This window comes from Kitasatospora sp. NPDC057512 (genome assembly GCF_042802135.1).
Lineage (GTDB): Bacteria > Actinomycetota > Actinomycetes > Streptomycetales > Streptomycetaceae > Kitasatospora.
Map to the genome: position 1 here is coordinate 1 of NZ_JBHVET010000005.1, position 41,518 is coordinate 41,518.

The 41,518-nt window shown below is 73.2% G+C and carries 38 protein-coding genes; 29 read left to right on the forward strand and 9 right to left on the reverse strand.

Annotation, left to right across the window (positions count from 1 at the left end):
• Positions 1-41: 41 nt before the first annotated feature.
• The 15 genes from ACFU6K_RS00780 (at position 42) to ACFU6K_RS00850 (ending at position 17,730) form a co-directional block, all read left to right on the forward strand.
• Positions 42-797, forward strand: coding sequence for a sugar phosphate nucleotidyltransferase (locus ACFU6K_RS00780; protein ID WP_380660091.1), 756 nt, complete (start codon positions 42-44; stop codon positions 795-797).
• On the forward strand, positions 785-1,846 hold the full coding sequence (locus ACFU6K_RS00785) for an iron-containing alcohol dehydrogenase family protein (protein ID WP_359817314.1): 1,062 nt from the start codon (positions 785-787) through the stop codon (positions 1,844-1,846). Before ACFU6K_RS00780 ends, ACFU6K_RS00785 begins: the two co-directional genes overlap by 13 nt.
• 91 nt (positions 1,847-1,937) lie before the next feature.
• The gene (locus ACFU6K_RS00790) at positions 1,938-2,675 is read left to right on the forward strand and encodes a CDP-alcohol phosphatidyltransferase family protein (protein ID WP_380660117.1); all 738 of its coding nucleotides are present in this window, start codon (positions 1,938-1,940) and stop codon (positions 2,673-2,675) included.
• The gene (locus ACFU6K_RS00795) at positions 2,672-3,571 is read left to right on the forward strand and encodes a glycosyltransferase family 2 protein (protein WP_380660092.1); all 900 of its coding nucleotides are present in this window, start codon (positions 2,672-2,674) and stop codon (positions 3,569-3,571) included. Before ACFU6K_RS00790 ends, ACFU6K_RS00795 begins: the two co-directional genes overlap by 4 nt.
• A 155-nt stretch (positions 3,572-3,726) precedes the next feature.
• Positions 3,727-4,668, forward strand: a complete 942-nt coding sequence (locus ACFU6K_RS00800; RefSeq protein WP_049649806.1) for an ABC transporter permease — start codon at positions 3,727-3,729, stop codon at positions 4,666-4,668.
• Positions 4,661-5,470: an ABC transporter ATP-binding protein gene (locus ACFU6K_RS00805; protein WP_380660094.1), complete on the forward strand. Its 810-nt coding sequence runs from the start codon at positions 4,661-4,663 to the stop codon at positions 5,468-5,470. The genes ACFU6K_RS00800 and ACFU6K_RS00805 overlap by 8 nt, the downstream gene beginning before the upstream one ends.
• Positions 5,471-5,741: 271 nt before the next feature.
• A complete protein-coding gene (hpnC, locus tag ACFU6K_RS00810; protein ID WP_380660095.1) occupies positions 5,742-6,707 on the forward strand; it encodes a squalene synthase HpnC in 966 nt (321 codons plus the stop codon).
• A gap of 41 nt (positions 6,708-6,748) precedes the next feature.
• Positions 6,749-7,606, forward strand: coding sequence for a presqualene diphosphate synthase HpnD (hpnD, locus tag ACFU6K_RS00815; RefSeq protein WP_380660118.1), 858 nt, complete (start codon positions 6,749-6,751; stop codon positions 7,604-7,606).
• A 127-nt stretch (positions 7,607-7,733) separates the two neighbouring features.
• Positions 7,734-9,182, forward strand: coding sequence for a hydroxysqualene dehydroxylase HpnE (gene hpnE / locus ACFU6K_RS00820; RefSeq protein WP_380660096.1), 1,449 nt, complete (start codon positions 7,734-7,736; stop codon positions 9,180-9,182).
• A 224-nt stretch (positions 9,183-9,406) separates the two neighbouring features.
• Positions 9,407-10,495 carry a polyprenyl synthetase family protein gene (locus ACFU6K_RS00825; RefSeq protein WP_380660119.1) on the forward strand — a complete coding sequence of 363 codons (1,089 nt, stop codon included), beginning with the start codon at positions 9,407-9,409 and terminating at the stop codon, positions 10,493-10,495.
• Between the two features lie 64 nt (positions 10,496-10,559).
• A complete protein-coding gene (shc, locus tag ACFU6K_RS00830; protein WP_380660120.1) occupies positions 10,560-12,584 on the forward strand; it encodes a squalene--hopene cyclase in 2,025 nt (674 codons plus the stop codon).
• A complete protein-coding gene (locus tag ACFU6K_RS00835; protein ID WP_380660097.1) occupies positions 12,581-13,261 on the forward strand; it encodes a 1-hydroxy-2-methyl-2-butenyl 4-diphosphate reductase in 681 nt (226 codons plus the stop codon). The genes shc and ACFU6K_RS00835 overlap by 4 nt, the downstream gene beginning before the upstream one ends.
• A gap of 2 nt (positions 13,262-13,263) precedes the next feature.
• On the forward strand, positions 13,264-14,292 hold the full coding sequence (gene hpnH / locus ACFU6K_RS00840; RefSeq protein WP_049649487.1) for an adenosyl-hopene transferase HpnH: 1,029 nt from the start codon (positions 13,264-13,266) through the stop codon (positions 14,290-14,292).
• 137 nt (positions 14,293-14,429) lie between these two features.
• Positions 14,430-16,340: a 1-deoxy-D-xylulose-5-phosphate synthase gene (gene dxs / locus ACFU6K_RS00845; protein WP_380660098.1), complete on the forward strand. Its 1,911-nt coding sequence runs from the start codon at positions 14,430-14,432 to the stop codon at positions 16,338-16,340.
• Positions 16,330-17,730 carry an aspartate aminotransferase family protein gene (locus tag ACFU6K_RS00850; RefSeq protein ID WP_380660099.1) on the forward strand — a complete coding sequence of 467 codons (1,401 nt, stop codon included), beginning with the start codon at positions 16,330-16,332 and terminating at the stop codon, positions 17,728-17,730. The genes dxs and ACFU6K_RS00850 overlap by 11 nt, the downstream gene beginning before the upstream one ends.
• A 101-nt stretch (positions 17,731-17,831) precedes the next feature.
• On the opposite strand, the gene ACFU6K_RS00855 is transcribed toward ACFU6K_RS00850, so the two are convergent.
• Positions 17,832-18,104, reverse strand: a complete 273-nt coding sequence (locus ACFU6K_RS00855) for a DUF6343 family protein (protein WP_380660100.1) — start codon at positions 18,102-18,104, stop codon at positions 17,832-17,834.
• Positions 18,105-18,180: 76 nt separating this feature from the next.
• Here ACFU6K_RS00855 and ACFU6K_RS00860 point away from each other — a divergent pair, with 76 nt between their 5' ends.
• Positions 18,181-18,450, forward strand: a complete 270-nt coding sequence (locus ACFU6K_RS00860; protein ID WP_380660101.1) for an I78 family peptidase inhibitor — start codon at positions 18,181-18,183, stop codon at positions 18,448-18,450.
• Between the two features lie 42 nt (positions 18,451-18,492).
• On the opposite strand, the gene ACFU6K_RS00865 is transcribed toward ACFU6K_RS00860, so the two are convergent.
• Together ACFU6K_RS00865 and fabG are read right to left on the reverse strand one after the other, a co-directional pair.
• Positions 18,493-19,155: a phosphatase PAP2 family protein gene (locus tag ACFU6K_RS00865; RefSeq protein WP_380660102.1), complete on the reverse strand. Its 663-nt coding sequence runs from the start codon at positions 19,153-19,155 to the stop codon at positions 18,493-18,495.
• A gap of 378 nt (positions 19,156-19,533) precedes the next feature.
• Positions 19,534-20,301, reverse strand: coding sequence for a 3-oxoacyl-ACP reductase FabG (gene fabG, locus ACFU6K_RS00870; RefSeq protein ID WP_380660103.1), 768 nt, complete (start codon positions 20,299-20,301; stop codon positions 19,534-19,536).
• Between the two features lie 445 nt (positions 20,302-20,746).
• On the opposite strand from fabG, the gene ACFU6K_RS00875 reads away from it, so the two are divergent.
• A complete protein-coding gene (locus ACFU6K_RS00875) occupies positions 20,747-21,571 on the forward strand; it encodes a MarR family winged helix-turn-helix transcriptional regulator (RefSeq protein ID WP_053111942.1) in 825 nt (274 codons plus the stop codon).
• A gap of 193 nt (positions 21,572-21,764) precedes the next feature.
• On the opposite strand, the gene ACFU6K_RS00880 is transcribed toward ACFU6K_RS00875, so the two are convergent.
• Complete coding sequence (locus tag ACFU6K_RS00880) at positions 21,765-22,631, reverse strand: aldo/keto reductase (RefSeq protein WP_380660104.1); 867 nt, start codon at positions 22,629-22,631, stop codon at positions 21,765-21,767.
• Positions 22,632-23,207: 576 nt separating this feature from the next.
• Here ACFU6K_RS00880 and ACFU6K_RS00885 point away from each other — a divergent pair.
• The 11 genes from ACFU6K_RS00885 (at position 23,208) to ACFU6K_RS00935 (ending at position 34,240) form a co-directional block, all read left to right on the forward strand.
• On the forward strand, positions 23,208-24,983 hold the full coding sequence (locus ACFU6K_RS00885; RefSeq protein WP_380660105.1) for an ABC transporter transmembrane domain-containing protein: 1,776 nt from the start codon (positions 23,208-23,210) through the stop codon (positions 24,981-24,983).
• 43 nt (positions 24,984-25,026) lie between these two features.
• A complete protein-coding gene (locus tag ACFU6K_RS00890; RefSeq protein WP_380660106.1) occupies positions 25,027-26,799 on the forward strand; it encodes an ABC transporter ATP-binding protein in 1,773 nt (590 codons plus the stop codon).
• 155 nt (positions 26,800-26,954) lie between these two features.
• Positions 26,955-27,200: a lipopolysaccharide assembly protein LapA domain-containing protein gene (locus ACFU6K_RS00895; protein WP_049649495.1), complete on the forward strand. Its 246-nt coding sequence runs from the start codon at positions 26,955-26,957 to the stop codon at positions 27,198-27,200.
• A gap of 47 nt (positions 27,201-27,247) precedes the next feature.
• A complete protein-coding gene (locus ACFU6K_RS00900) occupies positions 27,248-27,976 on the forward strand; it encodes an amino acid ABC transporter ATP-binding protein (protein WP_380660121.1) in 729 nt (242 codons plus the stop codon).
• A gap of 54 nt (positions 27,977-28,030) precedes the next feature.
• On the forward strand, positions 28,031-28,933 hold the full coding sequence (locus ACFU6K_RS00905) for a glutamate ABC transporter substrate-binding protein (RefSeq protein WP_380660107.1): 903 nt from the start codon (positions 28,031-28,033) through the stop codon (positions 28,931-28,933).
• Positions 28,934-28,945: 12 nt separating this feature from the next.
• The gene (locus tag ACFU6K_RS00910) at positions 28,946-29,590 is read left to right on the forward strand and encodes an amino acid ABC transporter permease (protein ID WP_074004373.1); all 645 of its coding nucleotides are present in this window, start codon (positions 28,946-28,948) and stop codon (positions 29,588-29,590) included.
• Positions 29,587-30,456, forward strand: a complete 870-nt coding sequence (locus ACFU6K_RS00915; RefSeq protein WP_380660108.1) for an amino acid ABC transporter permease — start codon at positions 29,587-29,589, stop codon at positions 30,454-30,456. Before ACFU6K_RS00910 ends, ACFU6K_RS00915 begins: the two co-directional genes overlap by 4 nt.
• Before the next feature lie 167 nt (positions 30,457-30,623).
• Positions 30,624-31,529 (forward strand): LysR family transcriptional regulator, encoded by a 906-nt coding sequence (locus tag ACFU6K_RS00920; protein WP_049649505.1) that lies wholly within the window; start codon positions 30,624-30,626, stop codon positions 31,527-31,529.
• Positions 31,530-31,653: 124 nt separating this feature from the next.
• Positions 31,654-32,235 (forward strand): cysteine dioxygenase, encoded by a 582-nt coding sequence (locus ACFU6K_RS00925; RefSeq protein ID WP_380660109.1) that lies wholly within the window; start codon positions 31,654-31,656, stop codon positions 32,233-32,235.
• A gap of 58 nt (positions 32,236-32,293) precedes the next feature.
• Complete coding sequence (locus tag ACFU6K_RS00930) at positions 32,294-33,427, forward strand: YeiH family protein (RefSeq protein ID WP_380660122.1); 1,134 nt, start codon at positions 32,294-32,296, stop codon at positions 33,425-33,427.
• A gap of 102 nt (positions 33,428-33,529) precedes the next feature.
• A complete protein-coding gene (locus tag ACFU6K_RS00935; RefSeq protein ID WP_380660110.1) occupies positions 33,530-34,240 on the forward strand; it encodes a spermidine synthase in 711 nt (236 codons plus the stop codon).
• 94 nt (positions 34,241-34,334) lie between these two features.
• Here the strand turns inward: ACFU6K_RS00935 and ACFU6K_RS00940 are convergent, their stop codons facing one another.
• From ACFU6K_RS00940 to ACFU6K_RS00950, 3 genes are all read right to left on the reverse strand, one after another.
• A complete protein-coding gene (locus ACFU6K_RS00940; protein WP_380660111.1) occupies positions 34,335-36,245 on the reverse strand; it encodes a hypothetical protein in 1,911 nt (636 codons plus the stop codon).
• A gap of 231 nt (positions 36,246-36,476) precedes the next feature.
• A complete protein-coding gene (locus tag ACFU6K_RS00945) occupies positions 36,477-37,319 on the reverse strand; it encodes a TetR/AcrR family transcriptional regulator (protein WP_380660112.1) in 843 nt (280 codons plus the stop codon).
• 117 nt (positions 37,320-37,436) lie between these two features.
• Entirely contained in the window at positions 37,437-37,946 is a 510-nt protein-coding gene (locus ACFU6K_RS00950) for an NUDIX hydrolase (RefSeq protein WP_380660114.1), read from the reverse strand.
• A gap of 124 nt (positions 37,947-38,070) precedes the next feature.
• On the opposite strand from ACFU6K_RS00950, the gene ACFU6K_RS00955 reads away from it, so the two are divergent.
• Positions 38,071-39,294 (forward strand): serine hydrolase domain-containing protein, encoded by a 1,224-nt coding sequence (locus tag ACFU6K_RS00955; RefSeq protein ID WP_380660115.1) that lies wholly within the window; start codon positions 38,071-38,073, stop codon positions 39,292-39,294.
• Between the two features lie 116 nt (positions 39,295-39,410).
• Here the strand turns inward: ACFU6K_RS00955 and ACFU6K_RS00960 are convergent, their stop codons facing one another.
• Both ACFU6K_RS00960 and ACFU6K_RS00965 read right to left on the reverse strand, forming a co-directional pair.
• Positions 39,411-39,734 carry a nuclear transport factor 2 family protein gene (locus ACFU6K_RS00960; RefSeq protein ID WP_380660116.1) on the reverse strand — a complete coding sequence of 108 codons (324 nt, stop codon included), beginning with the start codon at positions 39,732-39,734 and terminating at the stop codon, positions 39,411-39,413.
• 213 nt (positions 39,735-39,947) lie between these two features.
• Positions 39,948-41,471 (reverse strand): aldehyde dehydrogenase family protein, encoded by a 1,524-nt coding sequence (locus ACFU6K_RS00965; protein WP_380660124.1) that lies wholly within the window; start codon positions 41,469-41,471, stop codon positions 39,948-39,950.
• Positions 41,472-41,518 lie beyond the last annotated feature (47 nt).

The following is a 41,518-nucleotide window of genomic DNA, read 5'->3' on the forward strand; positions in this document are numbered from 1 at the left end:
ATCCTCCACGGTGACCTGGAGTCGTACGAGGGAGGCCCCGCATGATCGGGATGGTGCTCGCGGCCGGTGCGGGACGCCGACTGCGCCCGTACACCGACACCCTGCCCAAGGCGCTGGTGCCGGTCGACGGGGAACGGACCGTCCTGGACCTCACGCTCGGCAACTTCGCCGAGGTCGGTCTGCGCGATGCCGCGATCGTCGTCGGCTACCGCAAGGAGGCGGTGTACGACCGCAAGGACGCCCTGGAGAGCAAGTACGGCGTCAAGCTCCACCTGGTCGAGAACGACAAGGCCGAGGAGTGGAACAACGCCTACTCGCTCTGGTGCGCCCGCGACCTGTTCGCCGAGGGCCTGCTGCTCGCCAACGGCGACACCGTCCACCCGGCCTCCGTCCAGCGCACCATGCTGGAGGGCAACCAGCGCCTGACCGACGCCGGCACCGCCCCCGGCATCCTGCTCGCCCTCGACACGGTGAAGAAGCTGGCCGACGAGGAGATGAAGGTCGTCGTCGACCCGGCCACCGGCATGCGCCGGATCACCAAGCTGATGGAGCCGGCCGAGGCGAGCGGCGAGTACATCGGCGTCACGGTGATCAACCCGTCCGCCGCCGCCGACCTGACCGACGCGCTGCGCGCCACCTACGAGCGCGACCCGCAGCTGTACTACGAGGACGGCTACCAGGAGATGGTGAACCGCGGCCTGCGGATCGACGTCCAGCCGATCGGCGAGGTCTCCTGGGTCGAGGTCGACAACCACGACGACCTGGCGAAGGCGCGGGAGATCGCGTGCCGGTACTGACCCGACTGGTCCCGTCGCCGCTGTTCGTCGAGATCCGCCCGGGCGCGCTGGACGCGCTCGGCGGCATCCTCGCGGACCAGCGGCTGTCGGCCTCGGGCCGGATCGCGGTCGCGATCAGCAACGGCTCCGGCTCGGCCATGCGCCGCCGCCTGGAGCCGGCCCTGCCCGGCGCCGACTGGTACAACGTGGACGACGGCAGCCTGGACAGCGCGGTGCGGCTGGCCGAGGCGATGCGCGGCGGGCACTACGACGCGATCGTCGGCCTCGGCGGCGGCAAGATCATCGACGCCGCCAAGTACGCCGCGGCCCGGGTCGGCCTGCCGCTGGTCGCGGTCGCCACCAACCTGGCCCACGACGGCATCTGCTCGCCGGTCTCCACCCTGGACAACGACGCCGGCCGCGGCTCCTACGGGGTGCCCAGCCCGATCGGCATCGTGGTCGACCTGGACGTGATCCGGCAGGCCCCGCAGCGCTTCGTGGCGGCCGGCGTGGGCGACGTCGTCTCCAACATCTCCGCGTGCGCGGACTGGGAGCTGTCGCACGCGGTGACCGGCGAGCCGGTGGACGGTCTGGCCGTGGCGATGGCCCGCTCGGCGGGCGAGAACCTGCTGCGGCACCCGGGAAGCACCCAGGACCAGGACCTCCTGACGGCGCTCGCCGAGGCCCTGGTACTGTCCGGCATCGCGATGAACATCGCGGGCAGCACCCGGCCCTCGTCGGGTGCCTGCCACGAGATCTCGCATGCCCTGGACGTGCTGTATCCCAAGCGGTCCGCCCAGCACGGCGAGCAGGTCGGCCTCGGCGCCGCCTTCGCCAGCTTCCTGCGGGGCGAGCGCGAGCTGACCGGTCTGATCGTGGAGCGCCTGGCGAGCCACGGACTGCCGGTGACCGCGGCTCAGATCGGCTTCACCGAGGCGGAGTTCACCGAAGCGGTGCACTACGCTCCGAACACCCGACCGGGGCGCTTCACCATCCTCGAACACCTCGACCTCTCCCCTTCCGCAATCAGGGACGCGTACGCCGACTATGTCCAAGCCGTCAACAGCTGACCCCTCCACCGCGGGCGCCGAACGGCCCCCGGTGGACCTGACCCGCCGGCCCTCGATCGAGGAGCTGCGCGCGGTGATCCACCCGGAGGGCATGCTCCAGCGCCGCAGCGCCGAGCACTGGGCCGGTCGCCTGTACATGCGGAGGATCTCGCTGCGGATCACCCGGGTGCTCTCCACCGTGACGGCGATCACGCCCAACGGTCTGACGTACCTGATGATGGTCACCGGCATCCTGGCCGGTGCCGCGCTGGTCCTGCCGGGCATCGCGGGCGCCGTCCTGGGCGCCCTGCTGATCCAGGTCTACCTGCTGCTGGACTGCGTGGACGGCGAGGTGGCCCGCTGGCGCCGGCAGACCTCGCTCACCGGCGTCTACCTGGACCGGGTCGGCCACTACATGTCCGAGGCGGCGCTGCTGACCGGCCTCGGCCTGCGCGCCACCGACCTGCTGCACCGCGAGGGCACCGGGTCGCACTGGGAGTGGGCCTTCCTCGGCACCCTGGCCGCGCTCGGCGCGATCCTGATCAAGTCCGAGACCGACCTGGTGGACGTGGCCCGCGCCCGCAGCGGCCTGACGGCCGTCGAGGACAGCGCCTCGGTGCCGCGGTCGGCCTCCGTCGCCAGGGCCCGCCGGGCGGCCTCCTTCCTGAAGTTCCACCGCCTGGTCGGCGCGGTCGAGGCCTCGCTGCTCATCCTGGCCGCCGGCGTCGCCGACGCCGTGCACGGCGGGCTGCTCTTCACCCGGCTCGCGGTGGTCGTCCTGGCCGCGATCGCGATGCTCCAGACCGTGCTGCACCTGCTGAGCATCGTCCTCTCCAGCAGGCTGCGATGAGCGCGCCGGGCACCGCGGAGGACTTCCGCCTCGGCGCCGTGATCATCACCATGGGCAACCGGCCCGCCGAGCTCAACGCCCTGATCGAGGCCGTCCGCGCCCAGGAGGGCCCGGCGGTCGAGCTGGCCGTGGTCGGCCAGGGTGTGAAGCTGCCCCCGCTGCCGGAGGGGGTGCGCACCGTCGAGCTGCCGGAGAACCTGGGCATCCCGGGCGGGCGCAACGTCGGCATCGAGCTGTTCGGCCGGGACGGCGCGGAGGTCGACGCCGTCCTCTTCCTGGACGACGACGGGAACCTGCCGCGCACCGACTCGGCCCGCCTGCTGCGCGAGGCCTTCACCGCCGACCCGGAGCTGGGCATCGTCTCCTTCCGGATCGCCGACCCGGACACCGGTGTCACCCAGCGCCGCCACGTTCCCAGGCTGCGCGCCAGCGACCCGCTGCGCTCGTCCCGGGTGACGACCTTCCTGGGCGGCGCGAGCGCGGTGCGCTGCAAGGTGTTCGAGCAGGCCGGGCAGCTGCCCGCCGAGTTCTTCTACGCCCACGAGGAGACCGACCTCGCGTGGCGCGCGCTGGACGCCGGCTGGGCCATCGACTACCGGGCGGACGTGGTGCTGCACCACCCCACGACCTCGCCCGCCCGCCACGCGAGCTACTTCCACAACGTGGCCCGCAACCGGGTCTGGCTCGCGAGGCGGAACCTTCCGGCCCTGTTGGTGCCTCTCTATCTGGGAACCTGGTTCCTGCTGACCCTGGCCCGCCGCCCCTCCCCGGAGGCGCTGAAGGCCTGGTGGGGCGGGTTCCGGGCGGGCTGGCGCGAACCCTGCGGTGCGCGGCGGCCCATGCGGTGGCGTACCGTCTGGCGACTGACCAGGCTGGGCCGACCTCCGATCATCTGATCACATCTGATGGCATCCGCATCGGATGATCGATCGCTGCGGCCGGTGCCCACACACCGGCCGGCTCCCCCGAGATCCCAGTGGATCCCCATCGGCGCACGACCGGCGGACCCCGCCGACCGGCCGCCCCGACCGATCCCGCGTGAAGGACGAATGTGTCGACAGTGAGTGAACCCGTCAGCCTCTCGGCCCCCAGGGGGGCGGACGCGGGCCTGACCCCCAAGCAGCTTGCGGACAAGTACGGTCTGGCGGTGAGCGGCGCCCGTCCCGGCCTGTTCGCCTACTCCAAGCAGCTCTGGGCCCGGCGCCACTTCATCTGGGCCTTCGCCACCGCCCGCCTGGTGGCCCAGTACACCAACGCCAAGCTCGGCCAGCTGTGGCAGGTGGTGACCCCGCTGCTCAACTGCGCGGTGTTCTACCTGGTCTTCGGCGTGATCCTGGCGAGCAAGCAGGGCTTCCCGGACAACACCTACATCGCCTGGCTGTGCATCGGCGTCTTCGTCTTCCAGTTCACCCAGAACGCGGTGCAGGCCGGCACTCGGGCGATCTCCGACAACCTCGGGCTGATCCGGGCGCTGCACTTCCCCCGGGCCAGCCTCCCGATCGCCTTCACCGTGATCCAGCTCCAGCAGCTGCTGATCTCGATGGTGGTCCTGGTCGTCACCGTGCTCGCCGCCGGCATCACCCCGGGCCGGACCTGGCTGCTGATCATCCCGGCGCTGCTCCTGCAGACGCTCTTCAACACCGGCATCTCCCTGGTGATGGCCCGGCTCGGCTCCCGGACCAGTGACATCTCCCAGCTGATCCCGTTCGTGATGCGCGCCTGGATGTTCCTGTCCGGTGTGATGTTCAGCATCCAGGACAAGATCACGCACTGGCCGCACTACATCCAGACGCTGATGTCGCTCAACCCGGCGTCGATCTACATGGACCTGCTGCGGCACGCCTTCGCGCCGGTCATCTACAACCCGCACCAGCCGGTGCACCAGACCCTCCCGCCGCACCAGTGGGCGTACGGCCTGGCCTGGGGCGTGGGCATGTTCGTCGTCGGATACGTCTTCTTCTGGAAGGCCGAGGAGGAGTACGGCCGTGGCTGACATCGACCTGAGCAAGAACGACACCGTCACGGACGCGGACGTCGCCCGCGAGCCCACCGTCGTCGTCGACGACGTGCACATCGTCTACAAGGTGCACGGCGCCGGCTCCGGCAAGGGCAGCGCCACCTCGGCGCTGAGCCGCATCATCAGCCGCAAGCGCGCCTCCGGCGTGCGCGAGGTGCACGCGGTCAAGGGCATCAGCTTCACCGCGTACAAGGGCGAGGCGATCGGCCTGATCGGCTCCAACGGCTCCGGCAAGTCGACCATGCTGGCCGCCATCGCCGGCCTGCTGCCGACCGAGAAGGGTGGCATCTACACCAACGGCCAGCCCTCGCTGCTGGGCGTCAACGCCGCGCTGATGAACGAGCTCACCGGTGAGCGCAACGTCGTCCTCGGCTGCCTGGCCATGGGCATGACCCCGGCCCAGGTGAGGGCCCGCTACCAGGACATCGTCGAGTTCTCCGGCATCAACGACAAGGGCGACTTCATCTCCCTGCCGATGCGCACCTACTCCTCCGGCATGGGCGCCCGGCTGCGCTTCTCGATCGCGGCCGCGAAGACCCACGACGTGCTGCTGATCGACGAGGCCCTCGCCACCGGCGACCAGGCCTTCCAGCAGCGCAGCAAGCGGCGGATCGACGAGCTGCGCAAGTCCGCCGGTACGGTCTTCCTGGTCAGCCACGACAACAACTCGATCCGCGAGGTCTGCGAGCGGACGATATGGATCGAGGCCGGCGAGCTGGTCATGGACGGCCCCACCGAGGAGGTCGTGAGCCGCTACGAGCGCGGCGAGCGACCGTAGTCCCCGTCACTCCCCGCAGGGCCGGTTCCGGAGCTTCCGGAGCCGGCCCCGCGCCTTTCCCGCCGCCCGGCGCGGAGGTGAGCGCCCGGTGCCCCGGCGGGGCGCCCTTCTCCGGCGCGCCCGGGCGTGTCAGCCTGGTGGTCGCGGGGGCGGTGTGCCGTGCGTGACGCCCGCGCTCGGACGCGTGTCCGAGTCGGGCCGGTCGTGCCAAGCGGTGTAGAACGGGGGAGTGACAGCAGTGTCGGCTTCGGCCCAGCCCAGAGATACGCCGGTGAACGGTTCCGCAGGACAGACCCTGGACAAGGCGGGCGCGGAGAACTTCCCCGTCGCCCCGTTCTTCCTGCCCGCGGCCTGGCGTGACGACCTGATGGCGGTGTACGGCTTCGCCCGCCTGGTCGACGACGCCGGCGACGGCGACCTGGCCGACCCGGCCGCCACCGCCCGGCTGCTCGGGGTCGAGCAGACGCCCCCCGCCACCCCTTCGGACCAGTCCGGCCCGCCGACTCCGCAGGAGACCGCCTTCCGGCTCGCCCTGCTCGACGGACTGGAGCAGGACCTCGACCGGGTCTTCGAGACGGCCCTGCGCGCCGCCGACGGCTCCGGAGCGGTCGGCGCCGACCGCCCCCGCCACCCGCTGATGAGCGCGCTCGTCCCGCTGGTCGACCGACACGGCCTGACCCCCGAGCCGTTCCGCCGTCTGATCGAGGCCAACCGGGTGGACCAGACCACCTCCCGCTACGCCACCTTCGACGACCTGATCGGCTACTGCACCCTCTCCGCCGACCCGGTCGGCCGCCTCGTGCTGGCCATCGCGGGCGTCTCCACCCCCGAGCGGATCGAACTCTCCGACGCCGTGTGCAGCGGCCTCCAGGTGGTCGAGCACATCCAGGACGTGGCCGAGGACCTGGCCCACGGCCGGATCTACCTGCCCGCGGAGGACCTGGCCCGCTTCGGCGTCACCGAGGCCGACCTGGCCGCGCCCTCCGCCGACGGCGCGGTGCGCGAGCTGATCGCCTTCGAGGTCGAGCGGGCCCGCACCCTGCTCGACCGCGGCGCACCATTGGTAGGTACGGTTCGGGGGAGGCTTCGACTGCTCCTGGCGGGATTCACCGCAGGCGGCTATGCGGCCCTGGCGGCCGTCGAGGACGCCGGGTACGACGTGCTCGCCCAGCAGGCGAAGCCGGACAAGCGCCGCCTCGCAGCGAAGGCGGCGGCCATCTTCGCGAAGGGAAGGTGAACGCCCGCGTGGCGGCATCACCACTGGCGTCGGCCCAGGTCATGGCGGCGTACCGGTACTGCGAGGCAGTCACCGGGCTGCAGGCGCGCAACTTCAGCTACGGCATCCGGCTGCTGCCGGAACCCAAGCGGCTGGCCATGTCGGCCCTGTACGCCCTGGCCCGCCGGGTGGACGACATCGGCGACGGCGACCTCCCGGAGGACCGCAAGGCCGAGGCGCTGGTGCGCACCCGGGAACTGGTGGACGAGGTCCGCTCCGGGGTGGTCGCCGAGGACGACACCGACCCGATCAAGGTCGCCCTGGCCGACGCGGCCCGGCGCTTCCCGATCCCGCTCGGCGGCTTCGACGAGCTGATCGACGGCGTCGAGATGGACCTCAAGGGCGCCGAGTACCAGACCTACGACGAGCTGAAGGTCTACTGCCGCTGCGTGGCCGGCGCGATCGGCCGGCTCTCGCTGGGCGTCTACGGCTGCGACGACCCGGAGCTCGGGGCGCGCTACGCGGACACCCTGGGCCTGGCGCTGCAGCTCACCAACATCCTGCGCGACCTGCGCGAGGACGCCCTGACCGGCCGTACCTACCTGCCCGCCGAGGACCTGGTCCGGTTCGGCTGCGAGCAGGGCTTCGCCCTGCCCGAGCCGCCGGTCGGCGCGGACTTCACCGGCCTGGTGGCCTTCGAGGCCGCCCGGGCCCAGGCCGCCTTCGAGGAGGGCCTGCGGCTGCTGCCGATGCTCGACCGCCGCAGCCGAGCCTGCACCGCCGCGATGGCCGGGATCTACCACCGGCTGCTCGGCCGGATCGCCGCCGAACCGGAGTCGGTGCTGCGCGGCCGGGTCTCGCTGCCGGGCTGGGAGAAGGCGTACGTGGCGCTTTCCGGGCTCGCCGGGGGGCGTTCTTGATTCTCGCAACAGTTCTGTCACGCTGTGTCAGCTGGGAATCACGTGCGGGTAGTTCCGTGTTGAACAAACGAGGATCTTCTTCAGGGACCGCCCGCGGGCGGTCCACCGACTGCGAGGGGGAGGGCCGATGACCGGGCGAGCCGATGCCGCGCGCCCGGCCGCCGTCGTGGTCGGCGGCGGCCTCGCCGGGATCACCGCCGCGCTGCGGCTCGCCGAGGCGGGTCACCGGGTCACCCTCGCCGAGGGGCGGCCCCGGCTCGGCGGCCTGGCCTTCTCCTTCCAGCGCGGCGAGCTCACCGTCGACAACGGCCAGCACGTCTACCTGCGCTGCTGCACCGCCTACCGCGGCCTGCTGGAGCGCCTCGGCGCCTCCCGGCTGGTCCACCTCCAGGACCGCCTCGACATCCCGGTGCTCTCCGTCAGCGGGCCGCGGGCGGCCCCGGTGCGCACCCTGGGCCGACTGCGCCGGGCCGGCCTGCCCGTCCCGCTGCACCTGGCCGGCAGCCTGGCCCGCTACCCGCACCTGTCTCCGGCCGACCGCGCCCGGGTGGTCCGCGGCGCGCTCGCCCTGCGGGGCCTGGACCTCGCGGACCCGGCGCTGGACGAAGTCTCCTTCGGCGAGTGGCTGCGCCGCAACGGGCAGAACGCCGCCACCCAGGCCGCCCTGTGGGACCTGGTCGGCGTCGCCACCCTGAACGCCCGGGCCGACCAGGTCTCGCTGGCGCTCGCCGGGATGGTGTTCAAGACCGGCCTGCTCTCCGACCCGGGCGCCTCGGACATCGGCATCGCCGCCGTCCCGCTCGGCACGATCCACCACGACCGGGCGCTCACCGAGCTGGAGCGGGCCGGCGTCCGGGTGCTGCTGCGGGCCCGGGTGGCCGAGCTGAAGCCGGCCGTGCCGCAGCACGCCGTCCGGCTGGAGGGCGGCCAGCTGGGGAACGGGGAACTGCTCACCGCCGACACCGTCGTGCTGGCCGGCGCCCAGGACAGCGCGGCCGCGCTGCTGCCGCCGAACGCGATCCCCGGGCAGGAGCGGCTGGCCGGCTTCGGCACCGCCCCGATCCTCAACGTGCACGTGGTCTACGACCGCAAGGTGCTGCGCCGGCCGTTCTTCGCCGCGCTCGGTTCCCCGGTCCAGTGGGTCTTCGACCGCACCGCGCACTCCGGCCTCGCTGCCACCCCGACGGGCCGGGCCCACCCGGGCGCCCAGTACCTGGCGCTGTCGCAGTCCGCCGCGCAGGACGAGATCGACCTGCCGGTGGCCGAGCTGCGCGGCCGCTACCTGCCCGAGCTGGGCCGGCTGCTGCCGGCCGCGGCCCAGGCCGAGGTGCTGGACTTCTTCGTCACCCGGGAGCGCACCGCGACCTTCGACCCGGCGCCGGGCAACGGGGCGCTGCGCCCCTCGGCCCGCACCGAGGTCCCCGGCCTGCTGCTGGCCGGCTCGTGGACGGCCACCGGCTGGCCCGCGACCATGGAGGGCGCCGTGCGCAGCGGCCACGCCGCGGCCGACGCCGCGCTCGCCGCGACCGGCACCCGGACGCCGGTGGACCGCGGCGACGGGAGGTGGCCCAGGTGACGGCGGGCCCCGCCGCCGGAGAGCCCGCCAGAGCCGACGGGCGTACCGTCGAGCGCACCGGCGCATCCACCGGGAGCGGCCCGGCCGGCCGTACCGGCACCACCGGCACCACCGGCACCGCCGGAACCACCGGCATCGGCACCGGCACTCGATTCGACACCAGCCGCACCGACAGCGCCCGGCCGCCCCGTGCGGCCTGGCACCACGAGGAAGAGGGAACGCACGTGGAGTCACGCACCGGCTACGCCGTCGGAGGCACGGCGCACGCCGAACCGGTCTCGGTGCCGGAGCTGCTCGCCCGCAGCCGTACGCTCTGCACCCCGCCGCTACGGGCCGCCGTCGCCCGACTGGCCGCACCCATGGACACCGTCGCCGCCTACCACTTCGGCTGGATCGACCGGGACGGCACCCCGGTGACGGGGGACGGCGGCAAGGCCGTGCGCCCGGCGCTGGCGCTGCTGTCCGCCCGGGCGACCGGCGCGGCGGCCGAGGTTGGCGTGCCCGGTGGGGTCGCGGTTGAACTGGTGCACAACTTCTCCCTCCTCCATGATGATCTGATGGACGGTGACGAGACCCGACGGCACCGGGCCACCGCCTGGACGGTCTTCGGGCCGGCCCAGGCGATCCTGGTCGGCGACGCCCTGGCGACGCTCGGCACCGAGGTACTGCTCGACGCCGCCGTGACCGGCGGGGCGAGCGCCACCGACGCCGCGCGCGCCGTCCGGCTGCTCACCACGGCGACCCGCCGGCTGATCGACGGCCAGGCCATGGACGTCGCCTTCGAACAGCGCGACAGCGTCACGGTCGCCGAGTGCCTGGAGATGGAGGGCGGCAAGACGGCGGCCCTGCTGGCCGCCGCCTCGGCGATCGGCGCCGTCCTGGCCGGCGCCGACGACAAGGTCTCCGGCTCGCTCCAGAGCTACGGCCACCACCTGGGCCTCGCCTTCCAGGCGGTGGACGACCTGCTCGGCATCTGGGGCGCCACCGAGGTCACCGGCAAGCCGCACTGGGGCGACCTGCGCCAGCGCAAGAAGTCCCTGCCGGTGGCCGCCGCCCTGGCCGAGGGCGGAGCGGCCTCGCGCCGACTCGCCGAACAGCTGGCCGACCCGAAGGGACGCGGGGAGGAGAGCGAGCCCGAGCTCGCCGCCCGCGCCGCGCTGATCGAGGAGGCCGGCGGCCGCGCCTGGACCCAGGAGGAGGCCCGCCGCCAGCACACGACTGCCCTCGCCGCCCTGGACGAGGTGCCCATGACCGACGAGGTGCGCGAGCACTTCGTCGCACTCGCCGAATTCGTGGTGGTACGAGAGAGGTGACGTTACGTTGACAGCAACCGCGGACGGCCGGCTCGACCCTGAGTACGATTCCGAGCCGGTCGCGGTGGGCGACCGCCCCCCGGCCCTGCTGGGCACGGGGCGGTGGCAGCCCGAGGACACCGACCAGCCGCGGCCGGCCGGTGAGACGGACCACGGACCGGCCGACGCGCGGGAGGCCCTGGCCCGCGCCACCACCCACCTGCTCTCCCTGCAGTCGTCCGAGGGCTGGTGGAAGGGCGACCTGGAGACCAACGTCACCATGGACGCCGAGGACTTACTGCTCCGCCAGTTCCTGGGAATCCGCACCGAGGAGCAGACCCGCGCCACCGCCGAATGGATCCGCTCCCAGCAGCGCGAGGACGGCACCTGGTCCACCTTCCACGGCGGGCCGCCCGAGCTGTCCACCACCGTCGAGGCGTACGTCGCCCTCAAGCTGGCCGGGGACGACCCGGACGCCCCGCACATGCTGGCCGCCGCGCGCTACGTCCGCTCCGCCGGGGGCATCGCGGCCGCCCGGGTGTTCACCCGGATCTGGCTGGCCCTGTTCGGCTGGTGGCCCTGGGAACGGCTGCCCGAGATGCCGCCCGAGATCATCTTCCTGCCCAGGTGGCTGCCGCTGAACATCTACGCCTTCGGCTGCTGGGCCCGCCAGACCATCGTCCCGCTGACGGTCGTGTCCTCCCACCGCCCGGTCCGTCCGGCCCCCTTCCCGCTCACCGAGCTGCACACCGACCCGAACGACCCGTACCCCCACCGGCCGCTCGCCCCCGCCACCACCTGGGACGGGCTCTTCGAACGCCTCGACAAGGCGCTGCACGCCTACCACCGCCGGGCCTTCCGCCCGCTGCGCCGACTGGCCCTCTCGCAGGCCTGCCGCTGGATCGTCGAACGCCAGGAGGCCGACGGCTGCTGGGGCGGCATCCAGCCCCCCGCCGTCTACTCGCTGATCGCCCTGCACCTGGAGGGCTACGAGCTGGAGCACCCGGTGATGAAGGCCGGACTCTCCTCCTTCGACCGCTTCACCGTGCACACCGAGGACGGCAAGCGCTGGCTGGAGGCCTGCCAGTCCCCGGTCTGGGACACCTGCCTGGCCACCATCGCCCTGGTCGACGCCGGGGTGCCGGCCGACCACCCGGCGCTGGTCTCCGCCGTCGACTGGATGCTCCGGGAGGAGATCCGCAAGCCTGGTGACTGGGCCGTGAAGCGGCCCGGGCTCGCCCCCGGCGGCTGGGCCTTCGAGTTCGAGAACGACACCTACCCCGACATCGACGACACCGCCGAGGTGGTGCTCGCGCTGCGCCGGGTCGCCCACCCCGACCCGGCCAAGGTCGACGGGGCGGTGGACCGGGGCGTGCTGTGGAACCTCGGCATGCAGTCCAAGAACGGCGCCTGGGGCGCCTTCGACGTGGACAACACCAGCACGCTGCCCAACAAGCTGCCGTTCTGCGACTTCGGCGAGGTGGTCGACCCGCCGTCCGCCGACGTCACGGCGCACGTGGTGGAGATGCTCGCCGAGACCGGCCGCTCCCGTGACCCCCGGACCAGGCGCGGCATCGAGTGGCTGCTGCGCAACCAGGAGGCGGACGGCTCCTGGTTCGGCCGCTGGGGCACCAACTACATCTACGGCACCGGCTCGGTGCTGCCCGCCCTGGTGGCGGCCGGCGTCCCCGACGAGCACCCGGCGATCCGCCGGGCGGTGCGCTGGCTGGAGGACCGGCAGAACGCCGACGGCGGCTGGGGCGAGGACATGCGCTCCTACGACGACCCGGCGCGCTGGGCCGGGCGCGGCGAGTCCACCGCCTCGCAGACCGCGTGGGCGCTGATGGCGCTGCTCGCGGCCGGCGAGGGGCCGCAGGGCCGGGCCAACCCGGCGGTGGAGCGCGGCGCGGAGTGGCTGGTGCGCACCCAGCTGCCCGAGGGCACCTGGGACGAGCCGCAGTTCACCGGCACCGGCTTCCCGTGGGACTTCTCCATCAACTACCACCTGTACCGGCTGGTCTTCCCGGTCACCGCGCTCGGCCGCTACCTCAACGGCGCCCCGGGCACGAGCCGGACCGACGGAACCCCGGCGATCGGGACGGCGCGGTGACCACCGCGCCCCTGCTGGTGCTCTGCGCCCTGGGCCCGGAGGTCTGGGCCCTGCGCGGCGGAGACTGGCGCGGTGCGACCGGCGGGTCCCCGGTGCTGGTGCGGACCGGGGTCGGCCGACGCCGCGCCGGGCTGGCCGTCCGGCGCCTGCTCAGCTCCGCGCCGACCGGCTACGGCGCCGTGGTGGTGGCCGGTTTCGGCGCCGCGCTCGGCCCGGGCGTCCTGCCCGGCGACGTGGTCGCCGCCGACGGCGTGCGCGACGCCGAGGGCCACCTGTACCCGCTCGACTCCGGCGCGGAGCTCACCCGGGCGCTGAAGGAGCGCGGCCTGACCGTGCACACCGGCGTGCACCACACCGCCGACCACGTGGTGCGCGGCATCGAACGGCGGGCGCTGCACCTCCAGGGCGCGCTCGCCGTCGACATGGAGGCCGCCGCCGTCCTGGCCGCGCTGCGCGAGGTCCGGCCCGTGCTGCCGGCGGCCGTCCTGCGGGTGGTGGTGGACACGCCCGCGCACGAGCTGCTGCGGCCCGGCACCCTCCCGGCCGGGGTGCGCGCCTGGCGGACCCTGCGGGCGACGGTACCCGCCCTAGTCGACTGGTACCGGCAGGAGCGCGCGCCCGGCTCCGCAGACCTGAACCACCCCACATCCTCGACGCTCCCCCAGGAGGCGAGCTAGCCATGGCCATGCCGTTGCGCCAGACCGTGCGGGTCGGCACCTACCTCATGCAGCAGAAGCTGCTCAAGCGCCGGGACAAATTCCCGCTGATCGTGGAGCTGGAACCGCTCTTCGCCTGCAACCTCGCCTGCGAGGGCTGCGGCAAGATCCAGCACCCGGCGGGCGTCCTGAAGCAGCGGATGCCCGTCGCCCAGGCGGTCGGCGCGGTCCTGGAGTCGGGTGCCCCGATGGTCTCGATCGCCGGCGGCGAGCCGCTGATGCACCCGCAGATCGACGAGATCGTCCGGCAGCTGGTCGAGCGCCGCAAGTACGTGTTCCTCTGCACCAACGCGCTGCTGATGCGCAAGAAGATGGACAAGTTCACGCCCTCGCCGTACTTCACCTTCGCGGTGCACATCGACGGCATGCGCGAGCGGCACGACGAGTCGGTGGCCAAGGAGGGCACCTTCGACGAGGCGGTGGCCGCGATCAAGGAGGCCAAGCGGCGCGGCTTCCGGGTCACCACCAACAGCACCTTCTTCAACACCGACACCCCGCAGACCGTCATCGAGGTGCTGGACTACCTCAACGACGAGCTCAAGGTGGACGAGATGATGATCTCGCCGGCCTACGCCTACGAGAAGGCCCCCGACCAGGAGCACTTCCTCGGCGTCGAGCAGACCAGGGCGCTCTTCCGCGCGGCCTTCGCCGACGGCAACCGCAAGCGCTGGCGCCTCAACCACAGCCCGCTCTTCCTGGACTTCCTGGAGGGCAAGGCCGACTTCGAGTGCACCCCGTGGGGCATCCCCAACTACTCGCTGTTCGGCTGGCAGCGGCCCTGCTACCTGATGGCCGACGGCTACGTGCCGACCTACCGCGAGCTGGTCGAGAAGACCGACTGGAGCAAGTACGGCCGCGGCAAGGACCCGCGCTGCGAGAACTGCATGGCCCACTGCGGCTACGAGCCGACCGCCGTCCTCGCGACGATGGGCTCGCTGCAGCAGTCGCTGCGCGCCATCACCGAGACCGTCAACGGCAACAAGGGCCGCTGAGCCGGGAGCCGACCTCCGGGTCGGCACCCCGGTCCGGGCCCCGCGCCCGGGCCGGCTCCGCCCCCGCAGCCAGGCCGGGCCCGCGCCCGGGCCGGGTGGAGGCACCACCGCACCGCTCCGAGTCGTGAGGTGAACCCATGTCACTGCTCTCCCGCGTCACGTCCCCGGCCGAGCTGCGCAAGCTCCCGGCCGTCGAACTGCCCCTGCTCGCCGACGAGATCCGCGACTTCCTGATCGAGGCCGTCACCCGCACCGGCGGCCACCTCGGGCCCAACCTCGGCGTGGTGGAGCTGACCATCGCGCTGCACCGGGTCTTCGACTCGCCGTACGACCGGATCGTCTTCGACACCGGCCACCAGAGCTACGTCCACAAGCTGCTCACCGGCCGCCAGGACTTCAGCCGGCTGCGGATGCGCGGCGGACTCTCCGGGTACCCCGCGCGGGGCGAGTCCGAGCACGACCTGGTCGAGAACTCGCACGCCTCCACCGCGCTCTCCTACGCCGACGGCCTGGCCAAGGCGGCCCGGCTGCTCGGCCAGCACGACCGGCACACCGTCGCGGTGATCGGCGACGGCGCACTCACCGGCGGGCTCGCCTGGGAGGCGCTCAACAACATCGCCGAGGCGCGCGACCGGCCGCTGGTCATCGTCGTCAACGACAACGAGCGCTCCTACGCCAGGACCATCGGCGGCCTCGCCAACCACCTGGCCACCCTGCGCACCACCCAGGGCTACGAGCGCTTCCTCGCCCTGGGCAAGGAGGCCCTGCAGCGCACCCCGCTGGTCGGCCAGCCGATCTTCGACGCGCTGCACGGCGCCAAGAAGGGGTTCAAGGACGCCTTCGCCCCGCAGGGCATGTTCGAGGACCTCGGCCTCAAGTACCTCGGACCGATCGACGGCCACGACCTGGGCGCGGTCGAACAGGCGCTGCGCCAGGCCCGCAACTTCGGCGGACCGGTCATCGTGCACTGCCTGACCGTCAAGGGCCGCGGCTACCGGCCGGCCGAGCAGGACGAGGCCGACCGCTTCCACGCCGTCAACCCGATCGACCCGTACACCTGCCTGCCGATCTCGCCCAGCGGCGGGGTCTCCTGGACCTCGGTGTTCGGGGACGAGCTGCTCACCCTCGGAGCCGAGCGGCCGGACCTCGTGGCGATCACCGCGGCCATGCTCCAGCCGGTGGGCCTGGCCCCGTTCGCCAAGGCCTACCCGGAGCGGACCTTCGACGTCGGGATCGCCGAGCAGCACGCCGTCACCAGCGCGGCGGGGCTGGCCACCGGCGGACTGCACCCGGTGGTCGCGGTCTACGCGACCTTCCTCAACCGGGCCTTCGACCAGGTGCTGATGGACGTCGCCCTGCACCGGCTGGGCGTCACCTTCGTGCTCGACCGCTCCGGGGTGACCGGGCCGGACGGCGCCTCGCACAACGGCATGTGGGACATGTCGATCCTCCAGGTCGTCCCCGGCCTGCGGCTCGCCGCGCCGCGCGACGCGGAACAGCTGCGCGCCCAGCTGCGCGAGGCCGTCGAGGTCGGTGACGGCCCGACCGTGGTGCGCTTCCCGAAGGGGAACGTCGGGCCCGCGGTGCCGGCCGTCGAGCGGACCGGCGGGGTGGACGTGCTGCTGCGGACCGGGCGGACGCAGGAGATCCTGCTGGTCGCGGTCGGCACCACCGCCTCCGCCTGCCTGGACGCGGCCCGGCTGCTGCTCGCCGAGGGCTTCACCGCGACCGTGGTCGACCCGCGCTGGGTCAAGCCGGTCGACCCGGTGCTGCCCGAACTCGCCGCCGCCCACCGGCTGGTGGTCACCGTCGAGGACAACGGCCGTACCGGCGGCGTCGGTTCGGCCGTCGCCCAGGCGCTGCGCGACGCCGACGTGGACGTGCCGGTGCGGGTGCTCGGCCTGCCCCAGGAGTTCCTCGGCCACGCCTCGCGCGGGGAGATCCTGGAGGAGGCGGGGCTGACCGGGACCGGGGTCGCTGCCCAGACCGCCGTCTTCGCCAAGAACCTGCTACCGACCCGAGGAGCGAACCCGCGCCATGCCGGCTGAACCAGACCGCCCCGCCTTCGACCTCGCCGCGCTGATCGCCGAACGCGGCAGCGAGCGCTACGAGTTGCACGGCCGCCACCTCAACCCGCAGCTGCCGCGGATGCTGCACACCATCGGCTTCGACAAGTACTACGAGCGCGCCCGGGGCCAGTACTTCTACGACACCGAGGGCAACGAGTACCTCGACATGCTGGCCGGCTTCGGCATCTTCGCGCTCGGCCGCCACCACCCGGTGGTGCGCTCGGCGGTCCAGCAGGTGATGGACCTCGACCTGCCGGACCTGGTCCGTTTCGACTGCTCACCGCTGCCCGGGCTGCTGGCCGAGCGGCTGCTGTCGTACGCGCCCGGGCTGGACCGGGTGTTCTTCGGCAACAGCGGCACCGAAGCGGTGGAGACGGCGCTCAAGTTCGCCCGGTACGCCACCGGGCGGAAGCGGATCCTCTACGCCGACCACGCCTTCCACGGGCTGACCACCGGCTCGCTCTCCGTCAACGGGGAGAGCGGCTTCCGCAAGGGCTTCGACCCGCTGCTGCCGGACACCGCCGTCCCGCTCGGCGATCTCGGCGCGCTGGCCAAGGAGTTGAAGCGCGGCGACGTCGCGGGGCTGATCGTCGAGCCGATCCAGGGCAAGGGCGTCCAGGCGCCGCCGCCGGGCTGGCTGCGGGCCGCCCAGGCGCTGCTCCACGAGCACCGGGCGCTGCTGATCTGCGACGAGGTGCAGACCGGCATCGGCCGCACCGGCGAGTTCTTCGCCTACCAGCACGAGGACGGCGTGCTGCCCGACCTGGTCTGCGCCGCCAAGGCGCTGTCCGGCGGGTACGTGCCGGTCGGGGCGACGCTCGGCAAAGGCTGGATCTTCGAGAAGGTGTACTCCTCGATGGACCGGGTGCTGGTGCACTCGGCCAGCTTCGGGTCCAACGCCCAGGCGATGGCGGCCGGGCTGGCGACCCTGGAGGTCATGCGCGACGAGCAGGTGGTGGAGAACGCCCGCAAGGTGGGCGACTACTTCCGCGGACGGTTGACCGCGCTGGTCGACCAGTACGAGCTGCTCGCCGAGGTGCGCGGGCGCGGGCTGATGATCGGGATCGAGTTCGGCCGGCCCAAGTCGCTGAAGCTGCGCACCGGTTGGACCGCGCTCCAGGCGGCGCGCAAGGGGCTGTTCGCGCAGATGGTGGTCGTGCCGCTGCTGCAACGGCACCGCATCCTGACCCAGGTGTCGGGGGACCACCTGGAAGTGATCAAGCTGATCCCCCCGCTGATCATCACCGAGAGCGACGTGGACCGGTTCGTGGACGCCTTCACCGAGATCATGGACGAGGCCCACCGGGGGAGCGGACTGATGTGGGACTTCGGGCGGACGCTGGTCAAGCAGGCGGTCGGCGGGCGCTGAGGCCGCCGGGGCAGGGGGCGTGGGCCGCACGGTGTGGGAAGCCGACGGCACGGAGTGGGAAGTCGGCCGGGTCGACTTCCCACTCCATGGGAGACACCGCGTCAGAGCTCGGTCCGGCGGCGCCGGATGACGACCACGAGATCGACGGCGGCGAACAGGGTGAGCAGGCCGCAGGCCACGGCGAAGCCGGTGAGGGTGCCCCGGCTGGGCGCACCGTAGGCGGGCGAGACGGCCGCCCAGACGGCGAAGCCCACCGTGGCCAGGGCGAACAGCGGGGTGAAGGTGAGCGAGAGCAGGTAGCGGAGCTTGAGGTCGCTGCGGGCGGTGGCCGGCTCGGTGCCGCTGCGCCACCGGCGCGGGGTGGTGGTGCGCATGCCGTTCACCTCCGGACCGCGTGGGTCGGGCTACGATTCCAGCGTACGTCCGCGGAGGCGAGCCGGGGGAGGCACGATGTCGGGTTCGGGCGCGGTGGGGGCGGGGTCCGGTGCGGCGGGTTCGGGCTCGGGTTCGGGTGCGGGCTCCGGTTCGGGGGCGGCGGGCCAGGACGGCGAGGGGTACGCGGGGCTGCGGATCGAGCGGGCCCGGGAGCTGGCCCGGCGGCACGGCTGGGCGTCGGTCCGGGTGCTGGAGCCGGGGGACCTGATGACCATGGAGTACCGGCAGGGGCGGCTCAACCTCGCGGTGCGCAACGGTGTGGTCGAGCGCAGCTGGGAGGGGTAGGACCGCGGCGTGCCGTCGGTTCTGGTTCGGGCCGGCCCGGGTTCAGCAGGGCAGGTGCCGGCGGCCGAAGCGCCGGTGGAGCCGCTGTTCGGCGGCGGCGACCAGCGGTTCCAGCAGCGGCAGCGAGAGCAGGACGAGCAGTCCGGCAGCCCAGCCGGCCAGGACGTCGGTGACCCAGTGGGTGCCCAGGTAGACCGTGGTCAGACCGATCGAGCAGGCGGTGGCGGCGGCGATCACCGCGCCGGTGCGCCGCCAGCGGACGGCGAGGTAGGCGAGCACGCCCCAGGTGACCACCGCGTTGGCGGTGTGGCCGGAGGGGAAGATGGTGCCGCCGGAGAAGAGCTCGGGCGAGCCGACGTACTGGGCGTAGTGCGGGCCGAGCCGGCCGGTGACGATCTTGACCGCGCCGACGGTGACGTTGAGCAACAACAGGGCGATGCCCATGACCAGCAGCGGGCGCAGCCGACCGAGGCGGTGGGCCCGCCAGCCGAGCCAGACGAAGGCGGCGATCGCCGAGGGCCCGCGCTGCCCGGCGACCACCCAGGTGTCGAGCAGTGGCTCCAGCCGGGGCCACCGCTCGTAGGGGCGCAGCAGCCGGACCGACCAGTCGAGGTCGACCAGCACGGTGTTGAGCAGGACCCCGGCCAGGACCAGCAGGTAGCCGGCGAGGGTGACGGCGAGGAGGGCGGCCTGCCGTCGGCTCATCGGTGGCCAGCCGGGCTCTCCGGGGTCGGGGCCGAGCGGGACGAGGGGACGCGCGGGGGTGGTGGGACGGTCCAGGCGGCCGGTTGCGGCGGTGCGGTGCTCCGGCCCCTGGCGCGGAAGGGGAGCGGGGGTACTTCTGGATTGCACGGGGTGACCTTACCCAGCCGGACAGGGCTATTCCGGTGGTAATTGTCATTTTCCCGGGAAATCGACAATTGGGCCGACCAGGGGTGGTCCGAGGGGTGATTTCCGCTATTTCAGGATCGAAAGTCAGTGTGGTCGTCGAATGGTTCTGCAAAAGCCCCGGTAAAGCAAACGGAGTGGGAGGCCGGTGCGCCCGGCTTCCCACTCCGTGGTAACCCTGTGTAGGTTCCGTGCTCAGTCGAGGGGGCCGCCCGCGACGTAGATCACCTGGCCGGAGACGAAGCCGGCGCCCTCGCTCGCGAGGAACGAGACGGTGTGGGCGACGTCCTCGGGCTGACCGACCCGCTGGACCGGGATCTGAGAGGCCGCGGCCCGCTTGAAGTCTTCGAAGTCCATGCCGACCCGGGCCGCGGTGGCGGCTGTCATGTCCGTGGCGATGAAGCCGGGGGCGACCGCGTTGGCCGTGATGCCGAACTTGCCCAGCTCGATGGCCAAAGTCTTGGTGAAGCCCTGGAGACCGGCCTTGGCGGCCGAGTAGTTGGCCTGGCCGCGGTTGCCCTGGGCCGAGGACGAGGACAGGTTGACGATGCGGCCGAAACCGGCGTCGACCATGTGCTTCTGCACCGCGCGGGTCATCAGGAAGGCGCCGCGGAGGTGAACGTTGATGACCGTGTCCCAGTCGGACTCGGACATCTTGAAGAGCAGGTTGTCGCGGAGCACACCCGCGTTGTTCACCAGGACGACGGGGGCGCCGAGCTCGGCGGCCACCCGGTCGACGGCGGCCTGGACCTGCTCGGCGTCCGAGACGTCGGCGCCGACGGCGAGCGCCCTGCCGCCGGCGGCGGTGATCCGGTCGACGGTCTCCTTGCCGGCCGCTTCGTCCAGGTCCAGGACGGCGACCGCGTAGCCGTCGGCGGCCAGCCGGACGGCGGTGGCGGCGCCCAGACCGCGGGCGGCGCCGGTGACGACGGCGACCCGGGGGGCGGTGCTCTGCTCGGTCATGCTCGCTCTCGTCTCTCTCGGGAGTACCTCCCGGGGAGAGCCCCCGGAGAGGGTGGCCACACCCTACCGGCGGGTAGGGAGCGCGGCCAGGGTGGAGAGACGCAGGTGACGGTGGGTAAGGACCGACCGGTCGGCTTTCTGCTGAGAACGGGTTACTGCAAGCCCTTCGCAGCGAGTAAATATGCCAATGTTGCCGAACCTGCGTCTACTATCCGCCCCTGCCTGCCAGCAAGGGCCCGCCGTTTGTATAGTGTCCGCCAGCAGCCACCGGCTGCACGGCTGGAGCGCCCTCCCTCATAGCTGGACGCCCACTCGCCGTTACTGCCCCACCCGGGTGTCCCACACACACCGGGTGTGACATCGGGACGGATACATGGTGCTGGGGGAGATCCCGACAACCCGCGTGTCTACGCGACTGCAGCAGTCGCCAGGACACCTGATTCGCGTGGCACAGCAGGTTCACACCCGCTTGTGGTCCGAACACGTCGGAGCCGATCTCACGGCTCCGCAGTTCGCCGTGCTGCTGGTCCTGGCCCTGGAACCGGGTGCGGACCAGCGGACGGTCGGCGAGCGAGCCTCGCTGGACAAGGCCACGATGGCCGAGATGGTCGCGCGGCTGGTCCGCCGTGGCCTGGTGCTACGCAGGCGCGACCCGGCCGACGGCCGGCGCAAGCTGCTGGCCCTCTCGCAGGGCGGCGCCCAGGCGGTGCGCGAGGCCACCGGTGGTGTGGTCCGCGTTCAGCGCGTCCTGTTCGAGCCGCTCACGGCGGAGGAACAGGTCGAGATCGTCAGGGTCATGGCCAAGATAGCCAGGCTGGAGCCCGCGGCGGTCGCCGTCATCACCGACGCGCGGCCGATACTGGACGCCCAGCGGGCGATCGGCTACCTGATCAGGGTGAGCCAGCAGGTGCACACCAAGCTCTGGTCGGAGCACGTGGGCGCCGAGCTGACGGCTCCGCAGTACGCGGTGCTGGACGCGTTGGAGTTGGAACCGGGCGCCGACCAGCGCACGGTCGGCGAGCTGGCCTCGCTGGACAAGGCCACGATGGCCGAGATGGTCAGCCGGCTGGTGCGCCGCGGTCTGGTGCAGCGCCGGCGCGACCCCTCGGACGGACGGCGCAACCTGCTCTCGCTCTCACCGGCGGGACAGGACCTGCTGCACCGCTCGGCCGCTGGGGTGGCCGAGGTCCAGCGGCTGCTGCTGGCTCCGCTGGAGGAGGGTGAGCACGAGGCCGCACTCGCGCTCATCGCCAAGGCGGGCAGGCTGTAGGTCAAAAGTTCGCCACAGTAGCCAAAACGATTCGCCAAAACGCTGAGGGTCCATGGCCATGGGCTTTGGCGCATCGGGGCACACCGAAGGCCGCCCGCTCCCGTAGGGGTGCGGGCGGTCTTCGTGTGACCGGCGGTCGGACGGTCGGGTGGTCAGACGGTTCGGGGGCCCGGGAGCCCGGACCCCGGGCGCGTCAGTTCCAGTCGAACTCCTGCGGGTCCGGGCCGATCCGCTTGCCGGTGGCCACGGCGGCGATCGCCGCGAGGTCCTCGGCGTCCAGCTCGAAGCCGGCGACGTCCAGGTTCTCCCGGATCCGGGACGGGGTGACCGACTTCGGGATGGCGATCACACCGCTCTGGAGGTGCCAGCGCAGCACCACCTGGGCGACCGTGCGGCCGTGCTTCTCGGCGATCTTCACCAGTGCGGGCTCGGCGAGCAGCTCCTTGCCCTGGCCCAGCGGGCTCCACGCCTCGGTGGCGATGCCGTGCTCGGCGTGGAACGCGCGCAGCTCCGTCTGCGGGAAGTACGGGTGCAGCTCGACCTGGTTCAGGGCCGGGGCGACGGAGGCCTCGTCCAGCAGGCGCGTCAGCTGCTCGGCGCCGAAGTTGGAGACGCCGATCGACTTGACCTTGCCGTCAGCCTTCAGCTGCTCGAAGGCCTTCCAGATGTTCAGGTAGCTGTCGCCGTGCATCGGGCGCGGCCAGTGGATCAGGTACAGGTCGAGCTGGTCGAGGCCGAGCTTGGCCAGCGAGGCGTCGAACTCGCGCAGCACCGCGTCGCGGCCCTGCTCGCCGGACCAGTCGCGGGTGCCCGAGTTCCACAGCTTGGTGGTGACGTAGAGGTCCTCTCGGGCCACGCCGCCCGCCAGCGCCTCGGTGATCGCCGCGCCGGTGCCGGTCTCGTTCTCGTAGATGGCCGCGGTGTCGATGGAGCGGTAGCCCGCCTCGATCGCTGCGCGGACGGCGGGGGTGGCCTCGGCGTCCGGGACCTGCCACACGCCGAAGCCGAGCTGCGGGATCTGCGCGCCGTCGTTGAGGGTGACGGTGGGGATGGTGCTCACGGGAAGAGGTGCCCTCCTGATCGTCCTGCTGTTCCAGTGGGGGCAACTGGTGCCCCGGTGTGATTGTTCCCGCCGAACGGGCGAATCTTGGGTGAAGCTTTGCGGGGGTTTGGCCGGGGGTGGCGGTCGGCCGGGGGGCGGGGTGGAAGCGCCCTAGTGGGGGACGTGCGGGGGACTCGCGGGAATCGTGCGGGGAACCCGCGGGGGCGCACAGGGGGAGTGCGGGCCTGGCGGGGGCGGGTTGGGAGTGGCGCGCGCTCTCACCGGCGAAAAAACCTGTTGCGCGGATCACACGGAGGTTGGCAGGCTCGCGGCCATGACCTCCTGAATCCCGGGCCCTTCGTGCCCATTCCATGTCCGTCCGGTGTCCGCTCCGGACGCAGCGTCGATGCCGCGCCGGGCGCCGTGCCGCCGCGCCGCGCATCCTCAGCCCGTCGGCTCGGGCCGCCTGCCGTTCGGCCGCCGTGCGTGCTGTGCGCACGGCACTGAGGCGTTCCGTGCCCCCTGCCCCCCTTGCTCCCTGGCTCCCCCGTGCGCCCGTGCCCCGCACCCGCGCACCGCTCGTATCGGAGTGTCATGCTGCTCACCCCCCTGCCGCTGGCCGATCCCGGCAGTCCCGACCTCTCCTCACCCCTGGCCTTCCTGCGCTGGCTGCAGCGCAGCCAGCGGCGCGGGCAACTGCTCGCCACCCTCTGGGCGCTGATCGAGATGGGGGGCCAGGCCGCCCTGCCGATACCGCTCGGGTTCGGCGTGCAGGCCGCCGTGGACGGTGACGCCGGCGGGATCTGGCGGGCCGCCGGGCTCCTGCTGCTGCTGGGCGCGGGCGCCTCGGTCGGCACCGTGCTGTTGCACCGTCAGGCGGTCTGGAACTGGATCCACTCGGCCACCCACGTACGGCAGTTGGTGGCCCGGCAGGCCTCGCACCTCGGGGCCGGGCTGTCCCGCCGGATCGCCACCGGCGAGGTCGTCGCGGTCGGCAGCGGGGACGTCGAGCGGATCGGCTGGTACGTCGAGCTGGTCGCCCGGGTCCGGGCTGCGGTGATCGTCTGGCTGGCCGTCAGCGTGGCGGTCCTGACGGTCGATCCGGTGCTCGGTGTCGGGGTGCTGCTCGGCGTCCCGGTGCTGGCGGCCTCCGTCTGGCCGCTGATCGGGCCGTTCGAGCGGCGCTACGAGCAGCAGCGCGCCCTCGGCGGCAAGGCCACCGAGCTGGCGGCCGACACCGTCGCGGGGCTGCGGGTGCTGCGCGGCATCGGCGGCGAGGAGCTGTTCTTGGAGCGGTACCGGGCCGCCTCCCAGAAGGTCCGGGCGGCGGCCGTCCGGTCGTCCCGGATCTGGTCGCTGATGCAGGCCCAACAGGTGCTGCTGCCAGGCCTGTTCGTGGTCGGCGTCACCTGGTACGGCGCCCGGCTGGTGGCCTCCGGCGAGCTCGCCGTCGGCACCCTGATCGCGGTGTACGGCGCGACGGCCTTCCTGGCCGCTCCGCTGCGCATCCTCGGCGAGGCGGCGCACGCCTGGAGCGTGGCCCGGGTCTCCGCCGGGCGGGCCGTCCGGGTGCTCTCGCTGGACCGGATCACCGGTACCGCCGAGGCCGCGCTGGCCAGGCCGGACAAGGCCGACCTGCACGACCCGGCGAGCGGGCTGACGGCGCGGGCCGGCGAGCTGACCGCCGTGGTCTGCGGGGACCCGGACTACGCCGGGGCGCTGGCCGAGCGGCTCGGCGGGCACGTCCCGCTGGCCGAGGGCGAACAGCCGCAGGCCTCGGCGCGGCTCGGTGGCACGGAGCTGGACGCGGTGCCGCTGGCCGAGGCCAGGGCGGCGGTGCTGGTCCACGACAAGGAGCCGGTGTTGCTCTCCGGCACGCTGGCTGAGCTGTTCGACATCCCGTCCTCGGGGCGGGTCCCGGCGGCCGAGGCCCTGGCGGCGGCCCGGTCCGACGACGTGCTGGAGGCCCTGGTGGAGGGCTCGCCGGAGTGCGGGGGAGACCCGATGCGCGCCCGGATCACCGAGCGCGGACGCTCGCTGTCCGGCGGGCAGCGCCAGCGGCTCGCGCTGGCCCGTGCCCTGCTGGCGGACCCTCCGGTGCTGGTGCTGGACGAGCCCACCAGCGCGGTGGACGCGCACACCGAGTCGCGGATCGCCTCCGGGCTACGGGACACCCGGGCCGGCCGCACCACCGTGGTGTTCGCGACCAGCCCGCTGCTGCTCGACCAGGCGGACCGGGTGGTGCTGCTGCAGGAGGGCCGGGTCGTCGCGGCCGGGCGGCACCGCGAGCTGATGCGGACCGAGCCGGCCTACCGGGCCGTGGTCACCCGCGACGAGGAAGCGGCCCGTCCGGTGGGTGGGGCCGTATGAGGACCACCGTCAACTTCCCTGCCACGCACGCGAGGAGTACGTCATGAAGCCCCCCGTCCAGGAGGAACAGGGGCCGGCCACCACCCTGCCGGTCGGCTCCCCGGCCGCCGTGCGCGGGTACCTGCGGCTGCTCGCGCGGCGGCACCGCCGCGGGTTCTCCGCGGTGGTGACGCTGCACTCGACGGCCACGGTGGCCGGGCTGGTCGGCCCCTGGGTGCTCGGCCGCCTGGTCGAGTCGCTGGCCACCGGGACGGCCGGGTCCACCATCACGGTGGCGGTCGCCTGGTACCTGTTGGCCCTGGTGGCGCAGGCGGCGTTCACCGGCTGGTCGCGGATGCGCGGCGCGGTGCTCGGCGAGAAGGTGCTGGCCGACCTGCGCGAGGACTTCCTGGTCCGCTCGGTGGCCCTGCCGACCGGCGTGCTGGAGCGGGCCGGCACCGGGGACCTGGTCTCCCGGGGCACCACCGACATCGACCGGCTGGACAAGTCGGTGCGCGAGGCGGTGCCCGAACTCGCCGTTGCCGTGGTGTCGTTGCTCCTGGTGCTCGGTGCGCTGCTGGTCACCTCGCCGCTGCTCGCACTGACCTCGCTGGTCGGCCTGCCGCTGCTGCTGGTCAGCTCCCGCTGGTACTTCCGGCGCGCGCCGCAGTCCTACCGCAGCGAGTCGGCCGGGTACGCGGCGGTGAGCAACGTGCTGGCCGAGACGGTCGACGCCGGGCGGACGGTCGAGGCCCTGCGACTGGGTGACCAGCGGGTCGGGCTGACCGACCGCAAGCTGCGCGAGTGGCTGGCCTGGGAGCGGTACACGCTGTGGCTGCGCTCGGTCTGGTTCCCGACCATCGACGCGTTCTACACCGCGGCGGTGCTCGCCACCCTGGTGCTCGGCGGGCTGTTCACCCTCCGGGGCTGGATCACCGTGGGCCAGTTGACCACCGGCGTGCTCTACGCGCAGATGCTGACCGGCCCGGTGGACCTGATCCTGCGCTGGTACGACGAGCTCCAGATCGGCCAGGCCTCGCTGGCCCGGCTGGTCGGCGTGCGTGAGGTGCCGGAGCACGAGGGGGACGAGTCCGCCCGGCCGGACGGCCGTCGGGTCGAGGCGAAGGACGTCCGGTTCGGCTACCGGGAGGGTGCCGACGTCCTGCACGGCATCAGTCTGGACGTCGCCCCGGGCAGCCGGGTCGCGCTGGTCGGGCCGTCGGGCGCGGGCAAGTCCACGCTCGGCCGGCTGCTGGCGGGGATCTACGCCCCCGGCCGCGGCAGCGTGACCCTCGGCGGAGCGGCGCTGGCGCGGATGCCCGCCGAGCGGGTGCGCGCGGAGGTCGCCCTGGTGAACCAGGAGCACCACGTCTTCGTCGGCACCCTGCGGGACAACCTGCGGCTGGCCGCGCCCGACGCGGACGACACCGAGCTGCGGGCCGCGCTGGACGCGGTGGACGCCGGGGCCTGGGTGGACGCCCTGTCGGAGGGCCTGGACACCGAGGTCGGCTCCGGCGGCGCCTCGCTGACCCCGCCGCAGGCCCAGCAACTGGCGCTGGCCCGGCTGGTGCTGGCCGATCCGCACACCCTGGTGCTGGACGAGGCCACCTCCCTGCTGGACCCGCGGGCCGCCCGGCACCTGGAGCGCTCGCTCTCCAGGGTGCTGGAGGGCCGGACGGTCATCGCCATCGCCCACCGGCTGCACACCGCGCACGACGCGGACGTGATCGCGGTGGTCGAGGGCGGGCGGATCAGCGAGTACGGCAGCCACCCGGACCTGGTCGCGGCGGGCGGTCCGTACGCGGCGCTCTGGCGGTCCTGGCGGGACGAGCGGTAGCGCGACGCCCGGGGCGGGACGAGCAGGGAGCGGGCCGTCCGGGGCAGGAGGGGGTTCAAACCCGTACGGGGTCGGATTGCCCCGTACGGGTTACTCCCTGACCCGGAGGGGCGCGTAACCGGGCAAATCGGCCGCCCGGCCCGCAGACTGCTCCGGTGACCAAGATTTCAGACGGCTCGTCCCGCTCCCCGCGCGGTGAGATCGGCGGGATTCCCACGCGCTACATCGGGATCGGCGCCATCGTCGTCCTCGCCGTGTGGTTCCTGTTCGCCAACCTCGACAAGGTCAAGATCCAGTTCTGGGTCTTCACCGTCACCGCGCCGCTCTGGATCGCGCTGCTGGCCACGCTGATCGCGGGCGTCGCGCTGGGCTGGCTGCTGAAGGGACGGCGCAGCAGGTGACCACAGCCCCCGGGCCGGCCCCGGCCGGCGCCTCGGCCTTCACCCCGCTGATCGAGATGCGCGGGGTCAACAAGCACTTCGGGGACCTGCACGTGCTGCAGGACATCGAGCTGACGGTGGGACGCGGCGAGGTCGTCGTCGTCATCGGCCCGTCCGGCTCCGGCAAGTCCACCCTCTGCCGGGCGATCAACCGGCTGGAGCCGATCGAGAACGGCACCATCCTGATCGACGGCCAGCCGCTGCCCGAGGAGGGCAAGGGGCTGGCCAGGCTGCGCGCCGAGGTCGGCATGGTGTTCCAGTCCTTCAACCTGTTCGCGCACAAGACCGTGCTGCAGAACGTCTCGCTCGCGCAGATCAAGGTCCGCGGCCGGCCCAAGGCGGAGGCGGACGACAAGTCCCGCGCGCTGCTGGAGCGGGTGGGCCTCGCCGAGCAGGCCGCCAAGTACCCGGCGCAGCTCTCCGGCGGGCAGCAGCAGCGGGTCGCGATCGCCCGCGCGCTGGCGATGGACCCCAAGGCGCTGCTGTTCGACGAGCCCACCTCGGCGCTCGACCCCGAGATGATCAACGAGGTGCTGGACGTCATGCGCCAGCTCGCGAGCGAGGGCATGACGATGATCGTGGTCACCCACGAGATGGGCTTCGCCCGGGCCTCCGCGAACCGGGTGGTGTTCATGGCCGACGGCCGGATCGTCGAGGACCGCGCCCCGGAGGACTTCTTCAGCGCTCCTGAGAGCGATCGTGCCCGGGACTTCCTGTCCAAGATCCTGAAGCACTGAGGCGGCGCCGTGAACCGTGAGACGACGCCGACGGCGAGGCCCGCGGGGAGGGCCGTGGCGCGGGCGGGGCGGCGCGTGCTCGCCGCCGCCCTGCTGTTCACCGCGCTGGTGGCGGGCTGCGGCAAGCCCGGCACCCCGCCGCCGAAGGGCCCGCAGCCCAGCGCCCTGCCCACCTACCAGGTGCAGGACGCCTCCACGATCACCGGCTCGCCGACCCTGGACGCCGCCCGCAGCCGGGGCCACCTGGTGGTCGGCGCCAAGGAGGACCAGCCGTACCTGGGCCAGAAGAACCCGGCCACCGGCGTGTACTCCGGCTTCGACATCGAGATCGCCAAGATGGTCGGCGCCTCCTTGGGCTTCCCGCCGGACCGGATCCAGTTCAAGACGATCGCCTCGGCCAACCGCGAGACCGCCCTGCAGAACGGCCAGGTGGACTACTACGTGGGCACCTACACCATCAACGACAACCGGAAGAAGCTGGTCGGCTTCGCCGGCCCGTACTTCATCGCCGGGCAGTCGCTGCTGGTGCGCAAGAACAACACCACCATCCACGGCCCGCAGGACCTGGACGGCAAGAAGGTCTGCTCGGCGGCCGGCTCGACGCCGTACCAGCGCATCCAGTCGCAGTACCCGAAGGCGAAGCTGATCGGCTACGACACCTACTCGGCCTGCGTGGACAACCTGATCACCAACCAGGTCGACGCGGTGACCACGGACAACGCGATCCTGCTCGGCTACGCGGCCAAGGTGCCGGACGAGCTCAAGGTGGTCGGCCCGCTGTTCTCGACCGAGCCGTACGGCATCGGGGTGCCGAAGAACGACACCGTGCTGCGCGGCGCGATCAACGACGCGCTGGAGCACCACATGCAGAACGGCGACTGGAGGAGGGCGTTCGAGGCGACCCTCGGCCTCTCCGGGGAACCGGCGCCGAACCCGCCGCAGATCGACCGGTACTGAGAGGGCCGCGCCGTGAAAACGCTGACCGACAACTGGTCGACCTACTGGGACGGGTTCCTCGGCACGCTCTCGCTGTTCGCGGTGAGCGCCGTGCTGTCGCTGGTGCTGGGCGTGCTGATCGCGGGTTTCCGGGTCTCGCCGGTGAAGCCGCTGCGGGTGTTCGGGACGCTGTGGGTGACGGTGCTGCGCAACACGCCGCTGACCCTGCTGTTCTTCATCGTGGTGCTGGGCCTGCCCCGGTTCGACATCACCCTGCCCTTCTACACCTTCGCGGTGCTCGCGCTGGGCTGCTACACCTCGGCCTTCGTCTGCGAGTCGATGCGGTCGGGCATCAACACGGTGCCGACCGGGCAGGGCGAGGCGGCCCGCAGCCTCGGCATGAACTTCGGGCAGACGATGAGCCTGGTGGTGCTGCCGCAGGCGTACCGCTCGGTGGTGGCGCCGCTCGGCAGTGTGATGATCGCGCTGGCGAAGAACACGGCGATCGCCGGCTCGTTCAGCGTCACCGAACTGCTGGGCACCTACCGGACCATCAACGAGCTGGGCTACAGCATCATCTGGACCTTCGTCTGGATCGCCGTCGGCTACCTGATCATCACCCTGGCCATCAGCGCCGTCTTCAACCTGCTGGAACGACGAGTGGCGGTGTCCCGATGAGCGTTGAATCCTCGGCGCTGTACGACATCCCCGGCCCGAAGGCGCTCTCCCGGCACCGGTTGTACGGCGGGATCGCGCTGCTGCTGATCGCGGCGCTGATCGGCTGGGTGGTCTACATGCTCTTCCACACCCACCAGTTCACGTACGCCAAGTGGCAGCCCTTCGAGTACCGGGGCGTGCAGGACCTGCTGCTGCGCGGGCTCGGCAACACCTTGCAGGCCTTCGGCTGGACGGTGCTGTTCGCGCTGCCGTTCGGCGCGCTGTTCGCCGCCGGTCGGCTCTCCGACCACCGGGTGGTGCGCTGGCTGGCCACGCTGGTGGTGGAGTTCTTCCGGGCCATGCCGGTGCTGGTGATGATCTTCTTCGTCTTCGTCGCGCTCAAGGTGCAGCCGCTCTGGGCGCTGGTGGCCGGGCTGGTGCTCTACAACGGCTCGGTGCTGGCCGAGGTCTTCCGGGCCGGCGTGCTCGCGGTGCCCAAGGGGCAGCGGGAGGCGGCGTTCGCGCTGGGGATGCGCAAGACCCAGGTGATGACGTACGTCCTGGTGCCGCAGGCCAACCGGGCGATGCTGCCGGCCATCATCAGTCAGCTGGTGGTCGCGCTCAAGGACACCTCGCTGGGCTTCCTGATCACCTTCGAGGAGTTCCTGCACGCGGGCAAGCTGATCGCCACCAACCTGGACTACGACCTGCCGTTCATCCCGGTGGTGATGGTGATCGCGCCGATCTACATCGGCATGTGTCTGCTGCTCTCCTGGCTCGCCCGCTTCGTGGAGCGGCGCAGCCGGCGCAGCCCGAGCGCGCGGGGCGGGGCACCGGTGGCCAAGGCCGGGGTGCCGGTGGGGCTGCCGCCGTCGGTGCAGCAGTGAGAAGGCCGGTTCGGGGCTGAACCATAGGTGCGGGTGGGGTTGGGGTCGGTACCTCCAAATTCCTCTTATGATTCTCGGGCGCCCCGGCGCGCCCCGTGGACGGCCGGAGCGCGGCCGGAACGGGGCTGCCGACGGTGGACGAGCGGGTGGGAGGGATCATGGAGCCGGTGTTCGATTCGCGGCACATCAGGACGTTCCACGAGGTCGTCCGGGCCGGCTCCTACTCGGCCGCCGCCCGCGAACTCGGCTACACCCAGCCCGCCATCACCCAGCAGATGAAGGCGCTCGAACGCACCGTCGGCGTGCCGCTCTTCACCCGGGCGGGGCGCGGACTGCGGCTCACCGAGGCCGGCGAGGCGCTCTCCCGACATGCCGAGCTGATCCTCGGCAGCATGTCCGCCGCCCAGCAGCAGCTCGCCGCGCTGGCCCGGCTGCGCGCCGGGCGGGTGCGGGTCTGCGCCTTCCCCAGCGCCAACGCCACCCTGATACCCCAGGCGATGGCCCGGCTGCTGGCCGAGCACCCCGGTGTGCGGGTCGAGCTGCTGGAAGCCGAGCCGCCGGACTCCGTCCAGCGGTTGCTGCGCGGGGAGTGCGACATCGCGCTGGCCTTCCGCTACCCCGGCGCGGCCGCCGAGGTGCCGGAGGGCGTGGACGAGATCCCGCTGATGGAGGACCTGCTCACGGTGCTGCTGCCGGTCGGGCACCCGCTCGGCCGCCGGCACGCCGTACGGCTGGCCGACCTCGGCGGCGAACGCTGGATCGCCGGCTGTCCGCGCTGTCGGGCCAACCTGCTGCACGTCTGTGCGGAGGAGGGCTTCGCGCCGGACATCGTCTTCTCCACCGACGACAACCTCGCGGTGCAGTCGCTCGTCGCCGCAGGCGTCGGGATCGCGCTGATGCCGGCGCTGGTGCTCTCCTTCATGTGCCACCGCAAGGTCACCGGGCGGGCCGTCGAGCCGCACCTGCGGCGGCAGGTGAGCGCGTACGTGCTGCGCGAGCACCGGCGGATCCCGGCCACCGGGCTGGTCCTGGACCACCTGCGGCAGGCCGCGGCGAGCCGGGTCGGGTGCTGACCCGTCGGCGGGCGACGTGACCGACGAGCACGGGCTGGTAGCCGGTGACCTATAAGCGTTGATGGGGAGATTGCTTACAAACCCTCCTTGGACGTGATGGGTCCATGGGCACGAACCTGCTGGGATGACACCCTCAGCCACGGTCGGCAGCGACCGGCTCACCGAGCGGATGACCGCGCTGATCAGTGAGATCCGCGCCGTCGTGGACCGCGGGCTCCCGCCGGAGCTCACCGCCTACCTGGTCGGCGAGCGCCTCGCCCCGCACCTGCACGCCGACCCGGACGGGTCCGACGCGCTGCTCACCCCCGCCCAGCGCGAGGGCGACCCGCAGCGCTACCGCCAGCACGTCCTGCACGCCGAGGGGGACGGCAGCTTCTCCGTCGTCGCCCTGGTCTGGCTGCCCGGACAGCAGACCCCGATCCACGACCACGTCTCCTGGTGCGTGGCCGGCGTCCACCAGGGACAGGAGAGCGAGACCCGCTACCGGCTGGTCTCCGACGGCCCCACCTCCCGGCTGGTCGAGACCGAGCACGTGGCCGGCCCGGCCGGCACCGTGGCCGCCTTCGCCCCGCCCGGCGACATCCACCTGGTGCGCAACTCCTGTAGCAGCACGGCGATCTCCATCCACGTCTACGGCGCGGACGTCTCGCGGCTCGGCACCAGCATCCGGCGGGTCTACCGGCTGCCCGCCGACCGGCAGCAGTGAGGGCGGCGTGGCACTGACCCTCAGGCACCGCACCGCCGGCACCCGCTCGCTGCCCCCGATGCGCGGGGACGCCCCCGGGCTGCTGCTCGCGGCCCTCGGAGTGGCGGCCGCGCTGGGCATCCACGCGCTGGTGCCGGCCGTGCCCGAGCTCACCGCCGCCGTCGTGCTCGGCATGCTGGTGGCCCACCTGCCCGGGCTGCGCCCAGTGGTCCGCGGGATCGCCCGGCCGGGGCTGTCCACGGCCGGGAAGCGGCTGATGCGGCTCGGGATCGTCCTGCTCGGGCTCAAGCTCAGCCTGGACGACGTGCTCGGCCTCGGCTGGGCCACCGTCGCCATGGTGCTCGCGGTGGTCGCGGCCACCTTCGCGGGCACGCTCTGGCTGGGCCGGCGGCTCGGCCTGCCCGGGGACCAACCGCTGCTGGTCGCCACCGGGTACTCGATCTGCGGGGCCTCGGCGATCGGCGCGGTCAGCCAGGCGGCGGGCAGCGAGGAGGAGGACGTCGCGGCCTCGGTGGCGCTGGTGACCCTCTGCGGGACGCTGGCGATCGCCGTGCTGCCGCTGCTCCAACACCCGCTCGGGCTCGGCGAGTCGGAGTTCGGGCGCTGGGTCGGGGCGAGCGTGCACGACGTCGGGCAGGTGGTCGCGACCGCGCAGACCGGCGGGGCCGGGGCGCTGCGGGAGGCGGTGCTGGTCAAGCTGATGCGCGTGGTGCTGCTGGCGCCGCTGGTCGCGGGGGTGGCCGTGGCGGTGCGGCGGAACATGCGGGCGGCGCGGGTGGCGGCCCTGGCGGAGGTTTCGGTCGGGGCGTCGGTGGGTGCTCCGGTGGGGGCCTCAGCGGCGGGCGGGGCAGGTCAGGAGGGCGCGGCGGGCGCGGCGTCGGGCGAGAAGTCGGATGCGAAGCCGAGTGAGAAGTCGGTGAAGACCGGCAGCCGTCCGCCGATCGTGCCGCTGTTCGTGGCCGGGTTCCTCGCGATGATCGTCCTGCGGACCACCGGGGTGCTGCCCGAGCGGGCGCTCGACCTGGCCGCGGACGCCCAGGGGCTGCTGCTGGCCGCCGCGTTGTTCGGCCTGGGCAGTGCGGTGCACCTGCCGACCATGGCCCGCACCGGTGGGCGGATCGCCCTGCTCGGGCTCGGGTCCTGGGTGGTCGTCGCGGGCGTCTCGTACGTGGGGGTGCTGGTCACGACCTGACGGACCCGGGTGCGGACTCGGCTATTGTCGGGCAGGTGCCCGCCCCGTTCGTACGGGGGCGGCCCCGCAGCCGAGTTCGCCCGAGTCCACCAAGGGGGACGGATGACCACCGCACTGCCCGAACGCGACGGCCACGAGGCCGTCGTCACCCTCGACCGGCGGGAGGGCCCGTACGGCGAGGTGGTGCTCCGGCAACGCGGTCGGGACTTCGAGATCATCGCCAACGGGTGCTTCCTGATGGACACCGCCGACGGGCGCTCGGAGCGGCTGCTGATCCAGGCGGCGCTGGACGAGCTGGACCGCACGGGCGGCCCGGTCGAGCGGCCGTCGGTGCTGATCGGGGGCCTCGGGGTCGGCTTCTCGCTGGCGTACGCGGCGGCCGAGCCGCGCTGGGGGCGGATCGCCATCGTCGAGCGGGAGACCGCGATCATCGACTGGCACCGGACCGGCCCGCTCGGCGCCTTCTCCGACGGTGCGCTGGAGGACCCGCGGGTCGAGGTGCTCCACACCGACCTGCTGGAGTACCTCGCGGCGGCGGACGGCGAGCGCTACGACGCGCTGTGCCTGGACATCGACAACGGGCCGGACTGGACCGTCACCGAGTCCAACGACGGGCTGTACGGGGCGGACGGGCTCGCGGTGCTGTGGCACCGGCTGCGGGCGGGCGGGGTGCTGGCGGTGTGGAGCGCGCAGCCTTCGCCGGCCTTCGAGGAGGCGCTGCGGGCGGTGGGGTTCTCGGACGTGGTGACGCACGAGATCCCGGTCGCCCGGGGGGTTCCGGATGTGGTGCACCTGGCCCGGCGGGCGGGCTGAGGGCCGGCTGAGGGCGGACGCGGATCGGGCCGGGTGCGGCTGACAGCAGTCACCTGTTCGCGGTGACGGCGCGCAGCGGCTTCCCCGCCCCGGATCAGCCGAACGGGCGGTTCTGCGGCTCGGCGTCCGCCTCCTCCGCCGGTTCCGGTTCGGGAGCCGACAGGTCCGGGAGGCCCCCGATGGCGAAGGGGTTGAAGTCCGGCGGCGGGATCATCACCGGCGTGCCCTTGCCCGGGGCCGGCTCCTCCGCGTCCCCGCCCTGCTCCGAGCCCCGCCCCGACGCTTCGGCCGCGGCGGGCGGTGCCTGGGCCGGGATGACGGGCGGGGTCGAGGGCGGCGGCGGGGCGGCCGGGCCCTGGGAGGGGAGAGTGGTGCCGAACGGGTCGGCCTTCTGCTCGGCCGCGACCGTGGTGCCGAACGGATCGGCGACCGGAGCCGCCCCGGCGGGCTGGGTGGTGGCGGACGCGTCGCCCGGCACGTCCGGGACGCCCCCCATGGCGAAGGGGTTGAAGTCCGGCGGCGGGACCATCACCGGGGTGCCCTTCGGGCCGCCCTCGGCGTCCGGTGCCGCCTCGCCCCCACCGGCAGCGGGGGCCTCCGGGGTCTCCGCGACCGGCGCGAAGGGGTTGAAGTCCGCGGGAGGCACCCGTACCGGTGTGCCGCGCAGGTGCACGGGCCCCTCCTCCGGCTCCTCCGTCGGCGCCTCCTCGGCGGCGGCAGCAGGCGACGGGGTCGGAGCGGGGGCGGGCGCCTGGGTCGGGGCGGGAGCGGGTGCCTGGGCCGGAACGCTGCTCACCGCGGCGGCCGGGACGGCGGCCGCGACACCCGGGACCGGTACGCCGTCCCAGCCGAACTGGATGCTCTTCAGCAGCTCCGCGAACGCCTCCGTGTACAGCCCCCAGTCCTCCGGCCGCGCCGTGGACAGCTGGGCGCACAGCACCGTCCCGCCGTCCGGCAGCGGCACGAAGGCCTGGACGGCCGAGGTGACCACCCAGCGCCGCTGTCCGTCGGCGGCCAGCGGTCCGGGTACCGGGACGGTCCGGCCCTCGACCAGGACGGCGGCCGGTCCGGCCGGCAGCAGCACGGTCCACACCTCGGCGTGCCGCCGGACGGTGGCCAGCTCGGTGGCGAGCGCGGTGATCGGCAGCGGGTGCCGGGCGAGTGAGACGACCAGGGCGGCGTCCGAGGCGCGGTCGTCCAGCTCCAGGGCGCAGACACCGGCGTACACGACGCCCGCGTCGCGGATCAGGTCGGCCAGGGTGGCGGAGATCACCGCGAAGTCGCGCCGCGGCTCCGGACCGGTGGCGCTGAACAGCTCCTCGGCGACCTCGGCCAGGTGCCGGGCCAGCTCCTCGGCGGCCGCCACGGTGGCCGCGTCGCCCTCGCCACCGCCGGTCCGGTCCGCGCCGTCGGGCAGCGGGGGCACCGTACGGGCGGAGACGCCGGGCGGACCGCCCGGGGAGGTCAGCGAGTGGAAGCCGGGCGGCACGACCAGCCGGACCTCGGTGCCCGCGCCGGTGGGCAGTTCGACCGGCCGGCGGGTCTGCTGCCCGGCCGCCAGCGCGGCCAGCGCGGGGGCGAACGGTGGACGCAGCTTGGCGTCGGCGAACTCGCCGGTGACCGGGAGCTGGAACAGCGCGGCCGAGGTGGTGCCCCGGTCGGCGATGGCACCGCGCACCGCGCCGCCGCCGTACCGGGCCTGGAGCGCGGCGACCACCCGGTCGGTGAGCCGCGCGCCGGTGCCCGGCCGTCCGGTGCCCGCGGTGGTCACCGTGCCGAGCCGGTCGAGGGCGGTGTGCACCGGGCCGTTGGGGGCCAGCGGCAGGGCGAACAGCGCCTCGGCGGCGGGGTGTTCGGCCGTCCGCGGGGCGCTCAGCGAGGCCGCCGGGTGGCGCGAGGTGTGTTGGTCGAAGAGGGCGTCGGTGAGGGTGCCGAGGGTCGCGCAGACCTGCTCCGCTGCCGCGAAGGGATTGGCCTCCACGCTGAACTGGACGTCCTGGGTCACCTGGTGAGCCCCCCGCTCTGCTCCGTCTGCCGTCGGTGGTTCGGGTGGGACCGGCCCCGGCGCGGCGGCGCGCCGTCGGATCCCTGCTCATTCCTATCAGAGCCCACTGTCCTGACCGAACCGCAGGATCACCCGATGATCACTTGGACGGTCGGCGCGCGGCGCCGGATCCGGCGCCGACCCCGGTTACCGCTCCGCCGGTCCCGGTCGTCGCTCCGCCGACCGCGCGGGTCAGCCGGCGGCGGCCCCGGTGGCCCGCGCGGAGCCGTCGTCGGGGGTGCCGGCGGCGAGCGCGGTGACCGCCTCGACGATCCCCGGCACGGCGAACAGCCCCGCGAGGTCCCGCACCAGGCGCCCGGTCGGGCCGTCCGGGCTCTCGTCGGCGAAGAAGGAGGCCAGTTCGGCGGCGAGGGCCGGCTCGCGGGCGGCGGTGAGGGTGAGCGCCGCGACGAACTCCTGCACCAGGTGCAGCTGGAGCTCCGCCAGCGGCACCGAGCGCTCGGACAACCACTCCAGCGAGGTGATCTCGGCGTTGGCGATCCAGGCCCGGACCGTCAGCCGCAGCCCGACGCTCGGCGCGGGGATCGCCAGGTGGGCCAGGATCTGCTCCTGCGCCGCCCGGCGTACGTCGTCGATCACTGCCGAGGTGCCCGCGCTGGCCGCCACCGAGCCGCCGCGCAGCAGGGCGGCGAAGCCCGGTCCGTGGCTCTGCACGAAGTCCAGGTAGCGGCCCATCACCCGGTGCAGCCGCTCCGACAGCGGCCCCTCCATGGGCTCCTCGAAACGCGCCGACAGCTCCTGCCCGGCCCGCCGCAGCGACTCCTCGTACAGCGCCTGCTTGCCGGGGAAGTAGTGGTAGACCAGCGGCCGGGAGGCGCCCGCGGCGGCGGCGATGTCGTCGATCGACACCTCCTCCGGCGGCCGTCGGCTGAACAGCTCCAGCGCCACGGCGATCAGCTGTTCCCGCCGCTCGTCCACGCTCAGCCGTCGACGCGGCCGCTCGCCCGCCGCCCGGGCGGATGCGGGGGTCCGTGCTGCGCGGTCGGCCGTCGGAGACGGCGTACGGGAGGCCATGCGCGCCACCCTAGTTCGTCGCGGGCCCTCCGGAGGAGCCAGGGGCGCGCCGCCACCCGCCGGTACGCCGTCCCGGACCGTCAGGCCCGGGCCCTCAGGCCCGAGGCCGCGGCGGTGCTAGGCGGACCGGAGCTCCAGGTAGCGGCGGTAGGCCTCCAGTCCGTCGGGGACGAAGGTGTCGCGGGTGAGGCGGTCGGCGAGTTCGGCGGGGGTGAGCCAGGCGTGCCAGGCGACCTCGGACTCCTGGGGGGAGACCGGGCCGTCCCACTCGGCCTCGTACATGTCGCACCACCAGGAGAGCCGGTCCTGTTCGAAGAGGAACCTGAACAGGGGCCGCGGGGCGATGCCGTGGACGCCGAGTTCCTCCTCGGCCTCGCGGACGGCGGCCTCGGCGTAGGTCTCGCCGGAGCCGACCACGCCGCCGACGAACATGTCGTACGCGCCGGGGGCGAACAGCTTGGTGTCGGTGCGGCGGTGGACGAAGATCCGTCCGGCCGGGTCGCGGACCAGGATGAAGACGCAGCGGTGGGTGAGCCCGCGCCGGTACACCTCGCCGCGCAGGGCGGTCCCGATCACGCGGTCGTGCTCGTCGACGATGTCCAGCAGTTCCTCGGCAGGGTTGGTCATGGGGGACAGGTTAGGGTTTCGGGGCTCGGTTCGAACGGATTCGATCGAAGAAGGATCGAAAGAGATCGAAAACGAGCGCGCGAGTGGCATGAGAAGCAGCGGAACTGGTCGAGGACGGCACGCGGTGGTGGAGATCTGGGGCGAGACGGCCGAGGGGTTCGAGCCCGTACGGGAGGCCTTCGCACGGAACTTCGCCGACTTCGGCGAGCTCGGCGCGGCCTTCGCGCTGTACGTGCGCGGCCGCAAGGTGGTCGACCTGTGGGGTGGCGACGCCCGGCCGGAGGTCGGCGGCCGGCCGGCGCCGGCGGTGCCGTGGACGGCGGACACCGCCCAGGTGCTGCGCTCGGTCACCAAGGGCCTCACCGCGACCGCCGCGCTGCTGCTGGTCGAGCGCGGCCTGCTCGACCTGGACGCCCCGACGGCCTCGTACTGGCCGGAGTTCGCGGCGGCCGGCAAGGGCCGGGTCCCGGTGCGCCAGCTGCTCTCGCACCAGGCCGGGGTGCCCGCGCTGGACGTGCCGCTGCGGCTGGAGGACGTGCTCACCTGGGAACGCGCGGCCGCCGCCGTCGCCGCGCAGGAGCCCGCCTGGGAACCCGGCACCGCCCACGGCTACCACCCGTACACCTTCGGCTGGCTGGTCGGCGAGGTGGTGCGCCGGGTGAGCGGGCGGACCATAGGCCAGTACTTCGCCGAGGAGGTCGCCCGGCCGTTCGGGCTGGACCTGTGGATCGGGCTGCCGGCCGGCGCCGCGCCCCGGGTCGGCAAGCTGGTCGACCTGCCGGCCCCGGAGGCGGCCCGGACCGGTCCGAGCGGGCTGCGGCTGCGGCCCAAGCAGTCCGTCCGGGACGCCTACCAGGACCCGGCCTCGCTGACCGCCCGCTCCTTCGCCTCGGTGCGCCCCGGCGTGGACCTCAACGACCCGGCGGTGCAGGCCGCCGAGATCCCCGGGGCCGGCGGCATCGGCACCGCCCGGTCGCTGGCCCGGTTCTACGCGGCGCTGATCGGTGCGGCCGACCGTGCGGACGGCTCCGGCGCGCTGCTGCCGCCGCTGCTCGGCCCCGAGGTGCTGGCACGCGCGGTCGGGCCGGCGGTGAGCGGGCCGGACCGGGTGCTGATCGTCAACTCCACCTTCGGCCTGGGCTTCTGGCGGCACGGCCCGACCGCGCCGATGGCCTCCCCGGCGAGCTTCGGCCACCCGGGGCGGGGCGGCTCGCTCGGCTTCGCCGACCCCGACCTGGGACTGGGCTTCGGCTACGTCACCAACGGCATGCAGCCGGGTGTCACCGGGGACGTCCGCTCGCGGAACCTGATCCGCGCGGTGCGGGGGTGTCTGGGGCTGGACCGGTAGCCCCGGGCCTGACCGGTCGCCTCAAGCCTGGCCGGTAGCCCCGGGCCTGACCGGTCGCCTCAGGCCTGGCCGGTCGCCTCAGGCCTGGCCGGTAGCCCCGAGCCCGGCCGGTGACCTCAGGCCTGGCCGGTCTCGAAGCGGCGGATCTTCCCGCCGTCGATGGTGAAGCGCCACGCGGTGCGCATCGTGCCCCAGGTCTCGTTGGTGAACTCGGCGACCAGCGCGTGGCCGCCGTGCGACTCGGTCTGGACGGCCATCCGGCCGTTCGGGCCGAAGATCTCCCGGTCGACCCAGTCCGCCAGGTCGCGCTCGGACCCGTCGTCGGACATGGTCGCGCCCGGGGCGAGCAACGCGAAGAAGGCCTCGCGGTCGCCCGCGTTGACCGCGGTGACGAAGGCACGGACGGCGGGGTCGCTGAGTTTCGTGGGGGCGATGGTCACGCGGGACTCCCGGATCGGGGTTGGGGTACGGGGGAGTCCTGTCTACGGCTTTCGCGCGGGCCGTCCGGGCATGTCGGCGGCGCGTCGGTGAATTGGCCGCATTCATGTGCTTTGATCCCCGGAACAGGCGAATCGCCCCGGAGCCCGCCACGGGGAGTGGCGAGGAGCGGGAGGTCCCGGTGGGCCTCCCGCTCCGCTTTGCCGCTCCGCTTCCTAGAAGAAGCCGACCGCGTCGGGGGAGTAGCTGACCAGCAGGTTCTTGGTCTGCTGGTAGTGCTCCAGGAGCGCCTTGTGGTTCTCCCGCCCGATGCCGGAGTTCTTGTAGCCGCCGAAGGCCGCGTGGGCCGGGTAGGCGTGGTAGCAGTTCGTCCAGACCCGGCCCGCCTGGATGGCGCGGCCGGCCCGGTGGGCGGTGTTGAGGCTGCGGGTCCAGACGCCCGCCCCGAGTCCGTACTGGGTGTCGTTGGCGAGGGCGACGGCGTGGTCGAAGCCGTCGAAGCGGGTGACCGAGACGACCGGTCCGAAGATCTCCTCCTGGAAGACCCGCATCGAGTTGTCGCCCTCGAAGACCGTCGGCGTGACGTAGTACCCGCCGGCCAGCGCGCCGCCGAGGTCGGCCCGCTCGCCGCCCGCCAGGAGCTTGGCGCCCTCCTCCTGGCCGATCTCGAAGTAGGAGAGGATCTTCTTCAGCTGTTCGACACTGGCCTGGGCGCCGACCTGGGTCTCGGTGTCCAGCGGGTCGCCCTGGCGCATCGCCCGCACCCGCTCCAGGCCGTCGGCGAGCAGCCGCTCGTAGATCGCGGAGTCGATCAGCGCGCGGCTGGGGCAGGTGCAGACCTCGCCCTGGTTGAGGGCGAACATCGCGAAGCCCTCAACGGCCTTGTCGTAGAAGGCGTCCGAGGCGGCGGCGACGTCCGCGAAGAACACGTTCGGGCTCTTGCCGCCGAGCTCCAGCGTGACCGGGATCAGGTTGTCGGCCGCCGAGCGCGCGATCAGCCGGCCCGTGGTGGTCTCGCCGGTGAAGGCGACCTTGCGGACCCGGGGGCTGGCGGCGAGCGGGGCGCCGGCCTCCTCGCCGAAGCCGGTGACGATGTTGAGCACGCCGGGCGGCAGCAGGTCGGCGGTCAGCTCGGCGAGCAGCAGCACCGAGGCCGGGGTCTGCTCGGCGGGCTTGAGCACCACCGCGTTGCCGGCCGCGAGCGCCGGGGCGAGCTTCCAGATCGCCATCAGGATCGGGAAGTTCCACGGGATGATCTGGCCGACCACGCCCAGCGGCTCGTGGAAGTGGTACGCCACGGTGTCCTCGTCCAGCTGGGAGAGGCTGCCCTCCTGGGCCCGCAGCGCACCGGCGAAGTAGCGCAGGTGGTCGACGGCGAGCGGGAGGTCGGCGGCCAGCGTCTCGCGCACCGGCTTGCCGTTCTCCCAGCTCTCCGCGACGGCCAGCCGCTCCAGGTTGGCCTCCATCCGGTCGGCGACCCGCAGCAGCACCTGCGCCCGCTCGGCGGCCGGGGTGCGGCCCCAGGCCGGGGCGGCGGCGTGGGCCGCGTCCAGGGCGGCCTCGATGTCCTCGGCGGTGCCCCGGGCGACCTCGGTGAACACCTCGCCGGTGACCGGGGTCGGGTTGCCGAAGTACTCGCCGCGCACCGGGGGCGTCCATTCGCCGCCGATCCAGTGCTCGTACCGGGAGCGGTAGGCGACGATGCTGCCGGGGGTGCCGGGGGGCTGGTAGACCGTCATGCTCGGTGTGTCCTCGCTGCGTCGGGCGCCGCCGGCACGGCTCGGGC

Excerpts from the sequence above, each read along its gene's own strand:
- ACFU6K_RS00945 (WP_380660112.1), bottom strand. The coding sequence starts at position 37,319 with ATGGCCTCCCGTACGCCGTCTCCGACGGCCGACCGCGCAGCACGGACC.
- ACFU6K_RS00860 (WP_380660101.1), top strand. The coding sequence starts at position 18,181 with ATGTCGGGTTCGGGCGCGGTGGGGGCGGGGTCCGGTGCGGCGGGTTCG.
- dxs (WP_380660098.1), top strand. The coding sequence starts at position 14,430 with ATGTCACTGCTCTCCCGCGTCACGTCCCCGGCCGAGCTGCGCAAGCTC.
- ACFU6K_RS00795 (WP_380660092.1), top strand. The coding sequence starts at position 2,672 with ATGAGCGCGCCGGGCACCGCGGAGGACTTCCGCCTCGGCGCCGTGATC.
- ACFU6K_RS00925 (WP_380660109.1), top strand. The coding sequence starts at position 31,654 with ATGACACCCTCAGCCACGGTCGGCAGCGACCGGCTCACCGAGCGGATG.
- hpnH (WP_049649487.1), top strand. The coding sequence starts at position 13,264 with ATGGCCATGCCGTTGCGCCAGACCGTGCGGGTCGGCACCTACCTCATG.
- hpnD (WP_380660118.1), top strand. The coding sequence starts at position 6,749 with ATGGCGGCGTACCGGTACTGCGAGGCAGTCACCGGGCTGCAGGCGCGC.
- ACFU6K_RS00885 (WP_380660105.1), top strand. The coding sequence starts at position 23,208 with ATGCTGCTCACCCCCCTGCCGCTGGCCGATCCCGGCAGTCCCGACCTC.
- ACFU6K_RS00965 (WP_380660124.1), bottom strand. The coding sequence starts at position 41,471 with ATGACGGTCTACCAGCCCCCCGGCACCCCCGGCAGCATCGTCGCCTAC.
- hpnE (WP_380660096.1), top strand. The coding sequence starts at position 7,734 with ATGACCGGGCGAGCCGATGCCGCGCGCCCGGCCGCCGTCGTGGTCGGC.
- ACFU6K_RS00915 (WP_380660108.1), top strand. The coding sequence starts at position 29,587 with ATGAGCGTTGAATCCTCGGCGCTGTACGACATCCCCGGCCCGAAGGCG.
- ACFU6K_RS00850 (WP_380660099.1), top strand. The coding sequence starts at position 16,330 with ATGCCGGCTGAACCAGACCGCCCCGCCTTCGACCTCGCCGCGCTGATC.
- ACFU6K_RS00935 (WP_380660110.1), top strand. The coding sequence starts at position 33,530 with ATGACCACCGCACTGCCCGAACGCGACGGCCACGAGGCCGTCGTCACC.
- ACFU6K_RS00855 (WP_380660100.1), bottom strand. The coding sequence starts at position 18,104 with ATGCGCACCACCACCCCGCGCCGGTGGCGCAGCGGCACCGAGCCGGCC.
- ACFU6K_RS00890 (WP_380660106.1), top strand. The coding sequence starts at position 25,027 with ATGAAGCCCCCCGTCCAGGAGGAACAGGGGCCGGCCACCACCCTGCCG.
- ACFU6K_RS00790 (WP_380660117.1), top strand. The coding sequence starts at position 1,938 with ATGCTCCAGCGCCGCAGCGCCGAGCACTGGGCCGGTCGCCTGTACATG.
- ACFU6K_RS00930 (WP_380660122.1), top strand. The coding sequence starts at position 32,294 with ATGCGCGGGGACGCCCCCGGGCTGCTGCTCGCGGCCCTCGGAGTGGCG.
- ACFU6K_RS00780 (WP_380660091.1), top strand. The coding sequence starts at position 42 with ATGATCGGGATGGTGCTCGCGGCCGGTGCGGGACGCCGACTGCGCCCG.
- fabG (WP_380660103.1), bottom strand. The coding sequence starts at position 20,301 with ATGACCGAGCAGAGCACCGCCCCCCGGGTCGCCGTCGTCACCGGCGCC.
- ACFU6K_RS00865 (WP_380660102.1), bottom strand. The coding sequence starts at position 19,155 with ATGAGCCGACGGCAGGCCGCCCTCCTCGCCGTCACCCTCGCCGGCTAC.
- ACFU6K_RS00950 (WP_380660114.1), bottom strand. The coding sequence starts at position 37,946 with ATGACCAACCCTGCCGAGGAACTGCTGGACATCGTCGACGAGCACGAC.